The sequence below is a fragment of the Frigoribacterium sp. CFBP 13605 genome (genome assembly GCF_014839405.1).
GTDB lineage: Bacteria > Actinomycetota > Actinomycetes > Actinomycetales > Microbacteriaceae > Frigoribacterium.
Window position 1 is genome coordinate 1 of sequence record NZ_JACYNS010000016.1, and the last position, 40581, is coordinate 40581.

37 protein-coding genes and 1 pseudogene are annotated in these 40581 nt (G+C 70.2%); 13 read left to right on the forward strand and 25 right to left on the reverse strand.

The window, feature by feature from the left end; translation table 11 throughout:
* Together IFT36_RS05895 and IFT36_RS16880 are read right to left on the reverse strand one after the other, a co-directional pair.
* A pseudogene (locus IFT36_RS05895) lies at positions 1–463 on the reverse strand (hypothetical protein); the annotation flags it as partial.
* A 109-nt stretch (positions 464–572) separates the two neighbouring features.
* Positions 573–1682: a helix-turn-helix transcriptional regulator gene (locus IFT36_RS16880; protein ID WP_200412645.1), complete on the reverse strand. Its 1110-nt coding sequence runs from the start codon at positions 1680–1682 to the stop codon at positions 573–575.
* A 70-nt stretch (positions 1683–1752) separates the two neighbouring features.
* Between IFT36_RS16880 and IFT36_RS05905 the strand changes: the two genes are divergently transcribed.
* Positions 1753–3222 (forward strand): mannosyltransferase family protein, encoded by a 1470-nt coding sequence (locus IFT36_RS05905; RefSeq protein WP_200412646.1) that lies wholly within the window; start codon positions 1753–1755, stop codon positions 3220–3222.
* Positions 3223–3390: 168 nt separating this feature from the next.
* Here IFT36_RS05905 and IFT36_RS05910 read toward each other — a convergent pair whose 3' ends face one another.
* The 8 genes from IFT36_RS05910 to chvE all read right to left on the reverse strand — a co-directional run bounded on the left by IFT36_RS05910 (position 3391) and on the right by chvE (position 13924).
* Positions 3391–4404, reverse strand: coding sequence for an LLM class flavin-dependent oxidoreductase (locus IFT36_RS05910; protein ID WP_056047824.1), 1014 nt, complete (start codon positions 4402–4404; stop codon positions 3391–3393).
* A gap of 162 nt (positions 4405–4566) precedes the next feature.
* On the reverse strand, positions 4567–6096 hold the full coding sequence (gene araA / locus IFT36_RS05915) for an L-arabinose isomerase (RefSeq protein ID WP_200412647.1): 1530 nt from the start codon (positions 6094–6096) through the stop codon (positions 4567–4569).
* Complete coding sequence (locus IFT36_RS05920) at positions 6093–6806, reverse strand: L-ribulose-5-phosphate 4-epimerase (protein WP_043595113.1); 714 nt, start codon at positions 6804–6806, stop codon at positions 6093–6095. Before IFT36_RS05920 ends, araA begins: the two co-directional genes overlap by 4 nt.
* The gene (gene araB / locus IFT36_RS05925; RefSeq protein WP_200412648.1) at positions 6803–8620 is read right to left on the reverse strand and encodes a ribulokinase; all 1818 of its coding nucleotides are present in this window, start codon (positions 8618–8620) and stop codon (positions 6803–6805) included. The genes IFT36_RS05920 and araB overlap by 4 nt, the downstream gene beginning before the upstream one ends.
* 92 nt (positions 8621–8712) lie before the next feature.
* A complete protein-coding gene (locus IFT36_RS05930; protein ID WP_056046729.1) occupies positions 8713–9702 on the reverse strand; it encodes a LacI family DNA-binding transcriptional regulator in 990 nt (329 codons plus the stop codon).
* Positions 9703–9860: 158 nt separating this feature from the next.
* Entirely contained in the window at positions 9861–11129 is a 1269-nt protein-coding gene (gene mmsB, locus IFT36_RS05935; protein WP_082460334.1) for a multiple monosaccharide ABC transporter permease, read from the reverse strand.
* Positions 11116–12666, reverse strand: coding sequence for a multiple monosaccharide ABC transporter ATP-binding protein (gene mmsA, locus IFT36_RS05940; protein WP_056046732.1), 1551 nt, complete (start codon positions 12664–12666; stop codon positions 11116–11118). Before mmsA ends, mmsB begins: the two co-directional genes overlap by 14 nt.
* A gap of 103 nt (positions 12667–12769) precedes the next feature.
* Positions 12770–13924 (reverse strand): multiple monosaccharide ABC transporter substrate-binding protein, encoded by a 1155-nt coding sequence (gene chvE / locus IFT36_RS05945; protein WP_056046734.1) that lies wholly within the window; start codon positions 13922–13924, stop codon positions 12770–12772.
* Between the two features lie 468 nt (positions 13925–14392).
* Between chvE and IFT36_RS05950 the strand changes: the two genes are divergently transcribed.
* Positions 14393–14695: a hypothetical protein gene (locus tag IFT36_RS05950; protein WP_056046737.1), complete on the forward strand. Its 303-nt coding sequence runs from the start codon at positions 14393–14395 to the stop codon at positions 14693–14695.
* Between the two features lie 84 nt (positions 14696–14779).
* Here the strand turns inward: IFT36_RS05950 and IFT36_RS05955 are convergent, their stop codons facing one another.
* The 3 genes from IFT36_RS05955 to IFT36_RS05965 form a co-directional block, all read right to left on the reverse strand.
* The gene (locus tag IFT36_RS05955; RefSeq protein WP_200412649.1) at positions 14780–15832 is read right to left on the reverse strand and encodes an aldose 1-epimerase family protein; all 1053 of its coding nucleotides are present in this window, start codon (positions 15830–15832) and stop codon (positions 14780–14782) included.
* Positions 15825–17081, reverse strand: coding sequence for an FAD-binding protein (locus tag IFT36_RS05960; RefSeq protein WP_200412650.1), 1257 nt, complete (start codon positions 17079–17081; stop codon positions 15825–15827). The genes IFT36_RS05955 and IFT36_RS05960 overlap by 8 nt, the downstream gene beginning before the upstream one ends.
* A 65-nt stretch (positions 17082–17146) precedes the next feature.
* Positions 17147–18217: an LLM class flavin-dependent oxidoreductase gene (locus IFT36_RS05965; RefSeq protein ID WP_200412651.1), complete on the reverse strand. Its 1071-nt coding sequence runs from the start codon at positions 18215–18217 to the stop codon at positions 17147–17149.
* A gap of 252 nt (positions 18218–18469) precedes the next feature.
* Here IFT36_RS05965 and IFT36_RS05970 point away from each other — a divergent pair, with 252 nt between their 5' ends.
* Entirely contained in the window at positions 18470–18949 is a 480-nt protein-coding gene (locus IFT36_RS05970; RefSeq protein WP_123570596.1) for a hypothetical protein, read from the forward strand.
* An 83-nt stretch (positions 18950–19032) separates the two neighbouring features.
* On the opposite strand, the gene IFT36_RS05975 is transcribed toward IFT36_RS05970, so the two are convergent.
* The 4 genes from IFT36_RS05975 to IFT36_RS05990 form a co-directional block, all read right to left on the reverse strand.
* Positions 19033–20475, reverse strand: a complete 1443-nt coding sequence (locus IFT36_RS05975) for an NtaA/DmoA family FMN-dependent monooxygenase (RefSeq protein WP_307785040.1) — start codon at positions 20473–20475, stop codon at positions 19033–19035.
* Between the two features lie 162 nt (positions 20476–20637).
* Positions 20638–21273, reverse strand: coding sequence for a hypothetical protein (locus IFT36_RS05980; RefSeq protein WP_123570597.1), 636 nt, complete (start codon positions 21271–21273; stop codon positions 20638–20640).
* 113 nt (positions 21274–21386) lie between these two features.
* A complete protein-coding gene (locus IFT36_RS05985) occupies positions 21387–22334 on the reverse strand; it encodes an aldo/keto reductase (protein ID WP_200412652.1) in 948 nt (315 codons plus the stop codon).
* 109 nt (positions 22335–22443) lie between these two features.
* Positions 22444–23412 (reverse strand): D-isomer specific 2-hydroxyacid dehydrogenase family protein, encoded by a 969-nt coding sequence (locus IFT36_RS05990; RefSeq protein ID WP_200412653.1) that lies wholly within the window; start codon positions 23410–23412, stop codon positions 22444–22446.
* 570 nt (positions 23413–23982) lie between these two features.
* On the opposite strand from IFT36_RS05990, the gene IFT36_RS05995 reads away from it, so the two are divergent.
* Complete coding sequence (locus IFT36_RS05995) at positions 23983–25041, forward strand: magnesium and cobalt transport protein CorA (protein WP_056046751.1); 1059 nt, start codon at positions 23983–23985, stop codon at positions 25039–25041.
* Between the two features lie 130 nt (positions 25042–25171).
* Here the strand turns inward: IFT36_RS05995 and IFT36_RS06000 are convergent, their stop codons facing one another.
* From IFT36_RS06000 to IFT36_RS06010, 3 genes are all read right to left on the reverse strand, one after another.
* A complete protein-coding gene (locus IFT36_RS06000; RefSeq protein ID WP_056046752.1) occupies positions 25172–25612 on the reverse strand; it encodes an OsmC family peroxiredoxin in 441 nt (146 codons plus the stop codon).
* An 87-nt stretch (positions 25613–25699) separates the two neighbouring features.
* Positions 25700–26185, reverse strand: coding sequence for a MarR family winged helix-turn-helix transcriptional regulator (locus IFT36_RS06005; RefSeq protein WP_173151509.1), 486 nt, complete (start codon positions 26183–26185; stop codon positions 25700–25702).
* A gap of 89 nt (positions 26186–26274) precedes the next feature.
* Positions 26275–26850, reverse strand: a complete 576-nt coding sequence (locus IFT36_RS06010) for a CGNR zinc finger domain-containing protein (protein WP_082460336.1) — start codon at positions 26848–26850, stop codon at positions 26275–26277.
* 92 nt (positions 26851–26942) lie between these two features.
* Between IFT36_RS06010 and IFT36_RS06015 the strand changes: the two genes are divergently transcribed.
* On the forward strand, positions 26943–28139 hold the full coding sequence (locus IFT36_RS06015; protein WP_307785041.1) for a DMT family transporter: 1197 nt from the start codon (positions 26943–26945) through the stop codon (positions 28137–28139).
* 884 nt (positions 28140–29023) lie between these two features.
* Entirely contained in the window at positions 29024–29491 is a 468-nt protein-coding gene (locus IFT36_RS06020) for a hypothetical protein (protein WP_173151514.1), read from the forward strand.
* A gap of 9 nt (positions 29492–29500) precedes the next feature.
* Here IFT36_RS06020 and IFT36_RS06025 read toward each other — a convergent pair whose 3' ends face one another.
* Positions 29501–32116, reverse strand: coding sequence for an RCC1 domain-containing protein (locus IFT36_RS06025; protein ID WP_207114191.1), 2616 nt, complete (start codon positions 32114–32116; stop codon positions 29501–29503).
* Between the two features lie 325 nt (positions 32117–32441).
* On the opposite strand from IFT36_RS06025, the gene IFT36_RS06030 reads away from it, so the two are divergent.
* Positions 32442–32828: a hypothetical protein gene (locus IFT36_RS06030; protein WP_173151518.1), complete on the forward strand. Its 387-nt coding sequence runs from the start codon at positions 32442–32444 to the stop codon at positions 32826–32828.
* Between the two features lie 80 nt (positions 32829–32908).
* Here the strand turns inward: IFT36_RS06030 and IFT36_RS06035 are convergent, their stop codons facing one another.
* A complete protein-coding gene (locus IFT36_RS06035; protein ID WP_200412655.1) occupies positions 32909–33265 on the reverse strand; it encodes an MmcQ/YjbR family DNA-binding protein in 357 nt (118 codons plus the stop codon).
* The gene (locus IFT36_RS06040; RefSeq protein ID WP_173151522.1) at positions 33262–33648 is read right to left on the reverse strand and encodes an MmcQ/YjbR family DNA-binding protein; all 387 of its coding nucleotides are present in this window, start codon (positions 33646–33648) and stop codon (positions 33262–33264) included. Before IFT36_RS06040 ends, IFT36_RS06035 begins: the two co-directional genes overlap by 4 nt.
* Before the next feature lie 284 nt (positions 33649–33932).
* Between IFT36_RS06040 and IFT36_RS06045 the strand changes: the two genes are divergently transcribed.
* From IFT36_RS06045 to IFT36_RS06060, 4 genes are all read left to right on the forward strand, one after another.
* Positions 33933–34178, forward strand: a complete 246-nt coding sequence (locus IFT36_RS06045; protein WP_173151524.1) for an alcohol dehydrogenase catalytic domain-containing protein — start codon at positions 33933–33935, stop codon at positions 34176–34178.
* A gap of 22 nt (positions 34179–34200) precedes the next feature.
* Entirely contained in the window at positions 34201–34665 is a 465-nt protein-coding gene (locus IFT36_RS06050) for a MarR family winged helix-turn-helix transcriptional regulator (RefSeq protein ID WP_173151526.1), read from the forward strand.
* Between the two features lie 596 nt (positions 34666–35261).
* Positions 35262–35768: a hypothetical protein gene (locus tag IFT36_RS06055; protein WP_200412656.1), complete on the forward strand. Its 507-nt coding sequence runs from the start codon at positions 35262–35264 to the stop codon at positions 35766–35768.
* 34 nt (positions 35769–35802) lie between these two features.
* On the forward strand, positions 35803–37308 hold the full coding sequence (locus IFT36_RS06060; protein ID WP_200412657.1) for a serine hydrolase domain-containing protein: 1506 nt from the start codon (positions 35803–35805) through the stop codon (positions 37306–37308).
* A 48-nt stretch (positions 37309–37356) separates the two neighbouring features.
* Here IFT36_RS06060 and IFT36_RS06065 read toward each other — a convergent pair whose 3' ends face one another.
* Positions 37357–37926 (reverse strand): manganese efflux pump MntP, encoded by a 570-nt coding sequence (locus tag IFT36_RS06065; RefSeq protein WP_056046758.1) that lies wholly within the window; start codon positions 37924–37926, stop codon positions 37357–37359.
* 206 nt (positions 37927–38132) lie between these two features.
* Complete coding sequence (locus tag IFT36_RS06070; RefSeq protein ID WP_123570602.1) at positions 38133–39062, reverse strand: acetamidase/formamidase family protein; 930 nt, start codon at positions 39060–39062, stop codon at positions 38133–38135.
* 348 nt (positions 39063–39410) lie between these two features.
* Here IFT36_RS06070 and IFT36_RS06075 point away from each other — a divergent pair, with 348 nt between their 5' ends.
* Entirely contained in the window at positions 39411–39944 is a 534-nt protein-coding gene (locus IFT36_RS06075) for an ArsR/SmtB family transcription factor (RefSeq protein WP_200412658.1), read from the forward strand.
* Positions 39941–40581, forward strand: a 641-nt coding sequence (locus IFT36_RS06080) for an MFS transporter (protein WP_200412659.1), incomplete at its 3' end; no start/stop codon positions are given. The genes IFT36_RS06075 and IFT36_RS06080, both read left to right, overlap by 4 nt.

Here is a 40581-nt window from a genome sequence, read left to right on the forward strand (position 1 = left end):
CCGGGGCCGCCGGGGTCGACGTCCGGCCGGCCCGCACGGCCGCCGCCTGCGCGGCCGGGACGACGAGCGGCGAGACGTCCGACACGCCGAGCAGGGCCCCCACGGTCGGGAAGAGCCCGCTGTCGCGGTCGATCGCGAGGCCCGTGGCGAGGGCCGTCACGACGATCGTCGAGGCGGCGAGGACCCGCCGCCCCGCGCCTCCGCGCACCACGGCGACCACGGCCGCGCCGACCACCGCCAGCAGGGCCCCGACCCAGAGACGGTCGACCCAGGTGGGCGGGACGTCGAGGACGTCCTCGACGTCTCCGAGCCACCAGGTGAGCAGAGCGCCGAGGCCGGCCCCCAGCGCGGCGGCTGCGGCGACCCATCGCCACCAGGTGCGGGCCCCACGTGGACGGCGCACCGTCGAGACCACGAGCGCCCCGGCCACGGCGTACACGGCGGCGAGGGTGCCCGCGGACATCAGGGAGAGCCTCAGCACGAGGGCTCCGCACGGGGAGGATCGATCACGTCCGGGACGCTATCGAGGCGACTCGATGGGTGAGCCGTGAGAGGCCTGGGCGTCGGCTGACTCAGACCCAGCCGCGGCGTGCGGCCTCGACTCCGGCGTGGAACCGGTTGCTCGCGCCGAGCTCGTCGAAGAGGGCGTGCAGGCGCCGCCGGAGCGTGCGGGACGAGATGCCGAGCTGACCCGCGATCACCTCGTCGGTCGCCCCCGCCGCCACGAGGGCGAGGAGGTCGCGCTCGGCGGGGGTGGGGGGTCGCATCGCGAGTCGCGCCTCCTGGTCCCGCGACGGCACGGTGGCTCCCGACGTCGCCGCCACGGCCGTCGTCGACGACGACGCCAGTCGCGCGGCCACCGCGGCCCAGTCGACCGCGGCGCCACCGGCCCCCGGGGTGCCCGGCACGGGCAACGCGCTGCGCCACCGGGCCTCGAACAGGTCGTGGAGGGCGGCGACGAGCGGCTCGGACTCGGTCACGAGGGCCTCGGGCCGGTCGGGGTCGTGCCCGATCGAGACGAGGGCGACCCGGCGGTCGGCGACGGCGAGCTTGACCGGCAGGTCGTGCGTGATGCGGGCTTCCTCCCCGTCGGCGCCGAGGCGGTGGACGCCCTGCCAGCTGCCGTCGGCCGAGATGCTGGCGACCGTGTACACCGCCCGCCACCGCACGCCGCGCCCGAGGGCGACCCGCTGGGTGGACTCGTTCGACGCGACCACGTAGGGCGGACGGTCGAAGGCGACGAAGTCAGTGGTCGCCCGGTGCTCCAGCCTCGAGTACCAGTCCCCCACGGCCGCGTGCCCGACGACCACCCGCGTGAGTTCGTCGGCGTCGTGCGGGCGGCGGCCCTCGTCGAACAGCGCTCCCAGCTCGGGCACGGCCGCGCGCACCTCGACGAGCGCGTCGGCACGCGCGGCGACGACGGCCGGCACGGCCACGCGCGGGTCGACCGCGCCGTAGCCCTCGCCCCCCGCCGAGCGCTGGACGAGCCCGAGCGAACGGAGGCGCTCCAGGGCGGCCAGGGCCGTCGCCTCGTCGAGGTGCACGGCCCGTGCCACGGCCTGGGGCGTCGGCCCGGCCGCCGCTCCCGCGGCGTCCGCCAGCCCGGCCCCGGCGACGACGTGACGGTAGACCGCGACGGCCACGTCGTCGATCCCGAGGGCGGCGAAGGACGGAAGGGGCACGGGACGATCTTGCCCCGTCACAGCCGACTCTTGGTAGCGTCGTCCAGATGACCGGACACGGGGCGGGGCGGTGAGCCGCGAGACGATCGCGTCGCCCTCGGCGGCGAGGCTGCGCCGACCCGGTTTCTCGATCGGTCTCGCCGACCGGTTCTCGGGCAGCTGGCGCAGCGTGCTGGTCGTCTACCTCGCGTCGCGGCTGTTCTCGACGAGCGTCCTCTTCGCCGTCTACGAGGTCGCGAAACTCGCCGGTGCGACCTTCATCACCCCCGGCAGCGACCGCAGCTTCCTCGACTTCACCTCGTCGTGGGACGCCGACCGGTACCGCACCATCGCGCTGCACGGCTATCCCTCGACCCTGCCCACCGACGCGACCGGCGAGGTGCTGCCGAACGAGTGGGCGTTCCTGCCGGTCTTCCCGTACCTCTGCCACCTGCTGATGGTCGCCACGGGCATGGACTTCGTCGTCGCCGCCCCTCTGCTCGCCACCGTCTTCGGTGCGGCTGCGGCCGTCGTCCTCCACCGCCTGCTCGTGACGAAGGTCGGACGCACCGGCGCCCTCTGGGCCGTGCTGCTGTTCTGCTTCGGGCCGATGGCGTTCGTCATGTCGGTCGGCTACGCCGAGAGCCTCTTCCTGCTGCTGATGCTCGGCGGCCTGCTCGCCATGCAGCGGCGGAACTACCCGCTCGTGGCGGCGGCGGGCATCGTCGCCTCGTTCGTCCGACCCGGGGCGCTCGCCCTCGCGTTGGCGCTCGGCATCCACCTGATCGTGCGCTGGCACACCGAACGGGAGCGTCCCGGGGCCCGCACGGCCGCTGCCTCCGCCGCCTCGACCACGACCTCGTCCTCGTCCACGGCCAGGGGGCACGGCGCGGCGGGTGCCGACGCGCCGTCCGCGTCGACGCCGCGGCCCCCCGGTGACGCCGGGACGCGACGGATCGCCGGGATCGGCAGCGCGCCTCCTGCACTCGTCCTCGCCGCCCGCACGACGTTCCGTCGTGCCTGGGCCGGTCTGCGGGAGTTCGTCGTCGGCGGCCGGATGCCGCCCCGTGAACTGACGACGATCGTCGTGGCGGGGCTCGCGATGGCCGCGGCGGGACTCGCCTGGCCGGTCGTCGCGCACGTGGTTACGGGCCAGTCCGACGCCTACCTCGAGACCGAGATGGCCTGGTGGGTGGACTACGTCGGCCGCCCGGTGTTCGTGCCGTTGACCCCGTGGTTCCTCCTCGCCGGGCGGTGGCTGGGCATCGGGGGAATCGTGCTCGTGCTGGCCATCATCGCGTCGTTCACGTTCTGGGTGACCCGACGCTCGACGCTGCGGCTCGGTCACGAGGTCGTCGCGTTCACCGCGGGGTTCTTCGCCTACCTCGTCGCGGTGTTCCTGCCCCAGCAGAGCCTGTTCCGCCTGCTCATGCCCCTCAGCCCCCTGCTCGGCACGCCCGCGATCTCGTCGCGACCGTGGGTGCGGCGCTCGATGCTGCTCGGCGGGGCCGCGCTGCAGCCCGTCGCCGTCGTGTTCGTCTTCCTCTTCACCGCGCCGTAGCCGCCGCGGCCTGGCCGCCGCGGCGTCACCACCGCCGCGTCGCCACCGGCTGCCCCGACGGAGACACCGCCGAGCGGACAACACACCGTCGCACTTCTCGGTGTCTCGTCCACTCGGCGGTGTCCGGCGGGAGGGGCGCTGCGCGTCTCGCCCGGAGGCGCCGGCGGGCTACGCGGCGGCGGGGGCCAGCTGCATCGCGTCGGCGAGGAGCGCGACCGACCGGAGGCGCGCCTCCGTCGACGAGGCCGAGTGCGCGACGATCAGCTCGTCGGCCTGGGCGGTGCGGGCGAACTGCTCCATGTACTCGCGTGCGTCGCCGGGCGTGCCGACGGCGGTGTAGGTCGTCATGGTCTGGACGTGCTGCCCCACCGGGGTGCGCAGCAGGTGGTCGAGCTCGTCGTCGCCGAACTCGCGGGTGGGGTCGATCTGCCCGCTCTGGCGCAGCAGCATCATGAGGCGCTGACGCTTGACGGCGGCGAACTGCGTGTCGGCGTCGTCCGCGTCGTCGGAGACGATCGCGTTGACGGCGGCGAGCACGTACGGCTCGCTCAGCTGGGTCGACGGCTGGAACTCGCGACGGTAGGCCGAGACGGCGTCCACCAGGTCACCGGGGGCGAAGTGCGAGGCGAAGGCGTAGGGCAGACCGAGGGCAGCGGCGAGCTTGGCGCCGAACAGCGACGAACCGAGGATGTACAGCGGCACGTTCGTGCCCGCACCGGGGACGGCCTGGACGCCGGCGACGCGCGACTCCCCCGCGAGGAACGCCTGCAGTTCGACGACGTCCTGCGGGAAGCGCTCGGACGACGAGGGGTCGCGGCGCATGGCCCGGAACGTGGCCTGGTCGCTGCCGGGGGCTCGGCCGAGGCCGAGGTCGATGCGCCCCGGGTGCAGGGTCTCGAGGGTGCCGAACTGCTCGGCGATGGCGAGCGGCGAGTGGTTCGGGAGCATGACGCCGCCCGAGCCGAGGCGGATGGTCGAGGTCTGGCTCGCGATGTGGGCGATCAACACCGACGTCGCGCTCGAGGCGATGGAGGCCATGTTGTGGTGCTCGGCGTACCAGACCCGCCGGTACCCGCTCGCCTCGGCCTGCTGCGCCAGGGCCACGGAGGCCGCGAAGCTCTCGCGCACGGTCTGGCCGGGTGCGACGGGGGCGAGGTCGAGGATCGAGAGGGGAATGCTCATGCGGGGGTGAACAACGACGGGCGTCGTCGTATGCCCCGCGAGGCAAAACGAGTGGTCCCGGACCGTCGTCCGCCGTGGGGCGGAGGACGATCCGGGACCACTCGATGCGCGGGGGGCGCGAAGGGCGCTGACGGGGCGCGGAGGGCGCGAGCCGGGCGCGGCCTACAGGCCGCGGGCGAGGCGGTGGTACGCGGCGTTCCAGGCGACCTCGTGACGGAAGTCGCGGATGCGGGTGTCCTCGTCGATCACGAGCAGCTCGGTCTCGACGATGCGGGCGAGGTCCTCGAAGGCCTCGAGCCCGACCGCGGTCGACATGACCGTGTGGTGGGCGGCGCCGGCCGTCAGCCACGCCTCGGCCGACACGGCGAACGACGGACGGGGCTTCCACACCGCGCGCCCCACCGGGAGGTTCGGCAGGTCCTCGTCGGGGTCGACCACGTCGACCACGTTGACCGTCAGGCGGAAGCGGTCGCGCACGTCGCTCATCGCGACGACGACGGCCGGGCCGGGGTCGGCGGAGAAGACCAGGCGCACCGGGTCGTCCTTGCCGCCGATGCCGAGCGCGTGCACCTCGAGGGAGGCGCGCCCCGACGTCAGCGCCGGGCTGACCTCGAGCATGTGCGCCCCGAGGATCTTCTCCTCGCCGGGCACCAGGTGGTACGTGTAGTCCTCCATCAAGGAGGCGCCACCCGGCAGCCCGGCGCCCATCACGTTGGCCGCACGCACCAGCACCGAGGTCTTCCAGTCACCCTCGGCACCGAAGCCGTAGCCCTCGGCCATCAGGCGCTGGACCGCGAGGCCGGGCAGCTGCTTGAGCGCGCCCAGGTCTTCGAAGTTCGTCGTGAAGGCACTGAACCCGCCCTCTTCGAGGAACGAGCGCAGACCGATCTCGATCGCCGCACCGTCTCGGAGCGACTGGTGACGCTCGCCGCCCGCCCGCAGCGCGGGGACCACGTCGTACTCGGCCTCGTAGACCGCGACGAGCTCGTCGATCGCCGTCTCGGACGCCACGGCGACGGCCTCGGCCAGTTCGTTGACGCCCCAGGTGTTGACCTGGACGCCGAAGGCCAGCTCGGCCTCGGTCTTGTCGCCCTCGGTCACGCCGACGAAGCGCATGTTGTCGCCGAAGCGTGCCAGCTTGAGCGAGCGCATGGCCGAGGCGCCCGCGGCGGCGCGCATCCAGGTGCCGACCTGCTGCTGCACGCGCGGGTCGCTGACGTGGCCGACGACGGTCTTGCGGGGCACCCCGAGACGGGTCTGCATGTAGCCGAACTCGCGGTCGCCGTGGGCGGCCTGGTTGAGGTTCATGAAGTCGAAGTCGATGTCGGCCCAGGGCAGCGCGACGTTGGCCTGCGTGTGCAGGTGCAGCAGCGGCTTGCGAAGGGCGTCGAGGCCGCCGATCCACATCTTGGCCGGGCTGAAGGTGTGCATCCAGGCCGTGACGCCGATGACCGAGTCGTCGAGGTTCGCCTCGAGCATCGTGCGACGGATCGCGTCGGCGTCGGTCAGGACGGGCTTCCAGACGAGGCGCACGGGCACGTCGGAGGCGGCGGCGAGTTCGTCGGCGATGGCACGCGACTGGTCGGCGACCTGCTGGAGCGTCTCTTCGCCGTAGAGGCCCTGGCTGCCGGTGAGGAACCAGACCTCGCGTGAGGCGAGGAAGGCGGTGGGGTCGAGGGTGTCGTTCGTCACTTCAGTTCTCCTGCGGGTGCTTGTCCATAGACGTTCTGGTACCGGTCGAAGAGGGCGTCGATGCTCTCTGCCGGGATGGGGATGGGTTCGCCGAGCTGGCGGGTGATGTGGACGGTGCGGGCCACGTCCTCGGTCATGACGGCGGCCTTGACCGCGTCGCGGGCGTCCTTGCCGATCGTGAAGACGCCGTGGTTCTGCATCAGCACGGCCCGGCTGCGGTGCCCCTCGAGCGTCGCGACGATGCCGCGGCCGATCGAGTCGTCGCCGATGATCGCGAACGGCCCCACGGGGATCTCGCCGCCGAACTCGTCGGCCATCGCCGTGATCACGCACGGGATCGCCTCGCCGCGCGCGGCCCAGGCCGTGGCGTAGGTCGAGTGCGTGTGCACGACTCCGCCGACGTGCGGCATGGTGCGGTAGACGTAGGCGTGGGCGGCGGTGTCGCTGGACGGACTGCGGTCGCTGCCCGGCGTGCCCTCGACCACGGTGCCGTCGAGGCGGCAGAGGATCTGGTTCTCCGCCGTGAGGTCGTCGTAGAGCACCCCGCTGGGCTTGATCACGAAGAGGTCGGTGCCGGGCACGCGACCCGACACGTTGCCGCCCGTCCAGACGACGAGCCCGTAGCGCACGAGCTCGGCGTGCAGGGTGGCGACGTCTTCTCGGGTGGCGTCGATGGCCGCCTGCGTCGAGCGGTCGATCCAGCCGGTCATGCGGTCACCTGCGCCTCGCTCGTGGCGGAGGCGGTGGCGTCCTGTTCGACGGCATCCGTGCCTCCACCGCCCTCGGTCGTCGCCGAGGGAGCCGAGGAGGCGCGGGTCGCCTCGCGACGCATCGCGCGCAGGCGGTGCATCACGTCGTTGCCGCCCCGACCGAACCAGTCGTGCAGCAGGAGGTACTCGGCGTACAACGCGTCGTAGGCGTCGGCGGCGGCCTCGTCGGGGACGTAGGTCGCCCGGTCGACGCTGCCCATGGCCTCGGCCGCGGCGCGGATGTCGGCGTAGGCGCCCGCGGCGACGGCGGCGTGGATGGCCGACCCGAGGGCCGGGCCCTGCTCGCTCGTGATCGTCGAGATCGGCATGCGGAGCACATCGCTGTAGGTCTGCATCAGGTGCTTGTTCTTCAGCAGACCGCCGGCGGCGATGAACTCGGTGACCGGCACGCCCGACTCCTCGAAGGCCTGGACGATGCGGCGCGTGCCGAACGCCGTGGCCTCGAGCAAGGCCCGGTAGCCCTCTTCGGGCGTCGTGCTGAGCGTCTGGCCGACGATGACGCCGCTCAGCTCGTGGTCGACGAGCACCGAGCGGTTGCCGCTGTGCCAGTCGAGGGCCACGAGGCCGTGGGCCCCGACGGGCTGCTCGTAGGCGAGGTCGGTGAGGTGCTGGTGCACGCTCTTGCCGGCCGCCGCGGCGTCGTCGACCGACGACTGCGGCACTTGGTTCTTCACGTACCAGGCGAAGATGTCGCCGACGCCGGACTGACCGGCCTCGTAGCCGTAGAGGCCGTCGACGATGCCACCGTCGACGACGCCGCACATGCCGGGCACCTCGGCGAGCTTGTCGCCGTTCATGACGTGGCAGGTGCTCGTGCCCATGATGGCGACCATCTGGCCGGGCTGCGTGGCCTTGGCGGCCGGGGCCGTGACGTGCGCGTCGACGTTGCCGACGGCCACGGCGATGCCCTCGTGCAGTCCGGTCCAGCCGGCGGCCTCGGCCGTCAGCGTGCCCGCGACGTCGCCCAGGGCGCCGATCTCGTGCACGACCTTGGTCTCGGCGAAGTCGGCGAAGTCGGGGTTGAGGGCGGCGAGGAACTCGCGGCTGGGGTACTCGCCGTCCTGGTAGATGCCCTTGTACCCGGCGGTGCAGGCGTTGCGGACGTAGCGCCCGCTGAGCTGCCAGACGATCCAGTCGGCGGCCTCGACCCAGTGCTCGGTCGCGGCGTAGACCTCGGGGTCCTCTTCGAGCAGCTGCAGGCCCTTGGCGAACTCCCACTCGCTCGAGATGAGCCCGCCGTACCGGGGCAGCCACGACTCGCCCCGCGACGCGGCCAGTTCGTTGATGCGGTCGGCCTGGCCCTGCGCGGCGTGGTGACGCCACAGCTTGACGAACGCGTGCGGGCGGTCGGCGAAGCGGTCGAGCTCGTTGAGCGGGGTGCCGTCGGCGGTGGTCGGCACCATGGTGCAGGCCGTGAAGTCGGTGCCGATGCCGACGACCGCGGCGGGGTCGACGCCCGACGCGCGGAGGGCTTCGGGAACGGCGTTCTTCAGCACGTCGACGTAGTCGGACGGCACCTGCAGGGCCCAGTCGGCGGGCAGGCGCTCGCCCGTTCCGGGCAGCGTGCGGTCGACGACCGCGTGCGGGTACTCGAACGTGGCGCTGGCCAGTTCGGCGCCGTCACGCACGCGCACGACGACCGCGCGGCCGCTGAGCGTGCCGTAGTCGACGCCGACGACGTACGTCTCGGCCGAGGCGCCGGCGGGGTCGGGGGCCGCGGGCGACGGGTCGGAGGGGATGGCGGTCTCAGCCATGGAACGTCCTTGTCCTGATGCGAAAGTGAGCGCTCACATTCTCACATGAGCGAGTGGGACCGTGCAATCTCGCACGGGCGGGTCGGGGTCGGTCAGCGGGCCGGGGCCGCCGTCGATCGGCGGACGACGAGCTCGGGGTCGAGTGCCGCCACGGGCGCCTCGTCACCGGCGAGCACGGCCTCGACGGTCGTCATGAGTCGGCGCCCGAGTGCCTCGAAGTCCTGCCGCACGGTGGTCAGCGGCGGGACGAAGTGTTCGGCCTCGGGGATGTCGTCGAAGCCGACGATGCTCACGTCGCGCGGCACGACCCGACCGGCGTCGACGTAGGCGTGCACGACGCCGAGCGCCATCTGGTCGTTGCCGCAGAACACGGCCGTGACGTCGTCGCGCCCGGCCAGCTCTCGGCCGATGCGATGACCGGAGCCCGGGGTCCAGTCGCCGCGCAGCAGCACCGTCGAGTCGACGCCGAGCCGTTCACAGGCCTCGCGCCAGCCCCGCTCGCGGTCGCGACCGTCCATCCATCCGTCGGGCCCCGCGACGTGGGCGATGCGGCGGTGACCGAGCGAGACGAGGTGCTCGACGGCCGCCTCGGCCCCGGCGGCCTGGTCGAACGAGACCGTGTGGTGGCCGTCCTCGGCCTCGCTGTCGGCGGTGACCAGCGGCACCGACACCCCGGAACGCCGCAGCACCTCGAGGGCCTCGGCGTCGGGAGCGATGAGCACGATGGCCGCCACGTTCTGGCCCACCAAGGAGTCGAGGGCCTGCCGCATGCCCTGCCGGTCGTCGACGTCGAGGGTGGCCATCGACACCTGGTACCCGGCTCGTCGGGCGGCACCGTTGAAGCCGTGCATCGTGCTCGACGGCCCGTAGAACGGGAACCCCGTGCTGATCACGCCGAGCGACCTCGTCTTGCGGCTGGCCAGCGCCCGGGCGGTGAGGCTCGGCCGGTAGTGGAGCTCGTCGATGGCGACGTCGACCTTGGCCTTGGTGGCGGGACGGACCGTCGGGTCGCCGTTGACGACCCGCGAGACGGTCTGGTGCGAGACGCCGGCTGCGGCCGCGACGTCGAAGAGGGTTGCCACGAGGTGATCCTAGTTCGGTTCGGTTTTCGGGACGGTGGCGTCGTGTGCGGCCGGCCCGCGCCTCCTGCGGTCTGGTCGGTGCCCGCCGGGGGCGGGGAGACGAGGAGGCGCGGCTCCCGTGACCGGGAACCGCGCCTCTCGCGGATGGTGGCCGCTCGTTACTTGCCGGACGAGGCGGCGCGACGCTTGTTGAAGACGTCGAACGCGACCGCGGCGAGCAGCACGAGGCCCTTGATCAGGGACTGGTACTCGGTGCCGACGCCGAGGATCGACATGCCGTTGTTCAGGATGCCGATGATGAGACCACCGACGATGGCGCCGGTGACCGTGCCGATGCCGCCGGTGACGGCGGCGCCACCGATGAACACGGCCGCGATGGCGTCGAGCTCGAACCCGTTGCCGGCGCTGGGGCTGGCGAGGTTCAGCTGGCCGGTGAAGACGACGCCGGCCAGGGCGGCGATGACGCCCATGTTGACGAAGAGCAGGAACGTGACGCGCTTCGTCTTGACGCCGGACAGCTCGGCGGCGTGCAGGTTGCCACCGATCGCGTAGACGTGACGGCCGAACACCGAGTTCTTCATGATCATCGAGTACGCGACGACGAGCACCGCGAGCACGACCAGGACGATCGGGGTGCCCGAGTAGCTGGCGAGCAGGAACCCGACGTACATGACCAGGGCGACCGTGAAGACCATCTTGGTGATGAACCACAGGAAGGGCTCGTCCTCGAGCTGGTACTTGCGACGCGTGGCACGGCCGCGGAGGCCGGTGCCGATGAGGGCCAACGAGGCGACGGCGCCGAGGACGAGCGTCAGCGGCTCGTACCCGGTGGTGCCGAAGGCGGGCAGGAAGCCCGACCCGATGTCGCGGAACCCCTGGGGGAAGGGCGAGATCTGCTGGCTCTGGAGGGCGATCTGGGCGGCACCGCGGAACGCGAGCATGCCGGCCAGGGTGACGATGAACGCCGGGATGCCGAAGTAGGCGATCCAGAAGCCCTGCCAGGCCCCGACCAGGGCGCCGAGCACGAGGCAGAGGACGACGGCGAGCGGCCAGGGCAGGCCCCACTGGGTGATCATGACGCCGGCCATGGCGCCGGTGAAGGCGACGATGGAGCCGACCGAGAGGTCGATGTGGCCGGCGATGATGACCATCACCATGCCGATGGCCAGGATCAGGATGTAGCTGTTCTGGACCACCAGGTTCGACACGTTGATCGGTGCCAGCGTGATGCCGTTCGTGGTGACCTGGAAGAACAGCACGATGACGATCAGCGCGATGAACAGGCCGATCTGGCGCAGCTGCCCGCCGAGGTACGAGACGGCACCCGTGATCGGGTTGCCACCCGAACCGGACTGCGGCTGACGGGAGGTGGGCGACCCGCCCGTGGGCTTCGGGTCGGTGGCCTGGGTGGGGCTAGGCGCGCTCATTGACGGGGCTCTCTCGTTCGAGGGTCATGTACTTCAGGAGGAATTCGGGGGTCGCCTCGGCGATCGGCACGTCGGCCGTGATGCGCCCCTCCGAGAGGGTGTAGATGCGGTCGCAGATGCCGAGCAGTTCGGGCAGCTCGGACGAGATGACGATGACGCCCTTGCCCGCGTCGGCGAGCTGGTTGATGATCGTGTAGATCTCGTACTTCGCGCCGACGTCGATGCCACGGGTGGGCTCGTCGAGGATGAGCACGTCGGGGTCGGCGTACATCCACTTCGACAGCACGACCTTCTGCTGGTTGCCCCCCGAGAGCTTTCCCGTCACCGACGCCACGGTGGGCGCCTTGATGTTCATGCTCTTGCGGAAGCGCTCGGCGACGGTGCTCTCTTCGGACCGGTTGACGAAGCCCCAGTTGGCGAGCTTGCCGAGGGCCGAACCGGACACGTTGCGCGTGATGTCGTCGATCAGGTTGAGGCCGTACTTCTTGCGGTCCTCGGTGGCGTAGGCGAGACCCGCGGCGATGGCCTTGCTGACCGTCGACGTGTCGATCTTCTCGCCGCGCTTGTAGACGGTGCCCGAGATGCCGGTGCCGTAGCTCTTGCCGAAGACGCTCATCGCGAGTTCGGTGCGTCCGGCACCCATCAGCCCGGCGATGCCGACGATCTCGCCGGCCTTCACGGCGAGGTTGGCCTGGTGGATGATCTCGCGCGTCGAGTCGAGGGGGTGGTGGACGGTCCAGTCCTCGATGCGCAGCAGCTCGTCGCCGACCTTCGACTCGTGGGCCGGGTAGCGGCTCTCGAGGTCACGGCCGACCATGCCCTTGATGATGCGGTCCTCGGACACCTCGTCGGCGTGCATGTCGAGGGTCTCGATCGTCTTGCCGTCGCGGATGATCGTCACCTTGTCGGCGATCGCCTTGATCTCGTTGAGCTTGTGGCTGATGATGATCGACGTGATGCCCTGCCCCTGCAGGCTCTTGATCAGGTCGAGCAGGTGGGCCGAGTCGTCGTCGTTCAGGGCGGCGGTGGGCTCGTCGAGGATGAGGATCTTCACGCGCTTCGAGAGCGCCTTGGCGATCTCGACCAGCTGCTGCTTGCCGACTCCGATGTCGACCACCTTGGTGACCGGGTTGTCGCGCAGGCCGACGCGGGCCAGCAGGCCGGCGGCGTCGAGGTTGGTCTTGTTCCAGTCGATGAAGCCGTTCTTGGACTGCTCGTTGCCGAGGAAGATGTTCTCGGCGATCGAGAGGAACGGGCTGAGCGCCAGCTCTTGGTGGATGATGACGACGCCCGCGGCCTCGGAGTCGTTGATGTTCTTGAAGTCGACGGGCTGGCCGTCGAGCAGGATCTGACCGTCGAACGAGCCGCTCGGGTAGACGCCCGAGAGCACCTTCATGAGCGTCGACTTGCCGGCGCCGTTCTCGCCGCAGATCGCGTGGACCTGGCCGCGCTCGACCTCGAGCGTGACGTCCTGCAGGGCCTTGACGCCGGGGAACGTCTTGGTGATCTCCCGCATCTCGAGGATCGTGTTCGCCACGTGTTCCTTCTTCCGTGTGTCGGGTGGGTGCCGCTGGGGAGCAGAGAAGCGAGGAGGCGCTGGTCGGCGACCGGCGCCTCCTCGGTTCTCGCAGGGGAGGGACCTACTTGAGGTCGGCCTCGGTGTAGTAGCCGCTGTCGATCAGGACCTCTTTGTAGTTGTCCTTCGTGACGATGGTCGGCTGGAAGAGGTACGTCGGGACGACCTTCACGCCGTTGTCGTACGTCTTGTCGTCGTTCGTCTCGGGCGTCTTGCCGGTGAGCAGGTCGTCGGCCATCACCACGGACTGGTCGGCGAGCTGACGCGTGTCCTTGTAGATGGTCGAGTACTGCTGACCCTCGATGATCGACTTGACCGAGGCGGCCTCGGCGTCCTGGCCGGTGATGACCGGGAGGGCGTCGCTGGTGTAGCCGGCACCCTCGAGCGCCGAGATGATGCCGATCGAGATGCCGTCGTAGGGCGAGAGCACGCCGTCGAGCTTGGTGCCGCCCGAGTAGGTCGAGGCGATCAGGTTCTGCATGCGGGCCTTGGCGGTGGCCGGGTCCCATGCCGCGGTGGCGGCCTGCGTGAACTGGTCCTGACCGGAGCCGATCGTCAGCGAACCGTCTTCGATGTAGGGCTTGAGGGTGTCCATCGCGCCGTTGAAGAAGAAGGTGGCGTTGTTGTCGTCCGAGCTGCCGGCGAAGACCTCGATGGTCTTGGGCGAGGCGCCGTCGACCTTCTTGCCGTCGGCGTCGGCGAGGCCGAGACCGGTCAGGAGGCTGGTGCCCTGGTCGACGCCGACCTTGTAGTTGTCGAACGAGACGTAGTAGTCGACGTTCTCGTTGCCCGTCAGCAGGCGGTCGTACGAGATGACCTTGATGCCGGCCTTGGCGGCCGAGTCGAGCTGGTCGCTGAGCGAGCCACCGTCGATCGAGGCGACGATGAGGACCTTCGCGCCCTTGGTGATCATGTTGCTGATCTGCTGGACCTGCTGGGGGATCTTGTTGTCGGCGTACTCGAGGTCGACCTTGTAGCCCTTGTCCTCGAGGGCGCTCTTGACGGCGTCGCCGTCCTTGATCCAGCGCTCGGACACCTTGGTGGGCATCGCGACGCCGACCAGCGCACCGGCGTTGTCGCCGCTGCTGCTGCCGCCGGCGTCACCGCCGCGTCCGCCGCCGCCGCCGGAGCAGGCGGCCAGGGAGAATGCCATGCCGACGGCGACGATGCCGACGAGGAGCTTTTTCTTCACGGTTGTTCCATTCGTGTCAGGTGTCATCTCGACGGCGTCGTCGATGACGGGTGATGGTGCTGTGAGGGGATCTCTGTGGTGCGGGCGCTCGACGGCTCGGGTGGCCGGGGACGCGCCGGGCCGACGGGTGCGCGAGGCCTGCCCGTCGGGGCTGAGGGGACGTCAGGCCGGGGCGACCGCGAGGAGGCGCGGGGCGGGCGACGTGCGGACGGCCCGGTGGGCGGCCGGGCGGCGGAGGGAGGAGCTGTTCACGGTTGACCTCTTCGTCAGGAAACGTGTGGCTGGGGTGTCGCGGAGTGGAGCGGGATGGCCCGTCGCGGGGACGGTCGAGCGCTGACCTGAGAATGTGAGCGCTCACATCGGTGGTGCTGGGCAATACTGAACGAGGTCCAGGTGCTTGTCAAGTCGGTCGGCGCCCGGCGTGTCGCGACAGGATTTACACGTTCGCCACACGCCGTTCACGCGCGTGAGCGGTCGTCACGTCACAGTGTGCCCATGATCACCGCGACCGCGACCGTCCACACGGCGCACGACGCCGCCGGCCTGTTCTGGTTGTCGCGCCGCCTGCTCGCCGAGCACCGGGCCGCGAAGGTCGAGGTGGGCCAGTACCTCGTGCAGCTCGCCGACGCCGGGACCGTGCTGCTCACCGAGCTGCCCGAGGCCCTGCGGTTCGACGTCGTCGTCCGGGACGAGCTGACGGCACGCCGCACGCGCCGGGCGCTCGAGGCTGCCCTCGAACGCTGCCTGCCCGGCACGGTGTCGGCCATGACCTGGCAGACCGAACCCGTCGCCGTCTGAGGGCGGCCCGGCGCGACACCCCCGAACCAGCGCGACGCCCCGGGTTCGCGGGGTGTCGTGCTGGTTCGGGGGTGTCGGGCCGCGCTAGAACGCGGTGATGGTCCAGCTCGCCGTGTGGGCCTCGCCCGGGGCGAGCAGCACGAGGTCGTCACCCGAGTTGAAGGCGTCCGGCGGGCAGGTCATGGGCTCGACGGCCAACCCGACGCGGTCGTTCTCGGGCTCGGGGCGGTCGGCGGTGTGCACCTGCACCCAGGGCAGCTCGGTCCCCCACGACATGGTGACGCCGTGGCCGTCGCGCGCGGTCACCGTGGCGGTGACCCGCGCCTCCTGAGCGGGGCCCCCACCGGCGTCGCCGTCAGGGGTGCCGAACGCGAGGTCGGTGAAGGCGTGGTCGACGAACAGGTCGCCGACCGGGTGCCCGTCGCGGAAGTCGAAGCCGTCACGGTCATCGACGGGCCGCGTGCCGACGGGGACCAGGCGGTCGTCGGTCACCTCGAGGTAGCTCGCGGCGGGCAGCGTGAACGACCAGTCGTCGACGCGACCCTCGCCGGCGACGAGGTAGGGGTGCGGCGCGGTGCCGTAGGGGGCGACGCCCGTGCCCGCGTTGCGGGCCGTGACCGTCGTGGTGAGCCCGTCGTCGGTCAGCTCGTAGACGACCGACAGCGCCAGCCGCCACGGGTAGCCGTCGTTCGGCACGAGCACGAACGAGGCCGAGGCCCGCGCGGCCTGGGCCTGGTCGATGGTCCAGTCGGCCCAGTGGGCCAGGCCGTGCAGGGCGTGCCCGCGCTCGACCTCGTTCAGCGGCAGCTGGTGTTCGACCCCGTCGCGCTCGTAGCGTCCGTCGGTCACGCGGTTGGGCCACGGGGCGAGCAGGGCCCCGCGGAAGCCCGGCCGCACCTCGTCGGCGGCGAACGGCACGACCAGGTCGCGGCCATCGAACGTGAGCGTGCGCAGCGTGGCCCCGACCCCGGCGATCTCGGCCCGGTAGCCGTCCCGCTCGAGCACGACCTGCGCGCCCGAGACCGGCACCGGCGACGTGACGAGGCGAGCGGTCGGCGGCGCCCCCGGTGCGGGCTCGACGACGGGGGGCACGGTGCCGTGCGGCGGCACGGGGGCGACGGGGGTGGGCTCAGACATGCGCGGGCTCTCCGAGGACGGACGCGGACAGGAACGGGTTGCGGAAGCGGCCCTCGGGGTCGACCGACGCGACGTGGGCGGCGAAGTCGCCGAGACGCGGGAACACCCGGCGCAGCTCGGCGTGGGTGGCGGTCGAGACCTTGCCCCAGTGCGGGCGGGCGTCGAAGGCGCCGAGCACCCGTTCGATCTCGGGCAGCACGGCGAGCACCTCGTCCGGGCGGCGGTGCCAGGTGAAGTGGAAGGCCACGCTCTGACGTCCGCCACTCGGGCTGATCCAGGCATCGTCCGGGGCGATCGTGCGGATCTCGCTGACCATGAGCACGTCGGCGAAGGTGTGCGCGATGCCACGGAGCCCCTCGATCGCGGCCGCGGCGTGCTCGGCGGGGATCAGGAACTCGCTCTGGATCTCTTCGCCGGCGCTCGGCGTGAAGTCGAAGCGGAAGTGCGGCAGGCGTTCGAGCCACGGGCCGGCCACGCCGCCCTGCTGCGTGACGGCCGCGGTCTCGGCTCCGGGGATCATGTGCGTGGTCGCGTCGGCCCGCAGGGCGCCGAGGTCGCGGAGGTCGAGACCGACCGCGTCGCCGACCCGGTGCTTCGACCAGACCTGGTCGACCCCCGCGCCGTCGTACCGCGTGAAGAAGCTCAGGCTGTACGCACCGGCGAGCACGGCGTCGAGGTGCTCGAGGGCGGCCGCCCACGGGAGGTCCTCGTGGATGGTCTGCTCGACGTCGAAGGTCGGCACGGTGTCGAGTTCGAGGCTCGTGACGACGCCGACGGCGCCCAGCGAGACGACGGAGGCGCCGAACGCGTCGTCACCGCGGCGGACGGTCTCGAGGCTGCCGTCCGCGCGGACGAGCTCGACGGCGCGGACGCCGGCCGAGAGGGCGGGATTGCGCACGCCGGAACCGTGCGTGCCGGTCTGGACCGCTCCGGCGACCGAGATGTGGGGCAGCGAGGCGAGGTTGTGCAGGGCGAGGCCGCGACGCTGCAGCTCGCCCGCGAGGGCGGCGTGCGTCGTGCCCGCACCGACGCGGACCGTGCCGGCGGCCGAGTCGATCTCGACCGGGGTGTCGAGCGCGTCGAGCGAGACGAGGACGCCGTCGGTGTCGGCGACCCGGTTGAACGAGTGGCGCGAGCCCAGGGCCTTGACCCGACGGCTGCCGGTGACGACGTCACGCAGCTCGTCGATGCTCGTGGGGCGACGCAGGTCGGTCGTCGAGTACTCGACGTTGGCGGCCCAGTTCTGCATGGAGACTCCTTCGGCTCGGGGTGCTGCGTCGAGTCTAGGCGAGCCCCACCGCCGGGAGTGAGCGCTCACTCGCCTCGGGCGGCGGCCTGCCAGCCGAGCAGCGGGCCGAGGCGCTCGGCGGCGTCGGTCAGCACCTGCGTGTACTCGGCGAGTCCGAAGTCGAACGGCAGCTCGACGATCAGGTCGTCGACCTCGCGCATCGCGGCGTTCTCGTGCAGCTGCTCGGCGATCCACTCGGACGGGCCGACGAGGTCGCGGTCGAACATCATGCCGCGGGGTCCGTGGGCCACGGTGGTGCGGTCGCGACGGGAGGACGCGTAGGCCTCGTACGCCGCACGCTGCTCGGCGGTGGCCGTGTCGGTGGGCAGGACGACCGCGCCCTTGGCGACCCGCGCCTCCTGACCCGAGGGGTGGACCGCGCGGAACGCGCGGATCTGCTCGAGTTGCGACGCCGCGAAGCGGGTCGGCTCGATCGGCCCGGGCGCGCCCGCGAAGCTGACGTTGCTGATCAACATGCCGAGGCCCTGGCGACCCGCCCACTCGGCCGACCGGGGGCTGCCCGCGCCGTACCAGACACGGTCGGCGAGGCCGGGGCTCTGCGGCTGCACCCGCCCGGTGAAGACCTCGATGCCCTCGGTGCCCTCGAACGCGCTGACCTGCTCGCCCCGGACGAGCGAGAGGAACTTCTCGACCCGGCCGTACGAGAAGTCCTGGTGGTCGGCGGCGTCCCCGTAGAGGTGCGGCCCGACCTCGTCGTAGGCGCGGGGCTCGCCGACGCTGACGCCGAGCTGCAGCCGGCCGCGCGAGAGCACGTCGACCGTGCCCCAGTCCTCGGCGAGACGGAACGGGTTCTCCCAGCCGAGCGGCATCACGGCCGTGCCGAGGGTCAGGCGCGAGGTGCGCTGCGCCGCGGCCGAGAGGAACGCGACGGGCGACGAGATGCCGAACTGCAGGTGCCGCGTGCGGGTCCAGCCGCCGTCGAGCCCCAGCGCCTCGGCCCGCTCGAACAACTCGAGCCCCTGCTCGAGTCCGACGGTCGGGTCGTCGCCCTCGAAGGCGCCGATGGTGAGGAAGCCGAGACGACGCAACGGCCTCGCGGCGGCGGACGGAGCGGGCGACGAGGAGGCGGTGGTCACCCGTCGAGCCTAGCCAGACGACCCGGGGTCGCCGGGCCGGGCCCCCGGCCCTCGTCCCCCCGTGCGACATCCCCGGACGGCGTCCCCCGGGGTGCGTCCCCCGCATTGGGGACCGGCCCACCCCCGTACTGGGTGCCTGTGCCCCGTTGTCCCCCACCCCGGAGTGCGGTTCGCTGGACGGAGCCGTTCGAGGGTCACGTCGACGACGACACGACCACGCACGCCACCACGACTCCAGGGGAACAGAACACGATGGACACCGCAGAGCCCGACACCGGACGCCCGGGCACGAACGACCCCTCGGACGCGGCGCTCGTCCTCGACCCCACCGCGACCGTGGGCACCGTCCGGACCACGCCGGCGCGCCCGGCCCGCATCCGCCGCGAACGCGCCACCCGTCTGCGTCGCCCCGCCACCTTCGTGCTGTCCTGGCTCGACCTGCCCAACGACGGCAGCGACCCCACCCTGCCCCTCGGCACGTGCCTCGTGCTGCGCACGGTCGGCCGGCCGGCGCGGGACGTGCTCGTCGACCTGCCCGGCGGCCCCGTCCGGGGTCGCGACAAGCTGCGCCCCGGGGCCCCCCTCGGCATCGCCACCCCCGTCGAGCTCGACGCTCTGGTCGCCCTCGGCACCGTCTTCGTCGAGTGGTCGGACGCTCACGGTGTCAGCCGGACCACGTGGCTCCGCGTCCCACCGGTCCCGGCTCGGTACCGCAGCCCCGCCGCCCACTGACCACGTCGACGCGTCCGCCCCGGACCGGGACGTCCCCGGGAGGGACGTGAGCGACGCGCCGACGCGCGCCGCCCCTCCCGGGCTCAGCGCCGGTAGGCCGCCGCCGGGTGCGTCGCGGGGAGCCGGGGTCCGCCGCCGGTCAACCGCTCGCGCAGCGTCTCGCCGGGCACGTACGCCTCGCGCAGTCGACCACGACGACGCAGCTCGGGCACGACCAGCTCGACGAAGTCGGTCAGCGTGTCGAACGAGTGGTACTGGCGCAGGTTGATGCCGTCGATGCCCTCGTCGTCGAGCCAGCGCTCGACGGCGTCCGCGACGACGGTCGGGGTGCCGGCGACGAAGAACGTGCCGCCCCAGGCCTCGTCGACCGAGTCGATCAGCTGCCCCACCGTGATGTCGAGCGGCAGCGCGGCGGCTCCCGGGTGGTCGAGCCGACCCTCGGCCTCGAGCGCCTCGCGCACGGTCCGGTCGCGGGGGTGCGCCGGGGCGTCGAAGGGGATGCTGCGGTGGATCAGCTTGCCCTGCTCGCTGGCGAACGAGCGGTAGAGCGCCAGCTTCTCGGCGACGACCTCGTCGGTCTCGCCCGTGATGACGCCGGCCTGCACGATGAACGACACGTCGTCGGCGGAACGTCCGGCCGCGACCGCCGCCTCGCGCGCGGCCGCACCGACCGCCCGGACGGCGGGGCCGCCGGTGAAGACGACCTCGGCGTTGCGGGCCGCCTGCTCGACGCCCTTCGGCGACGCCGTCGCGAGGAAGAGCACGGGCGTGCGCTGCGGCGACGGCTCGCTGAGGTGCGGGCCGGCGACGCGGAAGTGCTCGCCGACGTGGTCGATCGCGTGCACCTTGGCGGGGTCGGTGTAGACGCCGGAGCCGGGCTCGAGCCCGTCGGCGGTGGGGTCGGCGACGACGGCGTCGTCCTCCCACGAGCCCTCCCACAGCTTGTAGAGCACGTCGAGGTACTCGGCGGCGCGGGCGTAGCGCTCGGCCTTGGGGATCTCGGCGTCGAGGCCGAAGTTGCGGGCGGCGTTCGGCAGGTACGACGTCACGACGTTCCAGCCGACGCGCCCCTTCGTGAGGTGGTCGAGGGTCGACATCCGCCGCGCGAACGCGAAGGGCGGCTCGTAGCTCGTCGAGAAGGTGATGCCGAAGCCGAGGTGCTCGGTCACCGCGGCCATGGCCGGCACGACCATCATCGGGTCGTTGTTGGGCGCCTGGATGCCCTCGAGCAGGGCCGGTGCCGGGCTGTCACCGAACACGTCGTAGGCACCGAGCACGTCGGCGATGAAGATCGCGTCGAAGCCGCCACGCTCGGCCAGGCGGGCCAGCTCGAGCCAGTACGCCAGGTCTTTGTACTCGCTGCGGTGGTTGTGCGGCAGTCGCCAGAGACCGTGCGTGATGTGCCCGACGCAGTTCATCTCGAAGAGGTTGAGGATCAGCTTCTTCTTCGGGGCGGGGTTCCCGGCGTCGGCGGCGGCGGGGACGGTGGCGGACGGCTCGGGCGCGGGGGTGTCTGCGGTGCTCACGCGTCCTACTGTGCCGCACCGCGCCTCCTCGTCCACCGGGCGGTGACGCCGTGTCGCCCGCGGGGAGAGCCGGGCGGCACCACACCGCACCGCGTCCCGTGCACGACACCGCGACGAGACGAGGTGTGGTGCACGGAACGCGGTGCGGTGCGGCGCGGCGGGTCAGCGCTCGCGGATCGTGGTGGTCACGTCGACGAGGCTGGGATCGGCGGGCGCCGAGCCGAAGCCGAACCGCACGGGCGGGTCGAGCGGGGCCAGCGGCCCGAGGGCGCGACCGTCGAGACGGGCGTCGACCGCCACGATGCGCCGGGCCAGCGTCACGCCGTAGTACTCGCGACGACCTCCACCGGCCGTGCCCGCCGTGCGGGCACCCCGGACGATCAATCGGGCCACCGGGTCGATCAGCGTGAGCCAGCCGGGGCGGGTCGCGAACGCCCGGGGCACGAGCCGCAGCAGCCAGCCGAGCGCGGACACGGGCCCGATCTCGAGCGACAGGTCGAGGACGTCGCCGCCCGCGTCGTCGGGGCCGGCCGAGACCCGCAGCGTCCGGTCGACGCCGCGCCACGACACGGGCTGCACGCGCACCTCGTCGAACGTGTAGGTCGACGAGACGTAGTCGGCCACGGCCTGCGACGGCGCCAGCAGCGTGCGGTGGCCGTCCGCACCCTCGACCATCACGTCGACGAAGCGGCCGAGCGGCGAACGGTCCCACAACCCGACGACGACGCGCGTGCCGGACTCCGTGCCGAAGCCGGCGATGCGTCCGTGGAACCGCTGGTCGGGGGTCGCTCTGCTCATCGCTCGACCGTACGCCGACGGTGCTGCACGCACCGCGCCTCCGGGTCCGTCGCTCCCCCGCTCGTCGCGGGCCGAGGCGGACCCGGAGGCGCGGGTCGTCGGTTCGGGAGGCGCTACTCGGCCACGCGGGCCGAGACGGTCTCGAGGGCGGCGAGCTCGTCGGCGCTGAGGGCCACGCTCGCGCTGGCCAGCAACGCGGGCAGCTGCTCGAGGGTGCGGGCGCTGGCGATCGGGGCGACGACGCGGGGCTGCGCCTGCAGCCAGGCGAGGGCGATCGTGGCGATCTCGACATGGTGGGCGCTCGCGATGTCGCGCAGGGCGGCCACGACGTCGAGCCCCTCGTCGCTGAAGTAGCCCTCGACGTTGCCGCTGCGGGCCCCGGCGATGTCGTCACGGCTCTGGTACTTGCCGGTGAGGAAGCCCGCGGCGAGCGAGAAGTAGGGCGTCACGCCGAGCTGGTTCAGGGCGGCGAGCGGAGCCAGGTCGCGCTCGTAGGACTTGCGGGTCACGAGGTTGTAGTGCGGCTGCAGGGCGACCGGGGCCGCGAATCCCTCGCGGCGCGCGATCTCGACCCACTCGGTGATGCGCTCGGGCGAGAAGTTCGAGATGCCGACGTGCCGCACCTTGCCGGCCTTCTGCAGCGCGTCGAAGGCGCCGAGGGTCTCGGCGAGGTCGTCGCCGGTGTCGAAGTGCGCCCAGTACAGGTCGATGTGGTCGGTCTGCAGGCGGGTCAACGAGGCGTCGGCCGCGGCGGCGACGTTGGCGGCGCCGAGCCCGGGGAACTCGGGGTGCTGGCTGACCTTGGTGCCGAGCACGATCTGGTCGCGACGCGAGGCGCCACCCTGGGCGAGCCAGGTGCCGATGACCGTCTCGGACTCACCGCCCGAGTTGCCGTCGGCCCAGGCCGAGTAGACGTCGGCCGTGTCGACGAAGTTGCCGCCGCCGGCGACGAAGGCGTCGAGCACCGAGTGCGACTCGGCCTCGTCGCTGGTCCAGCCGAAGGTGTTGCCGCCGAGGGCGAGGGGGAAGACGTCGAGGTCGGATGTTCCGATGAGGGGCATGCGGGGGTTCCTTTCGCGAACGTCGCGTCGGGTCGGCGCGGCGACTACCCAGGTCTAACGCGTGCGGCGCGGGTTCGTTCCCAGGTCCGCGGCGTTCCCGGGTGCGCGGTCAGTACCCCTGCTCGACGTCGACGACGCCCTCGGGGTCGCCGCCCTCGGCGAGCGCACGGATGTTCGCCTCGACCCGGGCCTGGAACAGCGGCTCGGTCATGTCGTTCGTGTTCGCCTGGTGCGGGGTGACGAGCGCACGGGGTTCGGCCCACAGGGGGTGACCGTCGGGCAGCGGCTCGGGGTCGACCACGTCGAGGCCCGCGGCCCCGATCCGCCCTTCGGCGAGTGCCGTCACGAGCGCGTCCGTGTCGACGAGCGGGCCGCGGGCGATGTTGACCAGCACGGCCGTGTCCTTCATGGCGGCGAACTCGGCGGCACCGAGCAGGCTGCGGGTGCCGCCGGTGAGGGCGGCCGCGACCACGACGACGTCGCTCGTCGGCAGCACCTCCGCCAGGCGGTCGACCGTGATCGTCCGGGCAGCGCCCGGCACGGCCTCGTCGGTGCGGCGCACCATCGTCACCTCGACGTCGAACGGCTGCAGCAGCCGCAGCAGCTCGGTGCCGATGCCGCCGGCCCCGACGATGGTGACGGACGCGCCGTTCAGCGAGATGCCGCGCTGCTCGCGCTCCCACGAGGAGGCGCGGGCCCTGATCTGGAGGGAGCGCAGCGTCGCCAGCGTCAGCGCCAGGGCGTGCTCGGCCACTGGTGCGCTGTACGCGCCCTTGGCACTGGTGAAGACGAGGCCGTCGCGGGCGGTGGCCTGCATGGTCTCGACGTAGGCGTCGACCCCGGCGCTCGGCAGCTGGACGACGCGGACGCGGGGGTGCTCCTCGATCGCCGCGCGCAGGGCGTCCTGGTCGACGCGGCCACCGAGGACGATCATGTCGGTCTCGTCGCCGAGCTCGACCAGGCGGGCGTCGGTCGCGTCCACCGCCCTCGTCGCGGGGGCGACGCCCCAGGCGTCACCGGACGACGCCTCGGAGTCGGCGGAGGCGGAGGGCAGGACGGTGACGGCGACGGTGCTCATCGCTCCACCGTATCGATCCGGTCACGAAAGCGACTCAGGCTCGTGTCCGCGTCGAGCCGGTGGCAGAGTGACGCCGTCTGCAGGTCGCGAAACCCGATCGTGGACGCGGGAGGCACGGGTCAACGGCGACACGCGCCTCCTTCCCCTCACCCCACCCCGTCGCTCCCGTCGCACGACGGTCGACGGTCGCGGCCCCCGGGGGTACGCTGTCCCACGGCCCAGGCGGGCCCACGGCCCCACCGGGCCCGGCGGCAGCACGACGGAAGGCAGGTGAGCGGCGATGGCTGGTGACAGTACTGGCGCCCCGCGGCATCGCTCCGTGATCGCGCCGTCCGCCCCGCTCGTCTGAGCACCGGGCCCGACCGACCACGAGCGAGGCCCACGGGCACCGACGTCTCCTGTCGACGCACGTCGTCGACGACCCGACACCCCGGTGTCGTCTCGTCGCCCGTGTGCGTCGCCCCGGCCCCACCGCACACCCGTCGTCCACACGGCTGTCGTGACCACCACCGGTACGACATCGTCCCTCGACGGACGGTCGTCGCACCCCGAACGGCAGGAGCGCAGACCATGGCACTCATCGACAACGGCATCTACGTCGCGGGACACCGCACCGACAGCCCGGCGAACCTCGACGAGACGTTCGAGCTGCTGCACGAACACCAGGGCATGGCCTGGATCGGGCTGTACCGCGCCGACCCCGACGAGGTGCGCTCGATCGCGCAGGAGTTCGAGCTGCACCCGCTCGCCGTGGAGGACGCACTCAAGGGCCACCAGCGCGCGAAGCTCGAGCGCTTCGGCGAGACCCTCTTCGTCGTGCTGCGGTCGGCCCGCTACCTGGACGCCGAGGAGACGGTCGAGTTCGGCGAGGTGCACGTGTTCGTCGGTCCGGGCTTCGTCATCACGATCCGGCACGCCGAGAACCCCGACCTGGGTCGGGTGCGGCGCCGCCTCGAGTCGAACCCCGAGCTGCTCGCCCTCGGACCCGAGGCCGTCCTCTACGCCGTGCTCGACCAGGTGGTCGACGGCTACGGCCCGGTCGTCGCCGGCATCGAGAAGGACATCGACGAGATCGAGGACGAACTCTTCGGCGGCGACCCCGAGGTCTCACGGCGCATCTACGAACTGCTGCGCGAGGTGATCAGCTTCCAGCGCGCGACGAGCCCGCTGCGGGGGATGCTCGAGAACCTGCTGCGCGGGTCGGACAAGTACGGCGTCGACGTCGAGTTGCAGCGCTCGCTGCGCGACGTGCTCGACCACGTGTTGCGCATCGGCGAGCGCGCCGACACGTTCCGCGCCCTGCTCGAGAACGCGCTGACCGTGCACTCGACGCTCGTCACCCAGGCGCAGAACGACGAGATGCGGCGCCTGTCCGAGGCCGGGCTCGCCCAGAACGAGGAGACCCGGCGCCTGTCGGAGGTCGGCCTGCAGCAGAACGACGAGGTCAAGAAGATCTCGGGCTGGGCGGCCATCCTGTTCGCCCCGACCCTGGTCGGCGGCGTCTACGGCATGAACTTCGACCACATGCCCGAGTTGCACTGGCAGTTCGGCTACCCCATGGCGGTCGCCGCCATGGTCGCGGTCGGCGCGAGCATCTGGGGCGTCTTCAAGTGGAAGAAGTGGCTCTGACGCCGTCGCACCGGTGACGCCGTCGCACCGGTGACGCCGTCGGGCCGGTGACGCGGAGAACGCAGGAGGCGCGGGTCGGGTGACCCGCGCCTCCTGCGTTCTCGAGGCGGTGCGGTGCTGCGATCGGGGCCTAGGCCTCGAGCGCGGCGTCGAGCGTGATCTCGACGCCGGTGAGGGCCTTCGAGACGGGGCACGTCTCCTTGGCGTTCTGGGCGGCCTCGAGGAAGCCGGCCTCGTCGATGCCGGAGACCTCGCCGCGGACGGTGAGGGCGATGCCGGTGAGCTTGAAGCCGCCGGCCGAGTCCGGGCCGAGCGAGACGTCGGCCTTGACGTCGAGGGCCTCGACGGTGCCGCCGGCCTGGCCGAGGACGGCCGAGAACTGCATGGCGTAGCAGGCCGAGTGGGCCGCGGCGAGCAGCTCTTCGGGGCTGGTGGAGCCGTTGGCGTCGTCGGCGGCACGCTTGGGGAACGAGACGTCGTAGGTGCCGAGCTTCGAGCTCGAGAGCTCGACCTGACCTTCGCCGGTCTCGAGGCTGCCGTTCCAGGCGGTGCGTGAGGTGCGAGTGGGCATGTGGTGCCTTCTTTCGTGGAGGGGCCGACGTCGGGGTCGGCCCGGGGTGGGGTGTTCGGGGGTGTTCTGGTCGGTCGGTGAGGCGGGTCAGAGGTGCTGGTCGGTGAGGGCGGCCGTGTTCGCCCGGACGGCGGCGGCGAGCGCGGCGATGTCGGCTCGCAGCGTCTGCAGGTCGGTCAGCTCGAGACCGGTGGCGCCGCAGATCTGGTCGGCGAAGCCGGCGGCCTGCTCGCGGAGCGCGACCCCGGCGTCGGTCAGGGCGACGTCGACGGTGCGCTCGTCGGAGGCCGAGCGTGTGCGCGTGACCAGGCCGTGGGCCTCGAGCCGCTTGAGCAGGGGCGACAACGTGCCCGACTCGAGCTGCAGCTGGTGACCGAGCTCGGAGACCGTCGTCGGGCCGCCCTGCCAGAGGACCAGCAGCACGAGGTACTGCGGGTAGGTGAGGCCGAGCGGCGCGAGCAGGTCGCGGTACCGCGCCGTGACGGCACGCGAGGCGTTGTAGAGCGCGAAGCAGATCTGCTCGTCGAGCACGGGCGCCGGGCCCGGGGTCGTCGTCTCGGCTGCTGTCGTCATGTCGGCGACTGTAGCACGTCGCGCACGACTTGGTTGTGCACAACCAATGGCCCCCCGCGTGACGCGGGACGGGCGGCGACGAACCCGCCTCAGTCGACGTCGAACCCGCCTCGGTCGACGTCGGCCCGGCGTTCCCGGAAGGCGATCATGTTGACGCGGTTGCCGCAGCGGACGCTGCAGAACCGCTTGGACCCGTTGCGCGACAGGTCGACGAAGACCCCGTCGCAGTCTTCCGCGGCACAGGCCCGCAGCCGGCCGGTCTCGTCGGTGCGGATGACGTCGACCAGCGCCAGGGCAGACTCGACGCGGATGCGGTCGGCGAGGGGCGCGTCGTCGCTCGTCGCGTGCAGGTGCCAGTCGAGGGCGTCGTGTCGCACGAGCCGGGGCGACGAGACGCTGTCGGCCAGCATGCGGTTGACCTCGGCGGCGAGCAGGTCGCGCTCGAGCGTCCAGATGCGTCGCAGTTCGGCCCGGACGCCCTGCACCGAGGCCAGTTCGGCGTCGTCCCGGTCGAAGCGGCCCGAGAAGGCGAACGAGTCGAGCAGGGCCGTCAGCTCGGCACGGGTCGAGAGCTCGTCGCCACCGGACCGACTCGCGCCGGCACCGGTGTTGACCAGGGCGACGTTGAACTCGAGGACGTCTTCGGTGTCAGGGGCGAAATGCAAGTTGACTCCTTGTTAGAGGCGGTCCTACGCTCGCTACAGAGACGGCGAGTCAGCACCCATTGTGCACGACGGCCCTGACACAAGGAGTCCTCGTGAGCACCGGTGCGACCACGACCACGATCGCGACGACACCCCTCGCCGCGGGGCGCCCCGCCTCGACCACCGCCGGCCTGCTCGTCGCCCTGCTGGCCGCCGCCTCGTTCGGATTCTCGGGCCCGTTCGTCAAGCCGTTGCTCGAGTCGGGGTGGAGTCCCGTGGCTGCCGTCACGGTCCGCGCCCTGATCGGCGGGGTCGTGCTCGCCCCCGTCGCCCTCTTCGCCCTCCGGGGCCGCCTGGGTCCGATCTGGCGGGCCCGGTGGCGCGTGCTCGGCATGGCGGTGGTCGGCGTCGCCGGCACCCAGGTCTTCTACTTCGCCGCGGTGGTGCGCATCCCGGTCGGCACGGCGATCCTCGTCGAGTACCTCGCCCCGCTGCTGCTCGTCGGCGTGGCCTGGGCGACCTCGCGACGCGTCCCGCAGGCCGTCGTGCTCGTGGGCTCCGTGATCGCCTTCGCGGGCCTCCTGCTGGTCGTCGCCCCGAGCGGAGGTGTGGCCCTCGACCCCGTCGGGCTCGCCCTGGCGGGGGCGGCGATGGTCTGCTGCGCCGCCTACTTCGTGCTCGCCGCCCGGCCGAGCGGCGACCTGCCCCCGGTCGCCCTGGCGGCCTCGGGCCTGCTCGTCGGCGCCGGGCTGCTGGGACTGCTGGGACTGACCGGCCTCGTGCCGTTCACGACCTCCGCGGCCGACGTGCCCCTGTTCGACGCGATCGTGCCGTGGTGGGTGCCGATGCTCGTGGTCGGCGTCGTGGCCACCGCGGTCGCGTACGCCACGAGCATCACGGCGAGCAGCATGCTCGGCTCCCGCCTGGCGTCGTTCGTCGGCCTGCTCGAGGTGGCGGCCGCCGCGCTCTACGCCTGGCTGCTGCTCGGCGAGGCCCTGACCCCGCTGCAACTCGGCGGCGGCCTGCTGATCGTGGTCGGCATCGGCTTCGTCCGGGCCGAACGCACCCGCGAGGCCGCGGTCGTGGCCGACGCGGTGGCCGAGACGCCCCTCGGCGACGCGGTGGCCGAGCCGCCCGTCGTCGACACGGTGGCCACCGACGGCCGAGGTGCGACCCTGGGGTCATGGACCGATGCGGGCGCGGCCCAGGCGGCTCTTTGGTCAAAAGGCCCGCGATTTACTGCTCGCAGGAATCAACAGGCTGCATCCGTACAACAAACTAGATCGTCACCGCGCGGAGTCCTTGATTAGTTCAATGCACAACGTCTTCGTTCCCGACGTTGAACACGTAAATGTCCCAGGGATCTGGGTTGTCGAACTTTTCCCCCCGACCGATCTGCCTTCGCTTCAGGCCGCATTGACGAAGAACGGGTGGGACAAGACTCCCTATAGTTGCCCCTCAGAACAGAGCAGCAACGCGACGCTCGGCAATTCACGGGCGCAGGGGGGTGTTAGGTGTTGCGTGTCATCGACGTAGTACGGCCAAACTCGGGCTTTATGGCGGTTGATGCTGTCCATGACGAGTTGCCAAAGGGAGTTGACATCGTCGAGATGCACGCCCGCCAAGTCGGAGCCAGCCTGACGGCGATTGTGGCGCGATTTAGGCTCTCCCCAACGGAGGCTGCATTTCTGGATCTGGAGTGGCATCGACCACACGAGCCGCGACTAGCCATAAGCACGTCGATCGCGATTATTGCGGTAGTCATCGCACTCTGACGCGGGAGCGCGCACGCGTCCACATAGCCGGCGGTGGCCACGACGATGTACGGCGTCAGGCAGCTCTGAGTGAGCTCGACCTACTAGAGGATGGGGCCACTAGAAGCTAGCCGTAAAACTATCAGAATGATACTAACGTGATATCAGAATGGTAGTTCAGTGGGATCACCGGCGCAGGCTATCGAGATCGACTCAGGTCATGTACTCGACGGCAGATGGTTCGTCTTACAGTGTCGGCGTGGATGTTTGAGCCTCGAGCACGGTGAGCGACGTGGTCACTCTTGCGCCCAAGCTGGGGGTGGTGCAGAGGCTGGTTTGCAGCTTGAGTGAGTGAGTAATTTCTGGATCAGTGTGAACGCGAGGTAGCTATGACCGGCCAATCTTGGAATCAATCCCCAGCTGATGAGAATCCGCGAAGAATGGCCACTTTTGTCGTCACGGGACTGGTGACTGGTGCGGTGACGGGCGTTGCAGCCCCGAGCATTGTTTTTTCACTGGGTGCGATGATGAGCGCCGAAGGGGAAAGCGCTGAGGGGGCTGCGTCCGAAATGTTGCTCATCGGACTAGTCTTTTCCTTCCTCACGGTTCCAGCGGGAATAGCTTTCGGAGCCGTCGTCGGCCTGCTCACATCGTTTGCCCGCCCAGTTGTTGCTCAGACCCGGCCCGGTATTCGGCTGGCTTTTCTTTCGGCTATTTCTGTTGCTTTGTCGTCGGGTCTTCTCCTCCTCATGGGGTGGTACGTGTTCCCGACCCTGCTGTGGTTTGTCCCAGGTGTTGTGTTTGGCTTCTTAGCTGTTGTCGTAGCTGAGGCTTTTGTTCGTTCAAGGCAGCGCAGGCAAGGGGGCCGGAAGCTTTCATCTGAAAGGCTTCCAACCCCCTTGGTTTAGAGCGCCGGTTTAGGAGTTGCTAGGGCAGTAGCTGCCGATCGCAGTTGCTTTCGGTGATGGGCCGGCCGCCGGAACTCCCAGGGGCACAGGCACTTGATCACCGATATTCCACGCTTGACCGTCATCGGTGATGCCCCTCACTCCGTTGAACGACACAAGTCCAGGTGGCGTCGGCACCACGGTGAGCTCAGATAGGGAGCGCGTCGTTGCTGCCCAGTCGGGTACGACGTATGCGCCACCGAAGTCTGCCGTGAGACCAATTTGCCCGGTGCGGTCGTCGTACCCGATGTCAGTGAAGTGCTGATCTTCTCCGAACTCAGCAATCAGATTTTCGTTGGCAGGGACGGCCTCGAGGGCCCAAGCCGAGCCCTGCGGCGAGGTTCCTGGGGCATCCAAGATGACACCGTCGCTGTAGAGCTGACCGGCGTCATCCAGAGCGTACGTTCCGTTCGCTGCGAAGACCATTGTGATGTACGGGCCTTCGTCGACAACCGACCATCTGTAGCCATCCCAGTAGATGTATCGCCCCTGATCGTCGAGGGCCTTCACCGCGCCGCCGTCGGGAACTGCGGTCATAGCTGATGCTTGCACAATGGGAGATGCCCACGGCGCCGACTCTGCCGGCATCATTTCGTATTCGCCCCAAGTTTTGACGGTGTTGGACGTTGTGACCGCGGCCGCAGCACCGTTGAGGATAGACACATCTACAAACTCCCCGGCGAGCGGTGTTGGCATGAAGGACGATGGGGTAGTGCCCCATTCGACATCCCAGACACCGTCTGATTCGCGGCCCATTACTCCAGAACCTCCTCCCCAGGTATAGAGCCGCTTGTCACTGCCAAGAGCCAAGATGGTGGCCTTTGTGCTGCCCGCTTCAGTCCGAGTGGCAGCGAACTTCGACACCCGCACACCGCCCGGAAGTGGTGCTGCTGGTACGGGGGCCACCGCTTCGCAGAAAAAGACGCCGTCTGCGTAGGGAGAGACAACCGAGCCGTTACCGACTCCCGAAATGCGTCCAGATTTAGTCAAGAAGAAGTTCTCGGAAAGAGCTACATATCGGTCCTGAGAGATGGAGATACGAGCGTCGATGTTCTTGCCACAGATCAAGTCTCCACCAAGCGATCCGTCCTCTTGCCTGAAAATGATGGGCTTTTTCAGCGGACCTGCGACCAGACAGATGAGGCCAACGGCGTCACGGGTAAGGAGTGTGCTCCAGGTAGGGGAGTTGTTCCACCGAACGTAGGCCTCGTGGTTAGGCATACTCGCCTGAAAGCCGGTCATTGTGACGACGCCTGACCGGGTCAGTTCAATGTCAATGTCGTAGTAGATCGCTCCAAACCTCTCTGCGCTTGGGCAGAAGGGATCGTTGGCAATGTGCTTAACGGAAAATGATCTATACCAGTCGAGTATCTGCGAATCGGCGACTCGACTCTTAATCTCAATTTTTCCGGTGCTTGCGTGTCGAGTTGCAGCAACACGGTCGTTATCGTTGATGTAGATAGCGTTCGTGTAGCCAGTTTGTTTGGATGCAGCGGCGGTATTGGTATCCCAGTCTGCTTTGAGGTTGACCATCGTTCGGTAGTCTGCGGGGCCGTCTGCGGCTGGCTGGCGAAACCCGCGTGCATCGCCACGGAAGGTCAGGTCGGTAGGCGAGGCGCCTTTTAAGAAGCCTCGTGGCTGAGCCGAAATCATGCAGGCGGTGACGATCGCACGGTCGATATCGCTGGCCTCCTCGGAGTGTGTCGACGTCCAGGGAATGAAAGTCCGGTAATTGAACTCTGTTGAATGGACCTCTGCAGCCGTGAGTGCAGGTGACGACTCGAGGGCCCGCATTCCTCGTTCTTGGGGATTACTGTCCGGCTTTGGAAAGGCGAGTGTGGTAGCCGACATCACGGACGACCGAACGGAGTCCGGAACAGCAACAGGATCGACTGGCTCAGGATCTGGCGCAGTCGGAGAGGGGCTGGCGGTAGGAAGGTCACCGCTTTCGTTGCCCGAGCCTTCTGCTGGGTCCGATTCAGACGCAGGCTCGGCATAGGCGTTGAGGTCTGCGACAACGGGCACCTGATCGGGCTGCGGGGATACGGATTCGAGATTGAGTGAGTACGAGGTATCGGGATTGAGCGATTCGAAGGTTACGTTTGGTTCTTCGCTATCGATAGTCAATGTCTCATCAAGGGTGGCGCGGAATGAAGTTGCGTCCTCGGGAGCTAGCCATGCTGTCGTAAGCGTAGAGGGCGTCGCAGCGACGACGACGATGGGAACAACGGCTAGGTCAACTGTTTCTTCTAGGACCAGGCTTTCCTGAGCAGCGAAAGGAAGGGTACTTCCGACAGGAACATCTTCCGCGTCATCGGCGTCGCTTGGGTCCAGAGTGACGCCTGCGGTGTCGCCTTTGACTTCGTCACCGTAATAAATGGTGACGTTGAAGGGAGTTCCTGCCTCGTTCGTCCCGGATAGAACATGGGCCCCTTGGCCGGTGTCAACATCACTGTCGATAGTCAAGGGATGTCCGTTGACATCCTTGAATGAATCGAGATTGTCCCAGTCGATGACGATAGCTGTGTCAGCTTGCGCACCGGACGCTGGTTGCACAGCGATTAGAAGCGATCCTGCTAGAGCCACGGTAGCCGCTACGGCTACGAGACCTCGTGTTATTGTCGGCACAAATTCCCCCTTAGTAATTGCATGGAAGTTACTGGCAATTAGAAAGAGTCCTCTGCCCCCAAGAAGGGGGTCGACTGAACGGCGAGAGCTCACCGAAACCTAAAAAGCTTGGCAACAAGCGGTTACACAACTCATGCTGCAAGTTCGTAGGCACGAAGCCGCTCGACGCCATCGGGAGAATGGACAATGCGCCGAGCAGTGCGGTGGTCTCCGAGCCCGGAGGCGTCTCGGGGGTAAGCCGGCCAAACTTCCTCGCTTCCTCGCCTCCTCGAGAGTCGAGTGCTTGGAAGACGACTCGGGCTGTGGCGTGGGTTCCGCGTCGACGTCAGTGAGGCTCAGAGCGCATGAAGGCTTCCTCAGCCAGCCACCAGGTCCAGAGCTCGCGTTCGCGGGCATAGAGGGTGGCGAGGGTGCCGAAGACGTCGAAGGTTCGAGCTGCAGCGTCGCGAAGATCGCGGCGGTGAAGTCGCCACCCGCTATTGGTGGAGACGACGAGGCGGTGGGTCCGGAGACGGGAAAGGACTCGGATGATGCGGTGTCGGGGGACTCCGAGTCGGTCGGAGGCGTCATCGATAGTGACAGGGGCCTCGTGGCGCATGGTCGCGTAGACGCGGCCGGCAAGGTGTCCGAGGCCAAAACGGGTGAAGAGGTCGTGTCGGAGGTCGGCTAAATCGCTATCGAATCGGCCCAGGAGGTCAGCGCGACGGTCGAAAAGGACGGCGGGGGGCGGGCGGGATAACTGCCCTCCTATTAGCGCCGATTCGTCCGGTCGCTCGTAACGAGGTCATGGGAGCTGAGCACGAAGTCCTCGACGAGGCGCTTGGTCACGCCTGGCCCCGCACCGACTGAGATCCAGTGGCTCTTGTCGAGGTATCTCCCCGGGGTGATCGATTCGTGGTCTCGGCGGAGTGCGTCCGCGTGGTGCAGGTCGGCCTTCACTGTGATGATCTGCAGGTCGGGATCGTTGTCCGCGACGATGAGGAACACCTTTTCCGGGGTCTTCCACACCTCGAGGTGCGGCGTGAACGGGTAACCACGACTGACGTGCTCCAACCTCGCGGCGGCGTCCCGGGCCGTCTCTTGGAGCTGCGTGCCCGACAGGGTCATCGCTTGTGCCGGCCAAACGTTGTCGGGTCCACGGGCCGCCGCGCGTGAGGTAGCCCCTCGACGACCAGCAGATAGGCCTCGGTGACCAGGTCGACCACGAGGTCAGCCGGAAGATCGCCTCCCGGGTTCAGCGTGACCCAGTGTTTCTTGTTCATGTGGTACCCGGGCGTGATGTCGTCATGCTGCTCCCGGAGCGCCTTCGCGTCCTCGGGTGCGGCTTTGAGGATGACGATGGGTTCCCCCGTGATCTCCGTTGTGAGCATGAACACTTTGCCCCGGACCTTAAACACGTCCCAGTCAGGACCGAACGGATGCTCGAGCCCTGCGCCGGGTAGCTCAGCAGCTCTGTCTCGGGCTTGCTGCCGCACGGTGTCGGCCTGCATATGTCCCCCACGATTGTTGATTCTAGAAAGTACCGAGTCGACTCCTATGACAAGAGTTGGTGTGCGATGGGTTGATCTCCGTTTTGATGCGCGGTCCGACCGGGAGCACGGAGCAGCTTGCTCCGTGCTCCCGGGGTCGTGGAACGGTGGACGTTGCTCAGGGGATGACGACGAGCTTGCCAAGCTCGCCCCCGAGGCGCAGACCTTCGCCGCCTGGCTCGACTCCGTCAACTACACCCCCGCGTCGTAATTACCCGGCCCGCCTCAAAGAGAGAAGACCAGTCATGAGAGCAGTCCAGTTCAACACCTACGGCACCCCCGACGTGCTCGAGGTCGTCACGATCCCTGAGCCTCACGCGGGCCGCGGCGAGATCGTCATCGACGTCGCCAGTGCAGGCATCAACCAGATCGACACCAAGATCCGATCCGGCTCCATAGCACCCACCCCCGATCTCGCAGCCCCGACAGGCGCCGGCGCCGACGCTGCCGGGACCGTCGTCGAGGTCGGCGACGGCGTCAAGGACGGCTAAGCATTATTCCTAGGAGGCACGGATGACGACGGATGCACCGACCGCAGCCGGAGACGGCGGGGCCGTCGACCCGGTCAGCTCACTGTTGCCGGGCGTCTCAAAGGCTCATCGCAAGCTCGCAGGTCGGCTCCTCGACGAGCTCGGGCTCTCCCCCGGGCAGGAACTGTTGCTGATGCTGCTGTGGGAGGAGTCCCCGCGAACGCAGGCGGACCTGATACGTCTCCTCATGGTCGAACCGCCGACCACGGCCAAGATGCTCGCCCGCCTCGAGAAGAGCGGCTTCGTCGCGCGCGAGCAATCCACGACCGACGGGCGTGTCGTACTCGTCCGGCCCACCCCTGCCGGCCGTGATCTGGAAGGGCCCGTGACCACGACACGGGCACAGCTCGAAGAACTGACCACTGCGGACCTGTCCAACGCTGAACGGGAGCAGCTCGGCAAGCTCTTGTCGCGGGTGGGAGAGACGCTGGTGAGCCGCCTGGCCTGACCACGGATCGCTGTTGGAAAGCCAGCGCGAATCAGCGGAGGCCAGGCCTGAGGTCGCCAGTCGACGATCCCCTCACGGGCGGCGATCACCGCTCCCATCGGCCTGGCTTCGGCTGCTCTGGGGTGCAGCGAACAGCACGAGCTCCTGCCCAAATAACGGACCCAGAGGAGGCGCGCTCGGCGAACTGCTGACCATCCGACTCAGGACCGCCTGAGGAGCACCCGACCTGCGAGCTTCCCAGAAACCCGGACCGGTTCAAAACCCCGTTTTGAACCGGTCGTCGTTTGCGAGCAGCTGATCCAGGCCCGCCGCGGCCAGACCCAGAACCAATCGCTTGCGGTCACCGACGATAGCTAAGCCACCGCAGGGCCTCCCTCCTCAGACTTAGCGTGGCTAACAGCGCTCGAGGCAATCTCAGAATCGATACATTCAGCAGGTGCAAAGACCGGCGAACCCTTGACTCTCCTAGGCGTTGCTCTCGCGTCGACTTCGAGCAGCGGAAGCGGACCTCTCACGATGACTTTCTGGGTGACGGCGGTTGGTTGGAGCGATAGTCGAGGTCATCGCCTCTCGCACTGCCGATCAATGGTTCCAACGTGTTCGTCGCCGACCCGTCCGACCCGGATGCCCCGTCGAACCTGGTCGAGAACGTCGCCGAGATCGACGGCCACCTGGCCGACGCCCTGGCCGCCGGGCAGCCCGACTGGTTCGTGGCCGGGCTACGAGCGTTCCGGTACCCGATGCTGTGGGAGGCGGTGGTCACCCTGGTCGCGCCCGACGAGCCGGCGCCGTCCGACCAACCCGCATCCGTGGCCGAGCACCTCGCTCGGCACGTCAACCACGTCCTGGTCAACACCGCTGAGGGACGGAGCATCCGACCCGACGGCGGCACGCCCGTGCTGGACTCCCCCGTGACCGCCCGGCACGCGCAGCCCGGGGCGGTGCTCCTCGTCGACGGGATCGGGCGTGACGCCGCGCTGATCGACACCGATCCCGACGTGGTCGGCTGGGGCACCGAGGTCGACGGCTCGATCGTCCTCGTGGTGCTGCCGCGCGACCGGGTGCCGCTCGTCGACCTGCGGTTGACGTCCCTCGCGACCTGACCCGCGCCTCCGGGGCCGGGCATAGGGTCGGGGGGTGACTCCGACGACGCTGCCGCGCAGCACGCCCTCCGCCCAGAACGTCGACGCGGCGGGCATCGCCGCGTTCGTCGACGCCCTCGAGACCACGGCCGGCGTCGAGCCGCACAGCATCATGCTGCTGCGCCACGGGCAGGTCGTCGCCGAGGGCTGGTGGGCTCCGTACTCGGCCGACCGCGCCCACCTGCTCTACTCGCTGAGCAAGAGCTTCACGTCGTCGGCCGTCGGGTTCGCCGTGGCCGAGGGCCTGATGGGGCTCGACGACACCGTGCTCGGCCACTTCCCCGAACTCGACGACGAGGTCACCGACCCGCGCAGCCGCTCGATGCTCGTGCGCCACGTGCTCGCGATGGCCAGCGGGCACCGCGCCGAGACCCTCGACCGTGCGCTCGCCGTCGACCCGGTCGACGTCGTCCGGGGCTTCCTGCTCACGCCGCCCGACGACGAGCCCGGCACCGTCTTCGCCTACAACCAGCCCTGCACCTTCGCCGCCGGCGCGATCGTGCAGCGCGTCACGGGCCAGCCGCTGAGCGAGTACCTGCGACCACGCCTGCTCGACCCGCTCGGCATCGGCGAGGTCGGGTGGCAGCGCGACGCGTCCGGCCGCGAGCTCGGCTATAGCGGACTGCACGCCACGACCCACGCGATCGCCGCCCTCGGCCAGCTCTACCTACAGCAGGGCGAGTGGGACGGCGTGCAGCTGCTGCCGCGCGAGTGGGTCGCCCAGGCCACGCGCTCGCACGTCTCGAACGCGGGCGAGTCGAACCCCGACTGGGCGCAGGGCTACGGGTTCCAGTTCTGGATGGCCCGCCACGGCTACCGCGGCGACGGCGCCTACGGGCAGTTCGCCGCCGTGTTGCCCGAACACGACGTCGTGCTCGCCCTGACCGGCCAGTCGCTCGACATGCAGGCCGTGCTCGACGCGGCGTGGGCGCACCTGCTGCCCGCCTTCGGGACGGACGCGGCGCGCGTCGGCGACGCCCCGACCGACGCCGCCCTGGCGTCCCGCCTCGCCGACCTGGCACTGCCCGGGGTCGCCGGTCCCACCGAGCACGACGCCGCACCCGTCCGACCGGCGGACGAGGAGGCGCGGGACGGCGACCAGGACTCCCCCGGCACCGACCGGCTCGTGTCGTTCACCGCGGCCGACGGCAACGACCAGCCCGACCTCACCCTGGTCGACCTGCACGCCTCGGCCGACGCCGCGACGACGCTCACCCTCGTCGAGGGCGACTCCCGCCTCGTGGTCCGGGTCGAGGCCGAGGACTGGGTCGTCACCGACGACTCGGTCGGCGGGGCCGGCTCAGGCGCCGGCTCCGCCGCGCCGGTCGCCGCGAGTGCCACCCGGTCGGCCGACCTGCTGCACGTCGACCTCGTCTTCCTCGAGACGCCGCACCGCCTGCACCTCACGCTCGACGAGTCGGACGGGACCTTCACGGCCCTGTGGGAGACCCAGCCGCTGCACGCACCCGCGCTGGCGCAGCTGCGCATGCCGCGCGACTGACGCGACCCGCGCCTCCGAGGCGCCGACACGGCTGGGCCGGCGCAGGACTCAGCCGAGGACGCCCGTGTGCTCGAGCACGATGTTCACGCCGATGAGGATGAGGATCACGCCACCGGCGATCTCGGCCGGCTTGCCGAACCTCGCACCCACCCGACGCCCGACCAGCACTCCGACGAAGGTCAGGACGGTGGTGGTCACACCGATCAGCAGGATCGCCCAGCCGATCGAGACCGGCAGGAACGCCAGGGTCACCCCGACCGCGAGGGCGTCGATGCTCGTGGCGATCGCGAGCACGGCGAGTTCGCGGAGGTTCAGCCGGTCGGTGTCCTTCTCGTCGTCCTCGCCCGACGAGAACGCCTCGTAGAGCATCTTGCCGCCGATCAGGGCGAGCAGTCCGAAGGCGACCCAGTGGTCGAACGGCGCGATGTACTGCGCGAACGTCGAGCCGAGCAGCCAGCCCAGCAGCGGCATCAACGCCTGGAACGCGCCGAACGTCACGGCGATGACGACGGCATGACGAGCGTTGAACCGCGTCATGTGCAGGCCCTTGCCGAGGGCGACGGCGAAGGCGTCGGCGGACACGCCCAGCGCGATGAGGAAGAGAGCCCAGAACGACATGGGGGCAGCGCCTTTCGAGACGGTCGGGTGGAGACACCGCTGTCTCGGAACCTGACGATCCTGCCATGCCCGCCGCGCCTCCTCGGGCGGAAAATCCCTGATCAGAGGTATTCGGCACGCCGAATCCGTGGTGTCGGCGAACCGTCGCACGGGGCGTCGCGCGCCGAACGCCTTCCCCGGCCGACGGTCAGGAGGCGCGGCGCGGCTCAGGCGGGGACGAGCACGTCGCGGGGCAGCACGGCGTGCACGCCCCAGGTGCGGTTGGCGACCTGGGTGACGCGCAGGTCGACGACCGTGCTGGCGAAGGCCAGCGCCGTGGCGGCGTCGAGCGAGTAGAGCTGACGCATCCACTCGACCATCGCGGCGAGCGCGTCGCCGCTGGCGACGTTGAGGTCGGCGTCGAAGCCGAAGGTGATGCGCGCCTCGGGGGTCTCGGCGTGGATCGTCGAGAGCGGGCGGTCCGTGGCGAGGCCGATCCGCGCCTCCGTCGTCATGCCGGTCTCGATCGCGGTGCCACCGACCTCGCCGTCGCCCTGGGCCGCGTGCCCGTCGCCGAGGTAGAGCAGGGCGTCGTCGACCGCCACCGGCAGCCAGAGGGTCGTGCCCGCGACGAGGTCACGGCAGTCGATGTTGCCGCCCACGGAGGTGCGGGGCGGGATGGTCGAGTGCTCTCCGGCCTCGGCGGGGGCGAGTCCCATGACGCCGAGGAAGGGCGCGATCGGTCGACGCAGGCCCCGGCTCTCGGTGGCCGTGCCGGCGTCGCGGTCGATGCTCCAGAGCAGCCAGGCGGCCTCGGCGTCGACCAGGCCGAGGTGGCGGGTGATCGGGGTGTCGGCGGCCGCGGCGACCGTGAAGCCCCAGTCGTCGGGGGTGAGCGCGAGCAGGTCGAGCTGGAGCATGTCACCCGGTCGTGCCCCGCGGACGGCGATCGGACCGGTCAGGGCGTGACCCCGCCGCGTCGGGAACAGGTACGGGGTGACCTCGCCGGGCACGGTCTGCGGCTCGAGGTGGCCCGAGGCGTCGAGCGAGCGCACGACGACCGTGTCACCGGGGTCGATCGTCAGCACGGGGGCGTGGTCGCGCGAGAAGACCTCGTGGGCGGTGTCGGTGCGGGGGTCGAGGCGGTGGGTCGTCATCGTCCGAGCGTAGGCCGCGACGCCGACACCGACGCCCCGCCGGACGTGCCGCGCCCAGGGGCCGTCGATACGATGGACCCCTGTTCCGCCCAGACCCCGCCCCACCTGCTCACAGAGAGACCGACGCCCCCATGGTCCTGTTCTTCCACGTCCTCATCATCGCCATCTCGGTCGTCGGCGCCGGCCTCATCTCGGCCGCTCTCGTGGGGCTCGCGACCTCGAAGTAGCGCGAACCCCCTCGGCGTCCCTCACCCGGACGGAGGTCGTCGACCATCCGGCACGAGGTGGCGTAGCCGACCCCCAAAGACCCGTTTGACGGTCGGACGCCTCGGCCTGCACGATGGCCGCATGTCCGCACTCGACGAACTCCGCGCCACGGCCCACCCGATCCGCCTGCGCCTCCTGTCGCTCCTGACCGGCGTCGCGATGAGCGCCGCCGAGGCCGGTCGCGAGCTCGGGCTGTCGCAGGCGACGGCGAGCTACCACCTGCGCGTGCTCGAGCGCGTGGGTCTCGTCGAGGTCGTCGAGGTGGTCACGATCCGCGGCGGCGAGGCCAAGCGCTACCGGCACCTGTCGTCGGCGCAGCCGTTCCCCGTCGTCCCGCCCTCCGTCGACGGGACCGACGACGACACCGACGCCGAACGCGCCCGCTACGTCGACGCCCTGGCCGACGAGCTGCGTCGCCGCTCCCCGCGGCGGGCGGATGGCCCCCAGATCTCGACCGACGCCGAGCTCTGGGTCGACCCCGAGACCTGGCAGCGGGTCGTACGCCACGTGGGTCATGCCTCCGCCATCCTGCACGCGGCCGCCCAGCGCCCCCGGACGCCGGGCACGAACCCGGTGTCGATGACGGCCGCCCTGTTCCCGATGAGGCGACCGTGACCGGGGACGCAGGAGGCGCCTACTCGGTCCCCCGGGCCCCTCACGACCGCCGGGGTCCCCTCGCGCACGGCCCGTTCCGCTGGCTGCTCGCGGCTCGGACGACGGGCGTGCTCGGCAACGCCGTCGCCCCGATCGCCCTCGCGTTCGCCGTGCTCGACCTGACCGGGTCGGCGGCCGACCTCGGCCTGGTCGTCGCGGCCCGGTCGATCGCCAACGTCGCGGTGCTGCTCTTCGGCGGCGTGATCGCCGACCGGCTGCGGCGAGACGTCGTGCTCGTCGGGACGTCGCTCGCCGCCGCCGGGACCCAGGCCGTCGTCGCCTCGCTCGTCGTCACGGGGTCGGCGACGATCCCGCTGCTCGTCGTGCTGAGCGTGCTGAACGGGGCGGTCGCGGCCGTGAGCCTGCCCGCGGCGGCGGCCCTCGTGCCCGAGTCGGTGCCCGACGCCCTGCTGCGGCCCGCCAACGCACTGCTGCGCCTCGGCCTCAACGGCGGCAGCGTCGTCGGGGCGTCGGCGGGGGCGGGGATCGTGGCGGTGGTCGGTCCGGGCTGGGGCCTCGCCGTCGACGCGGCGGGCTTCGCCCTCGCGGGCGTGCTGTACTCGCGGCTGCGGCTGCCCGTCCGGCCCGGCAGCCCGTC

Bases quoted from the DNA above. Each gene is read 5' to 3' on its own strand.
- IFT36_RS06045 (WP_173151524.1), top strand. From the start codon at position 33,933: ATGAGAGCAGTCCAGTTCAACACCTACGGCACCCCCGACGTGCTCGAG.
- IFT36_RS05950 (WP_056046737.1), top strand. From the start codon at position 14,393: ATGATCACCGCGACCGCGACCGTCCACACGGCGCACGACGCCGCCGGC.
- IFT36_RS05985 (WP_200412652.1), bottom strand. From the start codon at position 22,334: ATGCCCCTCATCGGAACATCCGACCTCGACGTCTTCCCCCTCGCCCTC.
- IFT36_RS05995 (WP_056046751.1), top strand. From the start codon at position 23,983: ATGGCACTCATCGACAACGGCATCTACGTCGCGGGACACCGCACCGAC.
- IFT36_RS05960 (WP_200412650.1), bottom strand. From the start codon at position 17,081: ATGCAGAACTGGGCCGCCAACGTCGAGTACTCGACGACCGACCTGCGT.
- IFT36_RS05920 (WP_043595113.1), bottom strand. From the start codon at position 6,806: ATGACCGGCTGGATCGACCGCTCGACGCAGGCGGCCATCGACGCCACC.
- IFT36_RS06075 (WP_200412658.1), top strand. From the start codon at position 39,411: ATGTCCGCACTCGACGAACTCCGCGCCACGGCCCACCCGATCCGCCTG.
- IFT36_RS05970 (WP_123570596.1), top strand. From the start codon at position 18,470: ATGGACACCGCAGAGCCCGACACCGGACGCCCGGGCACGAACGACCCC.
- IFT36_RS06020 (WP_173151514.1), top strand. From the start codon at position 29,024: ATGGCCACTTTTGTCGTCACGGGACTGGTGACTGGTGCGGTGACGGGC.
- IFT36_RS05955 (WP_200412649.1), bottom strand. From the start codon at position 15,832: ATGTCTGAGCCCACCCCCGTCGCCCCCGTGCCGCCGCACGGCACCGTG.
- IFT36_RS05910 (WP_056047824.1), bottom strand. From the start codon at position 4,404: ATGAGCATTCCCCTCTCGATCCTCGACCTCGCCCCCGTCGCACCCGGC.
- IFT36_RS06050 (WP_173151526.1), top strand. From the start codon at position 34,201: ATGACGACGGATGCACCGACCGCAGCCGGAGACGGCGGGGCCGTCGAC.
- IFT36_RS06000 (WP_056046752.1), bottom strand. From the start codon at position 25,612: ATGCCCACTCGCACCTCACGCACCGCCTGGAACGGCAGCCTCGAGACC.
- IFT36_RS06065 (WP_056046758.1), bottom strand. From the start codon at position 37,926: ATGTCGTTCTGGGCTCTCTTCCTCATCGCGCTGGGCGTGTCCGCCGAC.
- IFT36_RS06040 (WP_173151522.1), bottom strand. From the start codon at position 33,648: ATGCAGGCCGACACCGTGCGGCAGCAAGCCCGAGACAGAGCTGCTGAG.
- IFT36_RS05990 (WP_200412653.1), bottom strand. From the start codon at position 23,412: ATGAGCACCGTCGCCGTCACCGTCCTGCCCTCCGCCTCCGCCGACTCC.
- mmsB (WP_082460334.1), bottom strand. From the start codon at position 11,129: ATGAGCGCGCCTAGCCCCACCCAGGCCACCGACCCGAAGCCCACGGGC.
- IFT36_RS05980 (WP_123570597.1), bottom strand. From the start codon at position 21,273: ATGAGCAGAGCGACCCCCGACCAGCGGTTCCACGGACGCATCGCCGGC.
- araB (WP_200412648.1), bottom strand. From the start codon at position 8,620: ATGGCTGAGACCGCCATCCCCTCCGACCCGTCGCCCGCGGCCCCCGAC.
- IFT36_RS06070 (WP_123570602.1), bottom strand. From the start codon at position 39,062: ATGACGACCCACCGCCTCGACCCCCGCACCGACACCGCCCACGAGGTC.
- chvE (WP_056046734.1), bottom strand. From the start codon at position 13,924: ATGACACCTGACACGAATGGAACAACCGTGAAGAAAAAGCTCCTCGTC.
- IFT36_RS06005 (WP_173151509.1), bottom strand. From the start codon at position 26,185: ATGACGACAGCAGCCGAGACGACGACCCCGGGCCCGGCGCCCGTGCTC.
- IFT36_RS06035 (WP_200412655.1), bottom strand. From the start codon at position 33,265: ATGACCCTGTCGGGCACGCAGCTCCAAGAGACGGCCCGGGACGCCGCC.